Annotated in this window: 53 protein-coding genes and 1 pseudogene (2 of these 54 only partly in view); 31 read left to right on the plus strand and 23 right to left on the minus strand. The window is 73.0% G+C overall.

Translation table 11 applies throughout. The features are described from left to right. A protein-coding gene (locus AC0VX6_RS03945) for a heavy-metal-associated domain-containing protein (RefSeq protein ID WP_475467396.1) crosses the window boundary here: on the minus strand, positions 1–56 show its 5' portion. 160 nt of this gene lie to the left of the window's left edge; the window shows 56 of its 216 coding nt (coding positions 1–56); the start codon lies at positions 54–56; its stop codon lies off the left edge, out of view. Next, the gene (locus AC0VX6_RS03950; protein ID WP_274976239.1) at positions 53–493 is read right to left on the minus strand and encodes a nuclear transport factor 2 family protein; all 441 of its coding nucleotides are present in this window, start codon (positions 491–493) and stop codon (positions 53–55) included. The genes AC0VX6_RS03945 and AC0VX6_RS03950 overlap by 4 nt, the downstream gene beginning before the upstream one ends. A gap of 89 nt (positions 494–582) precedes the next feature. Between AC0VX6_RS03950 and AC0VX6_RS03955 the strand changes: the two genes are divergently transcribed. The 3 genes from AC0VX6_RS03955 to AC0VX6_RS03965 all read left to right on the plus strand — a co-directional run bounded on the left by AC0VX6_RS03955 (position 583) and on the right by AC0VX6_RS03965 (position 3,602). Further along, complete coding sequence (locus AC0VX6_RS03955) at positions 583–1,230, plus strand: TetR/AcrR family transcriptional regulator (protein ID WP_475467397.1); 648 nt, start codon at positions 583–585, stop codon at positions 1,228–1,230. Positions 1,231–1,335: 105 nt separating this feature from the next. Then, positions 1,336–2,712, plus strand: a complete 1,377-nt coding sequence (locus tag AC0VX6_RS03960) for a cystathionine beta-synthase (protein ID WP_274976241.1) — start codon at positions 1,336–1,338, stop codon at positions 2,710–2,712. A 149-nt stretch (positions 2,713–2,861) separates the two neighbouring features. Beyond that, entirely contained in the window at positions 2,862–3,602 is a 741-nt protein-coding gene (locus tag AC0VX6_RS03965) for an acyltransferase (protein WP_061081713.1), read from the plus strand. Positions 3,603–3,718: 116 nt separating this feature from the next. Here the strand turns inward: AC0VX6_RS03965 and AC0VX6_RS03970 are convergent, their stop codons facing one another. Next, positions 3,719–4,321, minus strand: coding sequence for a hypothetical protein (locus AC0VX6_RS03970; protein ID WP_475467398.1), 603 nt, complete (start codon positions 4,319–4,321; stop codon positions 3,719–3,721). 271 nt (positions 4,322–4,592) lie between these two features. On the opposite strand from AC0VX6_RS03970, the gene AC0VX6_RS03975 reads away from it, so the two are divergent. After that, the gene (locus AC0VX6_RS03975; RefSeq protein WP_274976243.1) at positions 4,593–5,738 is read left to right on the plus strand and encodes a cystathionine gamma-synthase; all 1,146 of its coding nucleotides are present in this window, start codon (positions 4,593–4,595) and stop codon (positions 5,736–5,738) included. 169 nt (positions 5,739–5,907) lie between these two features. On the opposite strand, the gene AC0VX6_RS03980 is transcribed toward AC0VX6_RS03975, so the two are convergent. Further along, positions 5,908–6,147 (minus strand): hypothetical protein, encoded by a 240-nt coding sequence (locus tag AC0VX6_RS03980; RefSeq protein ID WP_274976244.1) that lies wholly within the window; start codon positions 6,145–6,147, stop codon positions 5,908–5,910. A gap of 309 nt (positions 6,148–6,456) precedes the next feature. Between AC0VX6_RS03980 and AC0VX6_RS03985 the strand changes: the two genes are divergently transcribed. Beyond that, positions 6,457–7,182 (plus strand): GntR family transcriptional regulator, encoded by a 726-nt coding sequence (locus tag AC0VX6_RS03985; RefSeq protein WP_212641496.1) that lies wholly within the window; start codon positions 6,457–6,459, stop codon positions 7,180–7,182. An 8-nt stretch (positions 7,183–7,190) separates the two neighbouring features. Next, on the plus strand, positions 7,191–8,003 hold the full coding sequence (locus tag AC0VX6_RS03990) for a GntR family transcriptional regulator (RefSeq protein ID WP_475467399.1): 813 nt from the start codon (positions 7,191–7,193) through the stop codon (positions 8,001–8,003). A 73-nt stretch (positions 8,004–8,076) separates the two neighbouring features. Here the strand turns inward: AC0VX6_RS03990 and AC0VX6_RS03995 are convergent, their stop codons facing one another. Both AC0VX6_RS03995 and AC0VX6_RS04000 read right to left on the minus strand, forming a co-directional pair. Further along, complete coding sequence (locus tag AC0VX6_RS03995) at positions 8,077–9,279, minus strand: VWA domain-containing protein (RefSeq protein WP_475467400.1); 1,203 nt, start codon at positions 9,277–9,279, stop codon at positions 8,077–8,079. 264 nt (positions 9,280–9,543) lie between these two features. Next, complete coding sequence (locus AC0VX6_RS04000) at positions 9,544–10,977, minus strand: sigma 54-interacting transcriptional regulator (protein WP_274976247.1); 1,434 nt, start codon at positions 10,975–10,977, stop codon at positions 9,544–9,546. A 242-nt stretch (positions 10,978–11,219) separates the two neighbouring features. Here AC0VX6_RS04000 and AC0VX6_RS04005 point away from each other — a divergent pair, with 242 nt between their 5' ends. Together AC0VX6_RS04005 and AC0VX6_RS04010 are read left to right on the plus strand one after the other, a co-directional pair. Beyond that, complete coding sequence (locus tag AC0VX6_RS04005) at positions 11,220–12,371, plus strand: FIST signal transduction protein (protein ID WP_274976248.1); 1,152 nt, start codon at positions 11,220–11,222, stop codon at positions 12,369–12,371. A 233-nt stretch (positions 12,372–12,604) separates the two neighbouring features. Beyond that, entirely contained in the window at positions 12,605–14,068 is a 1,464-nt protein-coding gene (locus AC0VX6_RS04010; RefSeq protein ID WP_274976249.1) for a hypothetical protein, read from the plus strand. 179 nt (positions 14,069–14,247) lie between these two features. On the opposite strand, the gene AC0VX6_RS04015 is transcribed toward AC0VX6_RS04010, so the two are convergent. From AC0VX6_RS04015 to AC0VX6_RS04025, 3 genes are all read right to left on the minus strand, one after another. Next, positions 14,248–14,694, minus strand: a complete 447-nt coding sequence (locus AC0VX6_RS04015) for an RDD family protein (RefSeq protein WP_274976250.1) — start codon at positions 14,692–14,694, stop codon at positions 14,248–14,250. Between the two features lie 401 nt (positions 14,695–15,095). Beyond that, the gene (gene greA / locus AC0VX6_RS04020) at positions 15,096–15,596 is read right to left on the minus strand and encodes a transcription elongation factor GreA (RefSeq protein WP_013151152.1); all 501 of its coding nucleotides are present in this window, start codon (positions 15,594–15,596) and stop codon (positions 15,096–15,098) included. A gap of 137 nt (positions 15,597–15,733) precedes the next feature. Continuing rightward, positions 15,734–16,186: a DUF4307 domain-containing protein gene (locus tag AC0VX6_RS04025; protein ID WP_047867853.1), complete on the minus strand. Its 453-nt coding sequence runs from the start codon at positions 16,184–16,186 to the stop codon at positions 15,734–15,736. Positions 16,187–16,341: 155 nt separating this feature from the next. Between AC0VX6_RS04025 and mca the strand changes: the two genes are divergently transcribed. The 3 genes from mca to AC0VX6_RS04040 all read left to right on the plus strand — a co-directional run bounded on the left by mca (position 16,342) and on the right by AC0VX6_RS04040 (position 19,779). Further along, positions 16,342–17,220, plus strand: coding sequence for a mycothiol conjugate amidase Mca (mca, locus tag AC0VX6_RS04030; protein WP_212641489.1), 879 nt, complete (start codon positions 16,342–16,344; stop codon positions 17,218–17,220). Between the two features lie 5 nt (positions 17,221–17,225). After that, on the plus strand, positions 17,226–17,486 hold the full coding sequence (locus AC0VX6_RS04035; RefSeq protein WP_475467401.1) for a hypothetical protein: 261 nt from the start codon (positions 17,226–17,228) through the stop codon (positions 17,484–17,486). A 259-nt stretch (positions 17,487–17,745) separates the two neighbouring features. Next, a complete protein-coding gene (locus tag AC0VX6_RS04040) occupies positions 17,746–19,779 on the plus strand; it encodes a thioredoxin domain-containing protein (protein WP_475467402.1) in 2,034 nt (677 codons plus the stop codon). A gap of 191 nt (positions 19,780–19,970) precedes the next feature. On the opposite strand, the gene AC0VX6_RS04045 is transcribed toward AC0VX6_RS04040, so the two are convergent. Then, positions 19,971–21,341 carry a serine/threonine-protein kinase gene (locus tag AC0VX6_RS04045; RefSeq protein WP_274976253.1) on the minus strand — a complete coding sequence of 457 codons (1,371 nt, stop codon included), beginning with the start codon at positions 21,339–21,341 and terminating at the stop codon, positions 19,971–19,973. Between the two features lie 308 nt (positions 21,342–21,649). Between AC0VX6_RS04045 and AC0VX6_RS04050 the strand changes: the two genes are divergently transcribed. From AC0VX6_RS04050 to AC0VX6_RS04060, 3 genes are all read left to right on the plus strand, one after another. Beyond that, positions 21,650–22,261 carry an RNA polymerase sigma factor gene (locus tag AC0VX6_RS04050; RefSeq protein ID WP_212641485.1) on the plus strand — a complete coding sequence of 204 codons (612 nt, stop codon included), beginning with the start codon at positions 21,650–21,652 and terminating at the stop codon, positions 22,259–22,261. Positions 22,262–22,354: 93 nt separating this feature from the next. Next, on the plus strand, positions 22,355–23,116 hold the full coding sequence (locus AC0VX6_RS04055) for an isoprenyl transferase (protein WP_013151159.1): 762 nt from the start codon (positions 22,355–22,357) through the stop codon (positions 23,114–23,116). A 258-nt stretch (positions 23,117–23,374) separates the two neighbouring features. Then, a complete protein-coding gene (locus AC0VX6_RS04060; RefSeq protein WP_475467403.1) occupies positions 23,375–24,721 on the plus strand; it encodes a PhoH family protein in 1,347 nt (448 codons plus the stop codon). Positions 24,722–24,935: 214 nt separating this feature from the next. On the opposite strand, the gene AC0VX6_RS04065 is transcribed toward AC0VX6_RS04060, so the two are convergent. Further along, positions 24,936–28,376, minus strand: a complete 3,441-nt coding sequence (locus AC0VX6_RS04065) for an SCO7613 C-terminal domain-containing membrane protein (protein ID WP_475467404.1) — start codon at positions 28,374–28,376, stop codon at positions 24,936–24,938. A 415-nt stretch (positions 28,377–28,791) separates the two neighbouring features. Between AC0VX6_RS04065 and AC0VX6_RS04070 the strand changes: the two genes are divergently transcribed. Both AC0VX6_RS04070 and AC0VX6_RS04075 read left to right on the plus strand, forming a co-directional pair. Next, positions 28,792–29,511: an aggregation-promoting factor C-terminal-like domain-containing protein gene (locus tag AC0VX6_RS04070; RefSeq protein WP_475467405.1), complete on the plus strand. Its 720-nt coding sequence runs from the start codon at positions 28,792–28,794 to the stop codon at positions 29,509–29,511. A gap of 58 nt (positions 29,512–29,569) precedes the next feature. After that, the gene (locus AC0VX6_RS04075) at positions 29,570–30,205 is read left to right on the plus strand and encodes an aggregation-promoting factor C-terminal-like domain-containing protein (RefSeq protein WP_274978044.1); all 636 of its coding nucleotides are present in this window, start codon (positions 29,570–29,572) and stop codon (positions 30,203–30,205) included. 122 nt (positions 30,206–30,327) lie between these two features. Here the strand turns inward: AC0VX6_RS04075 and AC0VX6_RS04080 are convergent, their stop codons facing one another. From AC0VX6_RS04080 to AC0VX6_RS04100, 5 genes are all read right to left on the minus strand, one after another. Then, positions 30,328–32,364, minus strand: a complete 2,037-nt coding sequence (locus AC0VX6_RS04080; protein ID WP_475467406.1) for a serine/threonine-protein kinase — start codon at positions 32,362–32,364, stop codon at positions 30,328–30,330. A 215-nt stretch (positions 32,365–32,579) separates the two neighbouring features. Then, entirely contained in the window at positions 32,580–33,968 is a 1,389-nt protein-coding gene (locus AC0VX6_RS04085) for a class II fumarate hydratase (RefSeq protein WP_274976257.1), read from the minus strand. Positions 33,969–34,126: 158 nt separating this feature from the next. Beyond that, positions 34,127–34,717, minus strand: coding sequence for a DUF1707 SHOCT-like domain-containing protein (locus tag AC0VX6_RS04090; RefSeq protein WP_274978045.1), 591 nt, complete (start codon positions 34,715–34,717; stop codon positions 34,127–34,129). A 243-nt stretch (positions 34,718–34,960) separates the two neighbouring features. After that, complete coding sequence (locus AC0VX6_RS04095; RefSeq protein WP_475467407.1) at positions 34,961–35,389, minus strand: RNHCP domain-containing protein; 429 nt, start codon at positions 35,387–35,389, stop codon at positions 34,961–34,963. Next, positions 35,386–35,769, minus strand: coding sequence for an RNHCP domain-containing protein (locus AC0VX6_RS04100; protein ID WP_274976259.1), 384 nt, complete (start codon positions 35,767–35,769; stop codon positions 35,386–35,388). Before AC0VX6_RS04100 ends, AC0VX6_RS04095 begins: the two co-directional genes overlap by 4 nt. Positions 35,770–36,200: 431 nt before the next feature. Here AC0VX6_RS04100 and AC0VX6_RS04105 point away from each other — a divergent pair, with 431 nt between their 5' ends. Both AC0VX6_RS04105 and AC0VX6_RS04110 read left to right on the plus strand, forming a co-directional pair. Further along, the gene (locus tag AC0VX6_RS04105) at positions 36,201–37,127 is read left to right on the plus strand and encodes an ABC transporter ATP-binding protein (protein ID WP_274978046.1); all 927 of its coding nucleotides are present in this window, start codon (positions 36,201–36,203) and stop codon (positions 37,125–37,127) included. Next, the gene (locus AC0VX6_RS04110; protein WP_274976260.1) at positions 37,124–37,951 is read left to right on the plus strand and encodes an ABC transporter permease; all 828 of its coding nucleotides are present in this window, start codon (positions 37,124–37,126) and stop codon (positions 37,949–37,951) included. Before AC0VX6_RS04105 ends, AC0VX6_RS04110 begins: the two co-directional genes overlap by 4 nt. Positions 37,952–38,025: 74 nt before the next feature. Here the strand turns inward: AC0VX6_RS04110 and AC0VX6_RS04115 are convergent, their stop codons facing one another. Together AC0VX6_RS04115 and glpX are read right to left on the minus strand one after the other, a co-directional pair. Then, positions 38,026–39,687, minus strand: a complete 1,662-nt coding sequence (locus AC0VX6_RS04115) for a hypothetical protein (RefSeq protein WP_274976261.1) — start codon at positions 39,685–39,687, stop codon at positions 38,026–38,028. 199 nt (positions 39,688–39,886) lie between these two features. Beyond that, positions 39,887–40,927: a class II fructose-bisphosphatase gene (gene glpX / locus AC0VX6_RS04120; RefSeq protein WP_248773422.1), complete on the minus strand. Its 1,041-nt coding sequence runs from the start codon at positions 40,925–40,927 to the stop codon at positions 39,887–39,889. Between the two features lie 154 nt (positions 40,928–41,081). Between glpX and AC0VX6_RS04125 the strand changes: the two genes are divergently transcribed. After that, positions 41,082–41,681, plus strand: a complete 600-nt coding sequence (locus tag AC0VX6_RS04125; protein ID WP_274978047.1) for a TetR/AcrR family transcriptional regulator — start codon at positions 41,082–41,084, stop codon at positions 41,679–41,681. 50 nt (positions 41,682–41,731) lie between these two features. Further along, positions 41,732–42,286 (plus strand): DUF4245 domain-containing protein, encoded by a 555-nt coding sequence (locus AC0VX6_RS04130; RefSeq protein WP_274976262.1) that lies wholly within the window; start codon positions 41,732–41,734, stop codon positions 42,284–42,286. A 128-nt stretch (positions 42,287–42,414) separates the two neighbouring features. Here AC0VX6_RS04130 and AC0VX6_RS04135 read toward each other — a convergent pair whose 3' ends face one another. Then, positions 42,415–43,386, minus strand: a complete 972-nt coding sequence (locus AC0VX6_RS04135) for a 4-hydroxy-3-methylbut-2-enyl diphosphate reductase (protein ID WP_302475386.1) — start codon at positions 43,384–43,386, stop codon at positions 42,415–42,417. A gap of 296 nt (positions 43,387–43,682) precedes the next feature. Here AC0VX6_RS04135 and AC0VX6_RS04140 point away from each other — a divergent pair, with 296 nt between their 5' ends. The 4 genes from AC0VX6_RS04140 to AC0VX6_RS04155 all read left to right on the plus strand — a co-directional run bounded on the left by AC0VX6_RS04140 (position 43,683) and on the right by AC0VX6_RS04155 (position 46,865). Next, a complete protein-coding gene (locus AC0VX6_RS04140) occupies positions 43,683–44,573 on the plus strand; it encodes a DUF8129 domain-containing protein (protein WP_274976263.1) in 891 nt (296 codons plus the stop codon). Between the two features lie 136 nt (positions 44,574–44,709). Further along, a complete protein-coding gene (locus AC0VX6_RS04145) occupies positions 44,710–45,222 on the plus strand; it encodes a DUF3060 domain-containing protein (RefSeq protein ID WP_274976264.1) in 513 nt (170 codons plus the stop codon). Positions 45,223–45,362: 140 nt separating this feature from the next. Next, positions 45,363–46,595, plus strand: coding sequence for an exodeoxyribonuclease VII large subunit (xseA, locus tag AC0VX6_RS04150; RefSeq protein WP_475467408.1), 1,233 nt, complete (start codon positions 45,363–45,365; stop codon positions 46,593–46,595). A 3-nt stretch (positions 46,596–46,598) separates the two neighbouring features. Then, a complete protein-coding gene (locus AC0VX6_RS04155; RefSeq protein WP_013151185.1) occupies positions 46,599–46,865 on the plus strand; it encodes an exodeoxyribonuclease VII small subunit in 267 nt (88 codons plus the stop codon). 36 nt (positions 46,866–46,901) lie between these two features. Here AC0VX6_RS04155 and AC0VX6_RS04160 read toward each other — a convergent pair whose 3' ends face one another. Together AC0VX6_RS04160 and rmuC are read right to left on the minus strand one after the other, a co-directional pair. Then, positions 46,902–47,441: a DUF6542 domain-containing protein gene (locus tag AC0VX6_RS04160; protein WP_274976266.1), complete on the minus strand. Its 540-nt coding sequence runs from the start codon at positions 47,439–47,441 to the stop codon at positions 46,902–46,904. A 35-nt stretch (positions 47,442–47,476) separates the two neighbouring features. After that, complete coding sequence (gene rmuC / locus AC0VX6_RS04165) at positions 47,477–48,901, minus strand: DNA recombination protein RmuC (RefSeq protein WP_274976267.1); 1,425 nt, start codon at positions 48,899–48,901, stop codon at positions 47,477–47,479. Positions 48,902–49,267: 366 nt separating this feature from the next. On the opposite strand from rmuC, the pseudogene AC0VX6_RS04170 reads away from it, so the two are divergent. Both AC0VX6_RS04170 and AC0VX6_RS04175 read left to right on the plus strand, forming a co-directional pair. Next, positions 49,268–49,564 (plus strand): annotated as a pseudogene (locus tag AC0VX6_RS04170) (alpha/beta fold hydrolase); the annotation flags it as partial. Positions 49,565–49,686: 122 nt separating this feature from the next. After that, positions 49,687–49,902: an alpha/beta fold hydrolase gene (locus AC0VX6_RS04175; protein ID WP_475469477.1), complete on the plus strand. Its 216-nt coding sequence runs from the start codon at positions 49,687–49,689 to the stop codon at positions 49,900–49,902. A gap of 211 nt (positions 49,903–50,113) precedes the next feature. Here the strand turns inward: AC0VX6_RS04175 and AC0VX6_RS04180 are convergent, their stop codons facing one another. Beyond that, the gene (locus tag AC0VX6_RS04180) at positions 50,114–51,094 is read right to left on the minus strand and encodes an FkbM family methyltransferase (RefSeq protein ID WP_274976269.1); all 981 of its coding nucleotides are present in this window, start codon (positions 51,092–51,094) and stop codon (positions 50,114–50,116) included. A 473-nt stretch (positions 51,095–51,567) separates the two neighbouring features. Here AC0VX6_RS04180 and ychF point away from each other — a divergent pair, with 473 nt between their 5' ends. The 3 genes from ychF (at position 51,568) to AC0VX6_RS04195 (ending at position 53,328) form a co-directional block, all read left to right on the plus strand. Further along, a complete protein-coding gene (gene ychF, locus AC0VX6_RS04185; protein WP_274976270.1) occupies positions 51,568–52,653 on the plus strand; it encodes a redox-regulated ATPase YchF in 1,086 nt (361 codons plus the stop codon). Positions 52,654–52,804: 151 nt separating this feature from the next. Beyond that, a complete protein-coding gene (locus tag AC0VX6_RS04190; protein ID WP_475467409.1) occupies positions 52,805–53,074 on the plus strand; it encodes a type II toxin-antitoxin system Phd/YefM family antitoxin in 270 nt (89 codons plus the stop codon). Further along, positions 53,071–53,328, plus strand: coding sequence for a Txe/YoeB family addiction module toxin (locus tag AC0VX6_RS04195; protein ID WP_475467410.1), 258 nt, complete (start codon positions 53,071–53,073; stop codon positions 53,326–53,328). Before AC0VX6_RS04190 ends, AC0VX6_RS04195 begins: the two co-directional genes overlap by 4 nt. Positions 53,329–53,370: 42 nt before the next feature. On the opposite strand, the gene AC0VX6_RS04200 is transcribed toward AC0VX6_RS04195, so the two are convergent. Then, positions 53,371–53,946 (minus strand): 1-acyl-sn-glycerol-3-phosphate acyltransferase, encoded by a 576-nt coding sequence (locus AC0VX6_RS04200; protein WP_475467411.1) that lies wholly within the window; start codon positions 53,944–53,946, stop codon positions 53,371–53,373. Between the two features lie 438 nt (positions 53,947–54,384). On the opposite strand from AC0VX6_RS04200, the gene AC0VX6_RS04205 reads away from it, so the two are divergent. Together AC0VX6_RS04205 and AC0VX6_RS04210 are read left to right on the plus strand one after the other, a co-directional pair. After that, a complete protein-coding gene (locus tag AC0VX6_RS04205; protein WP_274976274.1) occupies positions 54,385–55,335 on the plus strand; it encodes a conjugal transfer protein in 951 nt (316 codons plus the stop codon). A 72-nt stretch (positions 55,336–55,407) separates the two neighbouring features. Then, positions 55,408–55,431: the start of a hypothetical protein gene (locus AC0VX6_RS04210; RefSeq protein ID WP_013151193.1), read on the plus strand. 294 nt of this gene lie beyond the right edge of the window; only the first 24 of its 318 coding nucleotides appear in the window; it begins with the start codon at positions 55,408–55,410; its stop codon lies beyond the right edge, outside the window.

Raw genomic sequence — 55,431 nt, forward strand, 5'->3', positions numbered from 1 at the left:
AAGCCCGCGCAGTGCCCGCAGGCCATGCCGGTGACGGTGTAGGTGCGCGTGGTCACGCCGACACCTCCAGGACCTCGGAGGCCGAGGCGTCCGCGCTCCCGGAGGCGGCCGAGTCCTCCATGCGGGTGAGCATGGTGGCCTCGCGCATCCTGCCGTCGGGGGCGAACCGCCCGAAGAAGTACACGTCGATGACCAGGTCCCTCCTGCCTCGCTGGACGTACAGGGTGTAGCGGGCGGCGAGCCGGTCGCCGTCCGCCATCGCCTCGTGCACCTTCATCCGGGACGCGCCCGGCCTCTTGCGCGCGGGGCGCGCGTGGGCGATGAGTCTGTCCCGGTCCATGCGGTGCCCGTCGGCGACCTGCACGATGTCCGGGGTGTGGTAGCGGTCCACGACCGCCGCCAGCTCCTCCTCGCCGTGGGCGACCTCCTCCCCGAATCCGGTGAAGAAGTCGGTGATGAACCGCTGGGGGTCGGTGCCGTCGAACGGACTCACGCCGCTTCCCTTCATGTCGCACGTCCCGGGCATAAGTCTTACAGTCTGTACGATATGCATCGTCCACCAACTTTGACAAGGTGTAAGATTTGCATGCCTCACCGCGCCGCCGGGCCGACGCCCGCCGCAGCAGGGCCGCGATCCTGGACGCGGCGGTCCGCCTGCTCGACGACCGCCCCGACGCCAGCGTCGAGAACGTCGCCACCGCCGCGGGCGTGACCCGACAGACCGTCTACGCCCACTTCCCGTCGCGGGCGCACCTGCTGGCGGCGGTCTTGGACCGGGTCACCGAGGAGGCCGTGGCAGCGATGGACGCCGCCGACCTCGATTCCGGGTCCGCCGCGGACGCCCTGCTGCGGCTGGTCGAGGCCGGTTCCCGGTCCGCCGACCGGTATCCCCGGCTCATGCGCGCCGTCGGTTCGCACCCGGCGGACCCGCGGGCCGACGCCGAACGCCACGCGCCTGTCACCGACCGGCTGGGACGTGTCGTTCGGCGGGGTCAGACGAACGGGGAGTTCGACGCCGCGCTCCCCGCGGACTGGCTGGTCGCGGTCGTCGTCGCCCTCGGGCACGCGGCGGCAGCCGAGGAGGACGCGGGACGGCTGTCCGGCGAGGAAGCGGCCGAAGCGCTCCGCTGCACCCTGCTCCGGGCCCTCGGGCACCGGCCGCTCCGGCCGTCCTCCGCGGGAGGGGACCGGTTTCCCGGGGCAGCGGAACCCGCTGGTGGAGACCATTAGAGTCTGAACTGAGACGGGTCGGACCGGCCCACGGCCCCGGTCTCGCCACCGGGGCGAGGACATGGCGGGCCGAAACCCGGCCGCCACCACGCAGAGGGAGCGCAAGTGCGGGTATACGACTCACTGATCGACCTGGTCGGGGACACTCCGCTCGTCCGTTTGAACAAGGTCACCCAGGTCCTCGGCCCGAACGCCCCGACGGTCCTCGCCAAGGTCGAGTACTTCAACCCGGGCGGCTCGGTCAAGGACCGCATCGCGCTGCGCATGGTCGAGGCTGCCGAGAAGAGCGGCGAGCTCAAGCCGGGCGGCACCATCGTCGAGCCGACCTCGGGCAACACCGGCATCGGCCTGGCCATCGTGGCCCAGGAGAAGGGCTACCGCTGCGTCTTCGTCTGCCCGGACAAGGTCGGCCCGGACAAGCTCTCGGTCCTGCGCGCCTACGGCGCCGAGGTCGTGGTCTGCCCGACCACCGTCGCCCCCGACCACCCGGAGTCCTACTACTCCGTCTCTGACCGGCTGGCCACCGAGATCCCCGGCGCCTGGAAGCCCAACCAGTACGAGAACACGAACAACCCGGAGTCGCACTACCACAGCACCGGTCCCGAGATCTGGGAGCAGACCGAGGGCCGCATCACCCACTTCGTGGCGGGCATCGGCACCGGCGGCACCATCAGCGGGACCGGCCGCTACCTCAAGGAGGTCTCCGGCGGCGCGGTGCGCATCGTCGGCGCCGACCCCGAGGGCTCGGTCTACTCCGGCGGCTCGGGCCGCCCCTACCTGGTCGAGGGCGTGGGCGAGGACATCTGGCCCGGCACCTACGACACCTCGGTGTGCGACGACATCGTGGCGGTCAGCGACAAGGACTCCTTCCTCATGACCCGCCGCCTGGCCCGCGAGGAGGCCCTGCTGGTGGGCGGCTCCTGCGGCCTGGCCGTGGAGGCGGCCCTGCGCGTGGCCCGGGACGCCGGTCCCGACGACGTCATCGTCGTGCTGCTGCCCGACGGCGGCCGCGGCTACCTCGGCAAGATCTTCAACGACGAGTGGATGGCCGACTACGGCTTCCTGTCCGCCGAGACCGAGGAGGCCACGGCGGGCCAGGTGCTGGCCGCCAAGGGCGGCGAGATGCCCGACTTCGTGCACGCCCACCCGGACGAGACCGTCGGCACGGCCGTGGCCATCATGCGCGAGTACGGCGTCTCCCAGGTGCCGGTGATGAAGGAGGAGCCCCCGGTCATGGCCGCCGAGGTGGTCGGCTCCATCGCCGAGCGCGACCTCCTCGACGCCCTCTTCGACGGCCGCGCGCAGCTGGACGACCTGGTGGAGACCCACATGGGCAGGCCGCTGGCCACGGTGGGCACCGGCACCCCCGTGAGCGACTGCGTCCGCCTGCTGCGCGGGTCCGGCGCCCTGGTGGTGCTGCGCGACGGCAAGCCGGTGGGAATCCTCACCCGCCAGGACCTGCTGGCCCACCTGTCGGGCTGATCCCGTCCGCGGGAACCCCCGCGAAGCCGCGACGGGGCCCGGACCGCGCTCGAACCGAGCGCGATCCGGGCCCCGCCGTGTACCGACCGGACATGTCACCGCATACTCGGACACTGCTAATGTTCGCGACAGTTACTGATAGGTAATAAATGGGGGCACGCGTGTCGCGGCTGTTGTCCTGGATTCTCCGCTCCGTCTGGTCGTACGCCCGTACCAAAGCCGAAATCCGCGCCGACTCCAGGGCGGCCCGCAGATTCGCGCGCTTCGGCACGGGCTCGGCGATCGCCTTCCCCACGGCCACCCTCTACGGCGAGCCCTGGATCGAGATCGGCGTGCACACCGTCCTGGGCGGGGACATGACCCTCGCCGCCGGGATGGGCCCCGACTACGACCTGGGCCCCGGGACGGTCGTGCGGATCGGCTCGGGCTGCGCCATCGGGCGCGGCTCGCACATCGTCGCCCACAGGTCCGTGGACATCGGCGACCACGTGTACACCGGCCCCTACGTCTACATCACCGACCAGAACCACGCCTACGGCAACACCGAGATCCCGGTGGGCCTCCAGTGGCCGGTGGACGACCCCGTCAGCATCGGCGACGGCACCTGGATCGGCGCGAACGCCGTGATCCTGCCCGGCGTGCACCTGGGCCGCAACTCGGTCGTGGCCGCGGGCACCGTGGTCCGGCCGGGCACCTATCCCGACCACGCCGTCATCGCCGGCGTGCCCGGGAAGGTCGTGCGCACCCACGACCCCGAACTGGGCTGGGACCCGCCGCTGCGCGAGACCGGTACCCCCACCCGGGTGCCCACCCCCGTCACCGGACTGCCACCGGAGGTGCCCGCCGAGCCGCCCCGGCCCGGGTCCTCCACCCGCTTCCCGCCCGCATAGGGCGGGCCCGGCGATCCCCAGGGGAGCCGACCAGGGCCTCCTCCGGCAGCGGGGCGGCGTGCCGGCCGGAGCGGGGGCACCGAGACCCGCCCGCCGGACCGGTCCGGAAGCGGCACTCAGTGCCTGCCGTGCGCCCGGAGCCCGCGTGTGGGGCCCACGAACTCCTCAGAAACCCCGCACACCGCCATGCTCCGGCGCAGGAGTCCGAGGTCGGCGCCGTGTTGACTGAGATGGGCCAGTATCGGGCGGTACCGATCAGTGCGGTCGCGGAGGAACTCGGTGACCGGGCGCAGCTCCAGCCGCACGCAGTCGACGCGGTGACCGCCGACGTCCACGGCGACGTGGTGCCGCCAGGGGCCGGGGCCTCTGCACTCCCACCCGCAGCGGTCGCAGTGCTGCTCGACCGTGCTGAAGCTGAACCCGACGCCGTCCAGGCTGTAGCAGGAGAAGTACTGCCGGGACGGTTCGATCCACCTCGGCGCCACCACGCACGCCAGGCCCGACAGCGCTTCGGCGACGGCATCGACGTCCTCGCGCCGGGCGAGGAGGAGGTCGACGTCCCCCACAGGCAGGTCGACCCCCTGGAGGCACGCCGCGGCGGTGCCGACAAGCCGGTGGCGCAGTCCGGGGACGACGGGTCTGATCAGGTCGAACCCCGTGCGCAGCACCGCTTCCAGGTCTCGGCGGTCGCGCAGTGGCCGGGTGCGGTTCTCGTCCATGACGGACAGGATGGCCGAGGGGTCCGACACCGTAGGCCTGCGCCGCCGTGCCCGTTCGCCAGGTGTGAAGAGAGGGCCCGGGCGGCCGGCACGCGGGCAGCACGGCGCCGGAGGCCCCCGGGGACCCCCCGTTACCCAGGAAACCGCGGGGAGGCCCCCGGGCGCCAGCCCCGGTCCGCGCCTGTGGACAGCTTCCAGACGCGCCCGCGCCCACCGGAACCGGCCTGTGGAAAACACGATCGGTGAGGTCAGCGGGCACTAAGGTGGCCCCATGAAGTTCGACGGGTTTGAAACGCTGGCCATCCACGCGGGGCAGGAGCCGGACGCCGGGACCGGGTCCGTGGTGGTGCCGATCTACCAGACGAGCACCTACGCCCAGGACGGCGTGGGCGGCCTGCGCCAGGGCTACGAGTACTCGCGCACCGGCAACCCCACGCGCGCCGCCCTGGAGGAGTGCCTGGCCGCCCTGGAGTCCGGCGTGCGCGGCCTGGCCTTCGCCTCCGGCATGGCCGCCGAGGACACCCTGCTGCGCACGGTCCTCTCGCCCGGCGACCACCTGATCATCCCCGGCGACGCCTACGGCGGCACCTTCCGCCTGGTCTCCAAGGTGGTCGAGCGCTGGGGCGTGCAGTGGGACGCGGTCGACCAGTCCGACCCCGAGGCCGTGCGCGCGGCCGTGCGGCCCAACACCAGGGTGGTGTGGACCGAGACGCCCACCAACCCCCTGCTCAACATCACCGACATCGAGGCCGTCGCGCAGATCGCGCACGACGCCGGCGCCCTGCACGTGGTCGACAACACCTTCGCCTCGTCCTACCTCCAGCAGCCGCTGACACTGGGCGCGGACGTGGTCGTGCACTCCACCACCAAGTACCTGGGCGGGCACTCCGACGTGGTCGGGGGAGCGCTGGTGGTCTCCGACGCCGAACTGGGCGAGCGGCTGGCCTTCCACCAGAACACCATGGGCGCGATCCCGGGGCCGTTCGACTCCTGGCTGACCCTGCGCGGGATCAAGACCCTGGGCGTGCGCATGGACCGGCACAGCGCCAACGCCGAGAAGGTCGTGGCGGCCCTGGAGGGACACCCCGCGGTCCGCCGGGTGTTCTACCCCGGGTTGGACGCACACCCGGGGCACAAGACCGCCGAACGGCAGATGAGGGCCTTCGGCGGCATGGTCTCCTTCGCCCTGCGCGACGGTGAGAAGGCGGCGCTCGCCCTGTGCGAGCGCACCGAGGTCTTCACCCTGGGCGAGTCCCTGGGCGGGGTGGAGTCCCTGATCGAGCACCCGGGGCGGATGACGCACGCGTCCACCGCGGGCTCCCCGCTGGAGGTTCCGGCCGACCTGGTGCGGATCTCCGTGGGCATCGAGTCCGCCGACGACCTGGTGGCGGACCTGCTCCAAGCCCTGGAGGGCTAGGCGGGGCGTCGCGCGGATCGGCTCGCGCCGGTCCGCGCCGGCGGCCCCGGGCCGCCTCGGCTCCCCGGTCGGGGGAGGGAGGGTTAGGGGCTCTCGGGAGCGGGTGGCGCCGCCGGGCCCGTCCGCGCCGCGGCTCCGTCGCCGCGGCGTTCGTCCCGGCGTTTCCGGCTCAGACCGCGGTGGGCGTGTGGTCGGCGGAGGGGGCGGCAGGCTGCTCCCCGTCGCGGAAGCGCAGCCCCACCACGAGGCTCCCGGTGCGGGAGAGGGAGGTGCCTTCGCCGTCCTCGCGCAGGGAGCGGTAGGTGCCCCGGCGGTCCTGTCGGCGGATGCCGATGGAGACGGCGAGGAAGAACCCCGCGGCCAGGCCCAGGAGTACGACTCCGACGAGGGCGATAACGATGGGGATCATGGTGTTCTCCTCGGGGGGAAGTGCCTATCTGTGTCCTGCGTGCCCTCCTCCGGAGAGGGGGGACGCCGAGCGGTGTCTCACCGTGGTGTTTCCTTTGCGGTGCCGCGGGGGTCAGGCGCCTGGAGCGAAGGGGCGGGGGACCGGCGGTTCTTGTTCTCGGGTGCGTCCTTCCGGCGCCGTCGTGTACTTAGGGTGGCCTTCACTTAAGATGGGCCCATGCTGACCGGGTGGACCTGATTTCCTGGTGACCCGATCATCTTGTTGGTACAAGCTAGGTTGTTGGTCTCATACCCAGGCGAGGATTGATATATGCGGGCCGAAAGCAGATATCGACAGATCGCCCGGACCCTGCGGCGCGAGATCCAGGAGGGCTCCCTGCCCAGGGGAGCGCAGCTGCCGTCGGAGAAGCAGTTGGAGGAGCGCTTCGAGGCGTCCCGCAACACGATCCGGCTGGCCCTGGGAATGCTGCGCAACCAGGGACTGATCGTCAGCCGTCCCGGACGCGGGCACTACGTCCAGGACGTGGTCCCCGAGACCTTCCACGCCAACCGCGGCGGCCCCGAGGGCCTCAACGAGTCCGGCATGACCGGACAGGTCCTGGAGGAGCTCCAGCTCCTCAGCGCCACCCCCGACATCGCCAGCCGCCTGCGCGTCCCCGAGGGCGACATGACGGTCGTCCGCCGGATGTACCGGTTCTCCGGAGAGGTCTCGGCCTCCGTCAGCACCGCCTACTACCCCATGGACCTCGTCGAGGGCACCCCGCTCATGCTGCCCGAGGACGTGGAGAGCGCCCTGTCGGTGCTGGCCGAGTACGGACAGCGCCAGGCCGGGTTCGTCGACGAGCTGGAGACGCGCATGCCCAGCCCGCAGGAGGCGGGCCAGCTCGAACTCCCGCCCGGGGTCCCGGTGCTGACCGTCCACCGGACCGACCTGTCCGAGGAACGCCCCATCCGGCTCGTGCACACCGTCTACGCGGGCCACAGCATCCGATACCAGTACGAACACGGCAACATGAACGCCTACCACCGGGACTGAGCACACGCATGAGCACGTCGAGGAAGACGGTCGTCGCCGACCACCTGCGCGAGGCGCTGGCCAGGGGCGACTACAAGCCGGGTGAGCGGCTGCCGGGGGAGGAGGAGCTCGCCGAGCAGCTCGAAGTCTCCCGCGCCACCGCCCGCCTGGGCATGCGCATCCTCCAGGACGAGGGGCGCGTCGCCATCCGGCCCGGACGCGGGGCCTTCGTCGCCGACCACCGGCCCATCGTCCACCTGGCCGCCCCCGTCACGGGAGGCGGCGACTCCGAGCGCTTCGAGGCGGGATACCAGCCCCACCTGCGCGAGGCCGGATACGACCAGGTCCAGGAGAAGATCAAGGTCAGCCTGGACACCATGCGCCCCAAGGTGGCCAAGCGGCTGCGCGGCGAGGGGCCCGGGGGCGGTACGCGTGGGGACCTGGTGGTCATCCGCGCCTCCGACCGGTTCGTCGACGGCGGCCTGTGGCAGTCCCAGGTCACCTACTTCCCGTACGGCATCGCCAGCAACACCCCGCTCATGTCCCCCGAACGCCTGGAGGAGGGCGTCACCGCCGTCCTGCGGACGCTGGGGTACCGGGAGGAGTGGAACTGGGACATCGTCGGCGCCCGGATGCCCTCCCAGGACGAGGCGGACTCCTTCGGACTGGGGCCGGGCATCCCGCTGCTGGTGCAGGAGCGGGTGGTCTACGAGGGCATGCGCCCGCTGCGGTTCACCGAGACGGTCATGCCCGCCAACCGGCACCAGCTGCTCTACTCCGGCGGAAGCGCCCCCGAGGAACTGCTCGTGCTGGCCTCCGACGTCAGCATCTTCGAACGCTGATTCGCCGAGCCGCCGACCTCTTGGGTCGTTGGTCCGCTGCCCGCCGGGGCCGTTGGTCGGCGGTCCGCCCGGCTCAGCGCAGGTAGCGGTCCATCACCAGCGGCCCCAGCTCCTCGGCACCGGCGTGCACCACCCGCGTCCCGCGCCGCCGCTCCACCAGCTCCTGGAAGGCGCGCAGCCGCGGGTCGTCCGCCAGCAGGAAGAAGGTCACCTCGGCGCCCTCGCGCAGGACGGCGTCCAGCTCGGCGAAGGTCAGCTCCACCGTGCGTGGGGCCGGAGGCCAGGAGAACCGGGCGTCGCCGTCCTCGCCCAGGTGCGCGGTGGGCTCGCCGTCGGTGACCACCAGCACCTGCGGGCGCAGGCCGCCGTGGCGCCGCAGGTGGGCGCGGGCCAGCCGCAGCGCGTGGTGCAGGTTCGTTCCGGGGACGCGGCGCCAGTCGTGCGCGACCAGTGAGGCGGGGGTCAGCTCCCGCGCCCGCTCACCGAAGCCGACCAGGTGCAGCCGGTCCTGCGGGCGGCGCGTGGACACCAGGGTGTGCAGGGCCAGCGCTGTCCGGGTGGCGGCCTCGTGCAGGGACCGGGTCACCATCGAGTGGGACAGGTCCACCAGCAGGGACACGGCCGCGGCCTCCGACGGCTCCGCCCCGGCCACCCGCACGTCCTCGGCCCGCAGCGCCACACCGCGCTCTCCGGGGCGGGCCCGGCGCAGGGCCGCCTCGCGCACGGTCGCGACCGCGTCCAGCGGCCGGTCGCCGTCCACGTCGCGGGGCAGGGAAAGGCCCGTGGGCTCCCCGCCGGGCGCGGTGCCGCCCCGGTGTGCTCCGCCGAGGCCGCCGCGCCCGCGCCGGGAGGTCTCGGCCTCGCGCAGCGCCACCTCGCCCAGACGGCGCAGCTCGCGCGGGCTCAGGCCGTGGTCGGCCCCGTCCAGGCGGGCCAGGATTCGACCGGCTTCTCGGCCCAGCAGGCCCGGCAGACGGCCCAGGGTGACGGCGTCCGCCGTGCCGAGGGCCGCGCGGTCGCCGTCGGCGTACCGGGACAGGACGTCCTCCAGGGCGGACAGCCGCCGCCGGTCCTCCTCGGCCAGCACCCCCGGGTCCTCGCCGGTCGCGGAACCCGTTCCCGGGTCTCCCGGGTCGGTCGTGGAACCCGCCGCCTCCAGGGCCGAGGAGACCAGTACCAGCAGCTCGCGCGCCGCCGCCACGGCCTCCTCGGGCGGAGGGTCGGGTTCGGCCAGCGGATCGGGGCCGCCCATGTACTCCCGGTACCGAAACCTCACAGGCGTCCGCCTCCCTCTCGTCCCGCGCACGCGCACCGCTCGTCCCGCGCACGCGCACCGGCTACCTTCCCGATCCGGGGACCGGCAGTCCTGTGCCGGGCGAGCCGACCACCGAACGGCCGTGTCCGAGCGGGCCCCGACGCACGGCCGTGCCCGAAAACGTCCTCCTGTGCCGCTGGGGGTCGGCGAGGTCCCCGCCCTCCGGGGGGCCGAGGACGGACCGAAGCGGAGCGGAGGTTCAGAAAAACACCGCCTGGAAACGGCCTAGAAGCGGTAGACCCCTCCGTCGGGAAGCTCGTCCTTGGACAGGCGGCGCTCCAGGTACAGGCCCTCCAGCGCGAACTCCACCACCGCGGCGGCCAGCCCCGGGGTCGGCGGGCCGTCCTCGTCCTCGGGCGCCGCGTGCCCGATCATCGTCGCGAGCCCCGGCACCGCGCCCACCCGCCGCAGCAGCTCGGCGGCGCCCACCAGGTCGCCGGTCTCCACCGTGCCACCGCCCGAGAAGCGGTCGGCGAGCTCGGACAGGTCCGCCGTCCCCAGTCGTTCGCGGAACACCTCCGCCACCGCCCGGCGCAGCAGCGCGTGCAGGATCTCCGCCTCGCGGCCCTCGCAGCCCATCTCGAACTCGACCTTGCCGAGCAGCGGCTCCACCGCGGCGGGCAGGTCGCACACCCGGGCCACCGGGACCTCCTCGCCGCTCAGGGCCGCCCGGCGCAGCGCCGACGCCGCCACCGTCTCGGCCGCGGACACCGAGAAGCGCACCGACACCCCGGAACGGGCGTCCACCTTCTTGGAGGCGCGCACCAGTCGGGTGAAGCGGGCCACGGCCTCCAGCAGGTGCGAGGGCACCGTCGTGCCCTCGGGCAGGGCCGCCTCCTGGCGGACGAGCGCCAGTTCGTCGGCCAGGGTCAGCGGGTAGTGGGTGCGCACCTGCGCGCCGAAGCGGTCCTTGAGCGGGGTGACGATGCGCCCCCGGCTCGTGTAGTCCTCCGGGTTCGCGCTCGCCACCAGCAGCAGGTCCAGCGGCAGCCGCAGGTTGTAGCCGCGCACCTGGATGTCGCGCTCCTCCAGCACGTTGAACAGCGCCACCTGGGCCCGCGCGGGCAGGTCGGGCAGCTCGTTGACGCAGAACACGCCCCGGTTGGCCCGCGGCACCAGGCCGTAGTGGATGGTCTCGGGATCGCCCAGGGAGCGCCCCTGCGCCAGGCGCGCCGGGTCCACGTCGCCGACCAGCTCGCCCACGCCGGTGTCGGGCGTGCCCAGCTTCTCGCCGTAGCGCTCCGAGCGGTGCCGCCACACGACCGGCAGCCCGTCGCCCTCCCGCGCCGAACGGCGCACGCAGGCCGGGCAGACCGGCGCGTAGGGGTGGTCGTTGACCGGGCACCCGGCCACCGCCGGGGACCACTCGTCCAGCAGGGTCGCCAGGGTCCGGATCAGCCGGGTCTTGCCCTGGCCGCGCTCGCCCAGCAGGACGATGTCGTGTCCGGCCAGCAGGGCCCGCTCCACCTGCGGCAGCACGGTGGTGTCGAACCCGTGCACCCCGGGGAAGCGGGGTTGTCCCGAGCCCATCCGCCGCAGCAGGTTCTCCCGCACCTCGGCGGCGACCGGCCGGTGGACGTGCCCGGATTCGCGCAGGTCCGCGCGGGTGCGCGGTAGCGGGGGCGGGGTGGGGGAGGGGGGTTCGGGGAGGGTGCTCACCCCACGAACTTATCCACAGCCGTCAAGGAGCGTCTGGTTTCCGGGATTGGCGTGCTGTTTCCTGGATACAAGGGGGCCCAGGGGCTCCGGCCGCACCGTGCTGCCCGCACGCCGCACCGCTGCCGGAGTCCGTGTCCGTTCACCGGAAAACCTCCTGTTCGACGCCGAGGTGGAAGAATGGGACGTGACGGTGGAGTCCTGCGTCCGGCCGCGACGGCCGGCGAAACCGGGGGTGGCAGCTGGTGGCACGGTTCGGCGATGCACTGACGACGGGGGCGGACCTCGTGAACGCGGCCGAGCGCGCCGTACTGAGCGCCCTGGAACAGGTGGACGGCCCTACCGACCTGGTGTGCTTCTTCGTCTGCGGCGCCGACCCCGAGGAGGTCACCCTCGCGGGCAAGCGCGTCATGGAGTTGGCGGGTGACGCGGCCACCCTCGGGTGCAGTTCCACCGGGGTCATCGGCGGCGGCCGCAGCGTCGAGGGCCAGGGCTCGGTCAGCGTGTGGTGCGCCGGTCTGCCCGGCGTGGAGATCACCCCGTTCCGGCTGGACACCGTGGTCGAGGACGACCACCTGGCCGTCATCGGCATGCAGGAGCCCGGCCCCCGCGACAGCGTGGCCATCCTGCTCACCAATCCCTACGAGTTCCCCACCCAGGCCTTCGTCCGCGAGTCCACCGAGGCCCTCGGCGGCCTGCCCCTCGTCGGCGGCATGGCCGACGGCATGCGCGGCGAGGAGTCGGTGCGGCTCTTCTGCGACGGCGAGGTGGCCGAGCACGGCGCCATCGGCGTCCTCGTCGGCGGCGAGAACGTCCTCGGCACCGTCGTGAGCCAGGGCTGCCGCCCCATCGGCTCGCCCATGACCGTCACCAAGGCCGAGGGCAACCTCCTGCTCGAACTCGCGGGCACCAACGCCTACGAGAAGCTGGAGGAGCTGGTCGAGTCCCTCTCCGAGGAGGACCGTGAACTCGCCGAGCACGGCCTGCACATCGGCATCGCCATGGACGAGTACGTGGACCGCCACGAGCAGGGCGACTTCCTCATCCGCACCCTGGCCGGAGCCGACCCCGAACTGGGCGCCCTCACCGTCGACGACATGGTCGAGGTCGGCCAGACCGTCCGCTTCCAGGTCCGCGACGCCGGTACCGCGGACGAGGACCTGGCCCGCCGCCTCAGCGACTTCGGCGCCGAGCACCCCGTCGGCGCCGGTCTGCTCTTCTCCTGCAACGGCCGCGGATCCTCCCTCTTCCCGCAGTCCGACCACGACGTCCTGGCCGTCCACCGCGTCCTCGGCGTCGACGCCGTCGCCGGGTTCTTCGCCGCGGGCGAGATCGGCCCGGTCGGCGGGGTCAACCACGTGCACGGGTTCACCGCCTGCCTGCTGGCCTTCGCCTAGAACGCCTGCTCCCCCGCACCGGCCGTGCGGCCGGTGCGGGGGAGCAGGGGCCGTGTCCGCCGCCACCGGGAGCCGGGCCGCGCCCGGTCCCGGCACAGGCTCCACCGTGTTCCCGAGTCGGACTTTTACCGCTATGAGACCGACACCCGACACGAGCTACTTGAGTGCTTTCGCGACGGATTGCTTACTGGGAGTGTCCATCTTGGTAACTCCACGTGTTTGGCAGGGCGGAAATGTCCCACACGAGGCGCGAGCGCGCCAGAAGCACCGCGAAGACCCTGGCGTCCCTGGCCGCCCTCGTGCTCCTCGCGCCCCTGCCCCCGGCCCCGGCGTTCGCGGAGGAGGGCTGGCTGCGCCAGGAACCGGGCTCCGCCGACCGGATCGGCCTGGTCCTGGAGTCCGGAGCGCTGCGCCTGGACGGCGACGCGGGCTACGCGGACGGGATCGTGGCCCGGTGGGAGCCGGAGCCCCGGCACGGCGGCCTGGCGGTCTTCCCGCCGCAGCCGCTGGAGGCCCCGGCTGACACCGTGGACGTGCGGGTGCGAACGGAAGGCGACCCCGGGGAGGTGGACACCGAGCTGCGCGGCGGTCGGGCCGACGGGGCGTGGACCGAGTGGCACCCCGTCGGGGACGGGCGGGTGACGCTGCCGCACGAGGTCGCGCGCGTGCAGCTGCGGGTGCGGGTCAGCGGGGAGGGGACCGGCCTCACGGGCCTGCGGATCCGCCCGCTGGAGGAGGACGGGGAGCCGCCCCAGGAGGGCGGTACCGGGGAGCCCGACGACGGGCAGGGCGGCAACGCGACCGCGCCGACTGCTCCGGCCGCCCCCACCGGCCCCTCGGAACCGGTGGAACCGGGAAGCTCCGGCGCTCCCCCCGGCCCCTCCGCACCGGGAGGCCCCGAACCCCCCACCGACCCCTCGGGTCCCGACGACTCCGGCGACCACGAAGACCGCGCCGAGCCGTTCTCAGCCACCCTCTTCGCCACCCGTATCGGCCTGGTCGGCAACACCACCGCCAACGGCCACCGGATCCGCGAGAACGACCACTTCGCCGCCCTGCCCTCGCGCCGGGGCCTGGCGGTCCGGGGCGGCGGCGAGTACACCGTGCGGGTGTGCACCACCGGCGCCCTGGGCCCCGAGGGGCGGGGCGACACCGAGGACCACCGGTCGCGCTGCGCCTACCTGCCGGTGTGGGACGTGGGGCCCTGGAACACCAGGGACGACCACTGGAACGCCGAACGCGAGACCTGGCCCGACCTGGAGCGGGGGCGCCCGCAGGCGCAGGCGGCCTACACGCTGGGGCACAACGGCGGTCTCGACGGGTTCGGGCGGCGGGTGCGCAACCCGGCGGGCATCGACCTGGCCGACGGCGCGTTCCGGCAGGGGCTGGAGCTGCCCACCAACGGGTGGGTGCGGGTCGACTACCTGTGGACCGGCGAGTACCGCAGGCGCGCGCTGATCACCGCGGCCGACCAGCGGCACCCCGTGGTCGTGCGCGGGGGTCCGGGGCTGGAGTACGAGCCGGTGGGCCTGGCCGCGCACAGCGCCAACGTCGACGTGGCCTGTCAGGCCGTCGGCGACGCGATGGCGGGGACGTTCGGGACGAGTCGCGCCTGGTACCGGATCGGGGAGGGCGACTACGTCCCGGCCGTGTTCGCCGACGGCGGGGCGGGCGCCCCGGCCTGTGCGGAGCCGTGAGGCGGGCGCGTGCTCCGGGCCGGCGCGGAGCCGTGGGACGGCGCGTCGGCGGTGTGCGGGCAGCACGGAGCGGACGGGGTGGGGACCCCCCTTTACCACGCTAGGCCCCGGCTGGCCCGCGCCGACAGGGGGAGTTCCCGCCTGTGGACAACCCTGCGGCGCACCCGGCGGCGGGCGTCTCAGGTGCGGATGACCACGGTTCCGGCGACCCGGTCGTGCAGGGCCCGCTTCTCGCCGCCGAGCGCCGCCATGGACTCGGCCAGCGTGAAGATGTGGCCCACGACCGGCAGGGACTGCGGGAAGCCGAAGAACGCGGAGCGGCCCATCGCCTGCCCCTGGCCGAGCCCGCCGCCGTCGGCGGCGTCGACCACCTTGATTCCCACCATCATCTTGCCGAGCGTGCGCCCCCAGGTGACCAGGTACAGCCAGTCGTAGAAGAACAGCAGCAGACCCCACCCGAACACGAACAGCAGCGCCCACAGGGTGCCCTCGGCGTCGGTGGTCTGGTCGCTGCCGGTCAGGATCACCGTCACGAAGGCCATCAGGATGAAGAACGCGACCGCGGCGATCACCACGAGGACGTAGTCGATGGCGCGGGCGGCCAGGCGGCGGCCGAACGTGGCCATCTCCGGCGCCGGCGCCGGGAACGGGCCCGGCACCGGACCCGGGAACGCGCTCTGCCCCGGCAGGCCCTGCCCCGGCAGGCCCCATCCGGCGCCCGGAGGGGGCGCGCCCTGGCCGGGCACGGGGCCGCCGGGACCCCACCCCCCGTTCGGGGGCGGGTAAGCGCCGGGACGGGGTTCCTGGGGGTTCCAGTGGGGCGAGGACATGTCGGCAGGGAATCCCTCGGTTGGTCGGACCGGCGGCCGGGGAAGCCGCCGCGGGAGTGTGCTTCGAGACTACGACGCGGGGAACCCTCCGGAGGATCCCCCGCCGCACACGCGAAGGGGCGCCCCCGGCCGGGGGCGCCCCTTCGCGTGTGCGGCGGGGGCGGTAGGACACCGCCCCCGTGATCGCCGAACCGCCGCTACATGCCGGTGTAGGGCACGGCGTCGATGATCTCGACGCCCAGGCTCTTGCCGTTGGGCAGCGTGTAGCTGACGTTCTCCCCCACGCGCTTGCCGTTGATGGCGGAGCCCAGCGGTGACCTGGGCGAGTACACGTCGATGGGGGAGCCGCTCTCCTCGCGGGAGGCGAGCAGGAAGGTGACCTCGTCGTCGTCCCCGTCGAACTTGACGGTGACGGTCATGCCGGGGCCGACCACGCCCTCGGTGTGGGGCGCCTCGCCGACCCGCGCGGTGCGCAGGATCTCGGTGAGCTGGAGGATGCGGGCCTCCATCTTGCCCTGCTCCTCCTTGGCGGCGTGGTAGCCGCCGTTCTCCTTGAGGTCGCCCTCTTCCCGGGCCGCCTCGATCTTCTCCGCGATCTCGATGCGCCCACTCCCCGACAGGTGGTCCAGCTCGGACTTGAGCCGGTCGTACGCCTCCTGGGTGAGCCAGGTGACGTTGTCATCGCGGGTCTGGGTCACGGGAACTCCTTGTGTACTAGTAGCAAAGGCCACCAGGCGGCCAGAGCTGAACTTACGAGAATATCACCGTGCGTCGTGACACACGGGTTCCCGCGGTTCGGCGGTGCCTCCGGAGCCGGGCTAAGGGGCTCGGTGGATCAGTCCTGCGAACCTTGTTCCCTGCACGAGGCCACTTCTACCGTGGCGGCCTGACGAACCGTCTCAACGGTCGTGGTGACCATCCGGTTCCCGGCCTCGGCCTCGGAACGCGTCTGGCCCACCTCGACGAGCTGTTCGTCCAGCGCCACGATCAGGCACTCGGCGCCGCTCCTGCTGTTCACCTCGTAACTGATGGTGGCCTCCTCGGGCGTGGGCGCCGAGAAGGTGATGACCTGGTGGTACACGCCGCCGCCCAGACCGCTGAAGTTCATCACGGAGTAGCCCCAGCCGACCGCGCACGTCACCGCGAAGAGGGTGGCGATGACGAAGAAGACCGGTCCGTTCCCGTGGCGCTTGCGCAGCGCGGGAGCGGTACTGGCCGAGGAGTCGGCCGCTGTGTCGGCCGTGGCTTCGGCGCTCTTCACGGCGTCTTCCTCCGGGGTCGGCTGCATCGGGAATCTCCGAACAAGGGGACGGTGTTGTCTAAGATATCCCCGACCTGACAGCCTCCCCACGCGCCCCGCGCGGAAGTCGTCCGAGCCTGTGTACCGGGGGAGCCGGACGGCCGCGCCCCCGCGTCCGTCCACCGAGTCAAGGAGACCCTTCGTTGTCCGAGCGCCTGCGGCTCATGGCCGTTCATGCCCACCCCGATGACGAGTCCAGCAAGGGCGCGGCCACCATGGCCCGCTACGTGGAGGAGGGCGTCGACGTGCTCGTTGTCACCATGACCGGTGGCGAGCGCGGCGACATCCTCAACCCCGCGATGGAGCGTCCCGACATCCGCGAGAACATCGCACAGGTGCGCCGAGAGGAGATGGAGCGGGCCAGGGAGATCCTCGGCGTCCAGCAGGAGTTCGCCGGTTTCGTCGACTCCGGCCTGCCCGAGGGCGACCCGCTGCCGCCCCTGCCCGAGGGCTGTTTCGCCACCCTCCCGGTGGAGGAGGGCGCCGCGCCCCTCGTGGAGTCCATCCGCAGGTTCCGGCCGCACGTCATCCTCACCTACGACGAGAACGGCGGTTACCCGCACCCCGACCACATCATGACCCACAAGGTGTCGATGCACGCCTTCGACACCGCGGGCGACCCCGACGCCTACCCGGACGCGGGCGACCCCTGGCAGCCGCTCAAGCTGTACTACTTCGTCTCCTTCCCGCCCGAGCGGTTCGAGGCCCTGGCCGACGTGCTGGCCGCGCGCGGCCTGGAGAACCCCTTCGAGGAGTGGATGAAGCGGATCGCGGACCGCGACCGCCCCCGCTGGGAGATCACCACGCGCGTGCACTGCAGCGAGTACTTCGACGTCGCCGACGAGGCGCTCAAGGCGCACGCCACCCAGGTGGACCCCAACGGGTTCTGGTTCGCCGTGCCCAACGAGGTCGTCGCGGAGGCCTGGCCGAGTGAGGACTACCACCTGGTGCGCTCGCTGGTGGACACCGAGGTCCCGGAGAAGGACCTCTTCGCGGGTGTCCGAGAAGCAGTGAGAGTATGAGTGGTATGAACACCCTTCTCACGTCCGCGACGGTGCTGGCGGGCGACTTCCAGCTCGACAGGGACACCGTGACCCCCGGCGTGCTCGGCTTCCTCGTCATCTTCGTCATCGGCGTCGGACTGTACTTCCTCATGCGCAGTCTCATGGGCAAGCTCCGCGCCCTGCCCAAGGACGACGACTTCGGCGCGAGGACCGCGGTCTCCGACGACGGCGGGTCGGCCGACGCGGCGCAGGTCCCCGCCGAGGACACCGCTCCGCGGACCTGAGGAGACGCCCCCGCCCTGCCCCAGCGGGAAGGCGTGTCCGGGCCCACCGTTCGGACCGGACGCCTCGGGGCGCTCCCGCGTCCGCCGGTCGGGCGCGCAACCTCCTCCCGGGCGGTGGCACGCGTCCCGCTCCGGCGGGTGCGCGGCATCCCACCGCCCCGGGTGGCGGAGGCCACGGACGCCCCGTCGGCCTCCGTGCCGCGGACCCCGCTCCGGCGGGTGCGCGACGCCCCGCGGCCGCGGGTGGCACAGTGGGGGCATGTCCAACCGCCTGAGCGACGCGACCAGCCCCTACCTGTTGCAGCACGCCGACAACCCCGTGGAGTGGTGGCCCTGGGGTGAGGAGGCCCTGGCCGAGGCGCGTCGGCGCGACGTGCCCCTCCTCGTCTCCGTCGGTTACGCCGCCTGCCACTGGTGCCACGTGATGGCCCACGAGTCCTTCGAGGACGAGGCGACCGCGGCCCTGATGAACAGCCTCTTCGTCAACGTCAAGGTGGACCGCGAGGAGCGCCCCGACGTCGACGCCGTCTACATGGAGGCGACCCAGGCCATGACCGGCCAGGGAGGCTGGCCCATGACCGTGTTCACCACCCCCGACGGCGCCCCGTTCTACTGCGGCACCTACTTCCCGCGCGAGCACTTCCAGCGCCTGCTGCGGGGCGTGGCCGACGCCTGGCGGGACCAGCGCTCCGAGCTGGTCGGCCAGGGCGCGCGCGTGGTGGAGGCGCTCAGCGGCCCGCCCACCCTGGCCGCCGCGCCGCCGCCCTCCGCGGACCGGCTCGACCTGGCCGTCCGCGCGCTGGTGCGCGACTACGACAGCGCCCACGGCGGTTTCGGCACCGCGCCCAAGTTCCCGCCGTCGATGCTGCTCTCCTTCCTCACCGCGCAGGACGAGCGCACCCGGCCCCTGCGGAGCGCGGACGAGTCCACGCCCGCCTGGCTCATGGCCAGCGGCACCGCCCTCGCCATGGCGCAGGGCGGCATGTACGACCAGCTCGGCGGCGGTTTCGCCCGTTACTCGGTGGACCGCGAGTGGACCGTGCCGCACTTCGAGAAGATGCTCTACGACAACGCCCTGCTGCTGCGCGCCTACGCCCGGATGGGCCGCCGCCCCTCGGGGCCGGGGGTCTCCGACGCCGCCACCCACGCCCTGCTGCGCCGGATCGCCGGGGAGACCGCCGACTGGATGCTGCGCGACCTGCGCACGCCCGAGGGCGGGTTCGCCTCCGCGCTGGACGCCGACAGCGAGGGCGAGGAGGGCACCTACTACGTGTGGACGCCCGCCCAGCTGAGTGAGGTCCTGGGCGAGGAGGACGCCGCCTTCGCCGCCGAGGTGTTCGGCGTGACCGAGGAGGGCACCTTCGAGCGCGGCGCCTCCGTGCTCCAACTGCCCGTCCCGCCCGCCGACGCCTGGCGCTACCAGCGGGTCCGCGAGGCCCTGCTGGCGGCCCGCGCCGAGCGGGTCGCCCCCGCGCGCGACGACAAGGTGGTGGCAGCCTGGAACGGCCTGGCGGTCGCCGCGCTGGCCGAGGCCGGGGTGCTGCTGGAGCGGCCCGACCTGGTGGAGGCCGCCCGTGGGACCGCGGACCTGCTGCTGCGCGTGCACCTGCGGGACGGGCGCCTGGTCCGCACCTCCAGGGACGGGCGCGTGGGCACCAGCGCCGGGGTGCTGGAGGACTACGCCGACGTCGCCGAGGGGCTGCTCGCCCTGCACGGCGTGACCGGGGAGGCGCGCTACGCGCACGAGGCCGGGCGCCTGCTGGACACCGTCCTGGAGCGCTTCGGCGACGGCTCCGGCGGGTTCTACGACACCGCCGACGACGCCGAGCGCCTCTTCAACCGCCCCCAGGACCCCACCGACAACGTCACGCCGTCCGGCCGGTCGGCGGCTGCGTCCGCGCTGCTCACCTACGCCGCGCTGACCGGCTCCGAGCGCCACCGCACGGCCGCCGAGGAGGCGCTGTCCCCGGTGGCGGTGCTGGCGGAGAAGGCCGCCCGGTTCGCCGGATGGGGTCTGGCCACCGGCGAGGCCCTCCTGGCCGGGCCGCGCGCCGTCGCGGTGGTGGGCGACCCCGACGACCCCGGGACCGCGGAGCTGGTGCGCGCCGCGCTGGTCTGGGCGCCGCTGGGCACCGTGCTCTCGCGCGGCGACGGCCGCGACGACGGCGGGGTGCCGCTGCTGCGCGACCGCGCGCCGGTGGGCGGGCGACCGACCGCCTACGTGTGCGAGGGCTTCGTGTGCAAGCTCCCGGTCACCTCGCCCGAGGACCTGCGGGAGCAGCTGCTGGCCTGACGGGTGCCGCCGCCAGGGTCATGGGAACTGTTTTTTGAACCGGCCCTCAGCCCGTGGGGGGTCGGTTCGGGCGTCCACGGGGTTCTGGAGGTGGCGGAAGCGGGTTCCCGTGGGGGAACCGCGCCGCAGGCGTCCGTTGAGGGCGGTGGTGGGTGGCGGGTGGGACGAAGCGGAGGTCCAAGAAACACGCCCTAACCCAGGTGCGTACCGGCGATGATCCGGTCCACCAGGTCGGGCCGGTAGCCCGGCTGGCGGATCTCCATGTACACGGTCGTGGGCTCGCCCGGCTCGTGCACGGCGGCGCTGCTCAGCGATCCGTTGCCGTGGCACTCGGGCCAGTCCCACACCGTGCCCTCCCAGGCGCCGGTGTCCAGCGGGCGCTCCTCGGGAGGGTCTCCGCACGGCTCGGCGCCGGCGATCCCGCTCAGGTCGGCGGGGCCGCTCACCACGGTCGCGTACACACCGTAGGCCGTCTCCCGGGTGGAGTCCCAGCCCTCGGCGTCGGTCGCCACCAGCAGCCCCGGTCCCGCCCCGGCCTCGGCCGCCGCGGGGAGGGCCTCCTGTGCGGTGTGGATCTCGTGGGCCCACACCGACGGCACCTCCAGGTAGATCCCCTGCGCGGCGTCGTGCACGGTGGTCAGGGACACCCCCGGCCTGCCCAGGGACCCCGAGAGGCCGGCTCCTGTCAGCACCAGCGCCCCCGCCAGGGCCGCCGCCCGGCGCCAGGGCATGCGGAACCGCTGCCACCACGGCACGGCCGCCTTGGGCAGGTCGGGCGCCATACGGATGGTTCTGACCCGGTCGGTGAAGGTTTTGGCGTCCGCCGGACGGCTTTCCCGGTCCACCGAAAGCGCCGACAGGATGAGCTCGTCGAGCGCGGGGGGCAGACCTGGCCGGATCTGGCCAGGGGCGACCTTCACCGGCGGGCGCGAGGGCGGGCGGCCGGTGATGAGCTCGTAGGCCACCGCGCCCAGCGAGTACACGTCCGACCGGACGTCCAGGTCGCCGCCGGGAATGCTCTGCTCGGGGGACATGTAGCCGGGGGTCCCGGCCGCCGCGGTGAACCCCGACGCCTCGTCGATCGACTTGGCGAACCCCAGGTCCGCCACCAGCACCCTCTGCCCCACGGGCGACGACTGGAGCAGCACGTTCGACGGCTTGATGTCGCGGTGGATCGTGCCGTGGTTGTGCAGCACCGTGATGCCCTGGCCGATCTCGGTCAGCAGCCGCAGGGCCTCGTCCAGGGGCAGTGTGCCCCGGTGGACGAGGTCGGCGACGCTGCCCTGGTCGGCGTAGGTCATCACCATGTAGGGCCGGCCGTCGGGGAGCACGTCCACGTCGTGCACCGCCACCAGCCAGGTGGAGTCGGTCTGGCGCAGGATGCGCGCCTCCTCCAGGAAGCGGTGCTGGATGTCCATCTGGTGCGCCCAGTTCTCGGCGAGTACCTTGATGGCCACCGAGTAGTTCAGCAGGTCGTCCTGCGCCAACCAGACCGTGGCGAAGGAACCCGACCCAAGGCGCCGGATGACGCGGTAGCGCCCGAAGGCCTCAGGTTGGCTCATCTCCGCCTCGGTCTGTCAGGGGTGAACACGCGGTCGTTGCCCACTAATACACCATCTGTACCTTCACATTGCCTCCCGCCGGTATGATCCCCTCTCCGGGTGGCGCCGATCCCCTCCGGCCGTGGACACTGGAGGAGGCCCGAAGGGCTCCGCGCAGTGCGCGGCGGCGAGGGCGACGATTTTTCGCGAGTGCGGATCCGGACCGGGGCCGTAGACGTCCCAGTGACGTGTGACCCTCGAACGCAAGGGCGCACCCGCGTCCGCAGCGGACGGCCGGATGTCTGCCGTCAGTCAGGGAGAGACCAGACATGCGCAGTAGTGACCACGCAGACCACGAGGAGAGCCCCGCGCCCCGGCGCCGGGTGGCGAGCAACGTCGACGAGGAGCTGGAGGACCTCGCGCGCCGGGCCAAGGCCGGGGACGCCATGGCCCTGGACGACCTGCTCCGGCGGATCCAGCCCGAGGTGCTGCGCCGCTGCGCCCGCTTCCTGCCCTACCGGCAGGACGCCGAGGAGGCGTGCCAGGACGCGCTGCTGCGCGTGGCGCGCAAGATCGACAGCTTCAAGGGCGACTCCCTGTTCACCACGTGGCTGTACACCGTGGTGTCCAACTCCGCCCGGCAGACCTACCGCTCCATGAAGCGGCGCTCGGCGGAGTTCCCCACCGAGGCCGAGCGCATGCCCCACCAGAGCGACCCCCGCACCACCAGCGTCATCGCCGGCTCCCGCATCGACCTGCTGGAGGCCCTCGACCAGCTGGAGAAGGACCGCCCCAACCTGGTGGCCCCCCTGGTCCTGCGCGACCTGTGCCAGATGGACTACAACGAGATCGCCTCCGAGCTCAACCTGGCCCTGGGCACCGTCAAGTCCCGCATCCACCAGGGGCGCAAGCACGTGCGCAAGTCCCTGGCCGTGACGTAGCCCCCTTCGGGCGAACTACGCTGGAGGAATCCCCGTCGGCACATCCTTTCCAGCGGTGTGCTGTTCCAGATCCAGCTCTGAGAGGTTTCGCCAATGGGGCTTCGTGACCCCCTGTACTGGCTCTACGAGCGGCGCCTGGAGCGTCGGCTGACCAGTCAGGAGATCCCCCGCCACGTCGGTGTCGCCATGGACGGCAACCGCCGCTGGGCCAAGGTGAGCGGGCTCGGCGCGGCCGAGCAGGGCCACCAGGCGGGCGCGAACAAGATCTTCGAACTGCTGCGCTGGTGCGACGAGGTCGGCGTGCAGGTGGTCACACTCTGGATGCTGTCCACCGACAACCTCAGCCGGGACGAGTCCGAGCTGGGCCCGCTGGTGCGCATCATCGAGCAGACCATCGCCCGGCTTCGCGAGGAGGGGTGGAACACGCGCCCCGTGGGGGCCCTCGACATCCTGCCCGCGTCCACCGCCCAGGCTCTCAAGGAGGCGGAGACGGCCACATCCGGTAACCCCGGGCTGGTTGTCAACGTCGCCGTCGGGTATGGAGGTAGACGTGAGATCGCTGATGCGGTTCGGTCCCTCCTCCAAGCGGAGGCGGCCAAGGGCACCGGTATCCAGGAGCTTGCCGAGCGCCTGGACATCGAGGACATCGCACGGCATCTCTACACGCGCGGTCAGCCCGACCCCGACCTGCTCATCCGCACGTCGGGGGAGCAGCGCCTGTCCGGCTTCATGCTGTGGCAGAGCGTGCACTCGGAGTTCTACTTCTGCGAGGTCTACTGGCCTGCCTTCCGCAGGGTGGACTTCCTGCGTGCACTGCGCTCGTACGGCGCGCGCAACCGCCGCTACGGATCCTGATCCCCCCGAACCCGACCCCTTAACGCGGAGTTCACCGCGCGGAGGGAGAGGTCCCTTGGAAACGGGAGCACGGACGCGTAGCGTCGGGAGTAGCGGGTGGCGTTCGTCCACCCGTTCGGGAGGCCCCGTCTCATTGATCTCCTCCGCCATCGCGGAACGTCAACGAGGAGGGCCGGACCCGGCCCTCGCGGGCCAGGTCCCGGTCCTCCATGATCCCGTGACAGTAGGGCGCCCCAGCGGTGCCCAAGGGGAGAACGAGTGGCTAGTTCCTCGACCGATCGCCGTGACACCCAGTCCCCCGACCCCCGTACGGAGGTAGGCCAGGACGCACGCGTCTACGTGCTCGACACCAGTGTCCTGCTCGCCGACCCGGCCGCCCTGAGCCGGTTCGCCGAGCACGAGGTCGTCATCCCCGTGGTGGTGATCACCGAACTGGAGAGCAAGCGTCACCACCCCGAGCTCGGGTACTTCGCTCGTCACGCGCTGCGCCGCCTGGACGACCTCCGGGTCGCCCACGGCCGTCTGGACGTCCCGGTACCGGTGAACGACCTCGGCGGCACGCTGCGGGTGGAACTCAACCACAGCGATCCGCGGATCCTGCCGGCGGGCTTCCGGCTCGGCGACAACGACACCCGGATCCTCACGGTGGCCCGCAACCTCCAGGAGGAGGGCGGGGACGTCGTGCTGGTGAGCAAGGACCTTCCGATGCGGATCAAGGCGTCCTCCATCGGGCTGGCCGCCGACGAGTACCGGGCCGAACTGGCCATCGAGCACGGCTGGACGGGCATGGCCGAGCTGGACGTGCCCGCGCACCAGATCGGCGAGCTGTTCACCAGCGGCGAGAGCGACATCGAGGCGGCCCGGGACCTCCCCTGCCACACCGGACTGGTGCTGGTCTCCGAGCGGGGCAAGGCGCTCGGCCGGGTCCAGCCCGACAAGTCGGTGAGGCTGGTGCGCGGCGACCGCGACGTGTTCGGTCTGCACGGCCGCAGCGCCGAGCAGCGCGTCGCCCTGGACCTGCTCACCGACCCCGACGTGGGCATCGTCTCCCTGGGCGGGCGCGCGGGCACCGGCAAGTCGGCGCTGGCGCTGTGCGCCGGTCTGGAGGCCGTTCTGGAGCGCCGCCAGCACCGCAAGGTGATGGTGTTCCGGCCGCTGTACGCGGTCGGCGGCCAGGAGCTGGGCTACCTGCCCGGGACCGAGAACGACAAGATGACCCCGTGGGGCCAGGCGGTGCACGACACCCTGTCCGCGGTGACCAGCGAGGAGGTCATCGAGGAGATCGTGGACCGGGGGATGCTGGAGGTCCTCCCGCTCACCCACATCCGCGGCCGGTCGCTGCACGACGCGTTCGTGATCGTGGACGAGGCCCAATCCCTGGAGCGCAACGTCCTGCTCACCGTGCTCTCCCGCCTCGGCCAGAACTCGCGGGTGGTGCTCACCCACGACATCGCCCAGCGCGACAACCTGCGCGTGGGCCGCCACGACGGTGTGGTCGCGGTGATCGAGAAGCTCAAGGGCCACCCCCTGTTCGCGCACGTCACCCTGACCCGGTCCGAGCGGTCGCCGATCGCCGCCCTGGTCACGGAGATGCTGGAGAACTGACGCGGTACCGCGGCGGGCCCGTCGGTGTGACGGGCCCGCCGCCCCGTGGTGGCGGGCCGCCGCACGGCCACCGGACGCCCGGCGCAGGGTGCGCCGGACGCTCCACACCGGCCCCGCCGCCCTAGCCGGGGCCGGGGCCCCTCTCCGACGCACCACCCGGGACGCGCTGTGCCCCGGGCCGTCGGCCCGCGTTCCACGGGCGCGGTCGGGTCTCTCAGCGCATCCCCGCCACCAGGCGGCCCAGGCGCCTCAGCCGTTCCAGGCTCGCCTCGTAGCGGGTGCCGATCACCAGCAGCAGCACACCCGCCACGGCGAACGGCACCCAGTTCGGCACCAGGCGGGTCAGGTCCCACAGGGGCGGCCCGAACGCTCTCAGCGAGGTCGCCACCAGCACCAGCCCGCCCGTCACCAGGGCCGCCTGGAGCCGTCCGCGCAGCCCCCACACGGTCACCGCGAGGCCCAGCACGAGCACGGCGGGCACCCGCCACACCATGCCGTCCTCCGCCAGCACCAGCACGACGGTGGGCAGGAACAGCAGCGCCAGGCCCCCGCCGTGGGCGGCCCAGCTCGACGGCGGTACGGCCGCCCTGCGGCTCCACTCCCAGCCCACGGCCAGCGCCGCGAGGGCGGGCGGCACCGTGTACGCCTCGGGCACGGCCACGTCCCACGCCGAGAGCACCGTCCACAGCGCCGCCAGCATCAGCAGCGCGCCCACCGGCGCGAACCAGCGCCGCCCGGGCCGTGCGGCGGTCGCCAGCGCGACGACCCCGACCACCGCCAGCGCCAGCGCGACCAGTTCCGGCCGCGCCCCCGCCGCCGCGGTGACGCCCAGTGAGACCGCCGCCCACACCCAGGCGGGGACCTCCGTCGCCGGTAGCAGCGGTCCGCGCAGGCGCGGCGCGGCCACGGCCACCGCGGCGACCATCGCGATCGGCGCCAGCGCCGCGTACTCCACCGGAGCCCCCAGCAGCAGGGGCAGCGCCAGCGCGAACCCGCCCGTCGCCGCCGTCGCCACCGCCGTGGCGCCGACCGCCGCGACGGCGGTCCGGGCCAGGGCCGCGACCACCGCGGCGACCACCGCGACCCCCATCAGGGCGCCCGTGGTCGCGTGCGCCTGGACCAGCGCCCAGCCCGCGCCGAGCAGCAGGGTGAGGAGGGCGGTCAGCCCCGCCAGCCGGCCGAGCCGCCCGCTGCGGGTCAGCGCCGACCACAGTGCCAGGGCCGAACCCACCGCGAACACCCACAGCAGGGCGCCGAGGAACGGCGCGTCCAGGACCAGGGGCAGCCCGACGAGCGAGGGCGGCGCGGCGAGAACCGCCGCGGCCGCCGTCCGCCCTCGGTCGAGCAGGGCGACCAGGGCCACCGCCGCCGCACCGGCCAGCAGCATCCCGGCCGCCGTGCCGAAGGCCTCCGCCGGGCCCGCCACGCCGTGCAGCCCCAGAACGGTGTGGGCCGGGTCGCCCAGCGCCCGCACGGGCGCCGTCCACGGCCCGTACGCGCCGGACAGCAGCGGCAGGCCGGGGCCGTGCCCGCGCCCGACCAGCAGCGGGGCGGATGCGAGCAGGAGCAGGCCGACCGCGGTGAAGACCGGCCGGGGGTCGCCCCCGGCACCGTGCGCGGACGGGAGGGGGGTCCGACCGAGCACCACCGCGTTCGCCCCGGCCAGCAGCGCGCAGGCGGCCAGCAGCCACCACGCCGCAGGCGGCACGGTGTCCGAGATCACGAGGCCGAGCCCGAAGAACGCGCCGGTCAGCAGCGCCAGCGCCCACAGGAGCAGGCCCGTCGCGTAGAGCGCCGCGGGGCGGCCGGATCGGGCGTACAGGAGCAGCGCGACCAGGACGGTCGCTTCCACGAACACGAGGGCGGCCAGGGAGGTGTACTGGTCCGGAAGAGACCACAGGCCACCGGTGAGCAGGGTCAGGGTTCCGGTGAGCGCGGGCACCCAGGAGCCGGGCCGACGCGGCGCCGGGGTTGTGGCCAGGACCAGCGCGGCGCCGACCAGGAGGGCGCACACCACCGCCGCCGCGTGCGGCGGGTCCAGCAGGTGCACGGCCGTCAGCAGCGCCGGAGGAGCGGTCAGGGCGGCGGCGGGCACCAGCGCCCGGCGGCGCAGCAGGAACACCGCGCCCAGGGAGAGCGCGGCGCAGACGAGCACGGCGAGCAGCGGGAGCCCGGCGTCCGCGGGGGCCGTCGTCGGCAGACCCAGCACGCTGGACACCGGTGCGGTCGCGGGGCCGCTGTCCCACGGGAGCAGGGGCGCCCGGGGCAGCGCGGGCAGGTGCGCGGGCCCGGCGGCCAGCGGGGCCGCCCCCAGGACCAGCAGGGCGATGACCGCCGGGACCCGGGAGGCTCCCGCGCCGTCCGCGCCGCCCGTCGCCGCAGGGCCGCCCGGGCCGCCCACCGGACCGGGACCCGCCGGGACCCGGCGCAGCGGGTTCCGGGCCAGCAGCAGACCGGTCACGCCCGACAGCAGCAGGACGGCGGCCACGAACCACCAGGCTCCGACGCGGTCGGCGCCCGCGGCGGAGGCGGCGAGGGCGAACGCCGTGTACAGCAGCGCCAGGACCGTGGTCAGCCCCCACAGCACGGTCGCGCTGACCCGGAGGGCGCGCACGGGGACGCCCGCGCGGGGCCGTCCGAACCAGAGCGCCAGGAGCAGGTCGGCGAGCCCGGTCGCGGCCAGGACGGGCAGCGCCCAGGACCAGAGGCCGGGGGAGTCGGACGCCGCCACCAGCAGGACGGGCACCGGTTGCAGGAGCAGGACGGCCAGGACGCGCGGCGTCCGCAGCGGCACGAGCAGCGGATAGGACGCCAGCAGTGCGCCGATGACGACCAGCGCGACCGCGGTGTAGGCGGAACCGCTCCCGATCTGCTCCGACGCCAGCAGCCACAGCGCGAGGGCGTCGACGCACAGCAGCGCGGCGGCCAGGCAGCCGAAGGTCTCCGCGGTCGCCCTGAGACCGCGCCGGTGCAGCGGCAGGGCCAGGACGGCGAAGGCGGCCGTGGTGAGGCCGAGGACCCCGGCGCGGGCGCCGGTGCCCATGTCGCTCCACGTCCAGATGGCGAAGACCAGGGCCGCGATGCCGACGAGCACGCCGCCCAGCCCGAGGACGACGTTCTGCGCCGAGCGGCGGGTGACCTCCCCGGGCGGCCCGGACGCAAGCCGTGGGGACTGCGGCTGCCCAGTCGGTACCCGCCCGGCCGGGGCCTGTGCGCAGGGGTTCTGCCCGACCGGCGCCTGCGAGCCGGACACCGCCCCGGCCGGGGACCGCCCGTGCGCGTGGGCTGCCTGCCCGCCGGGGGGCACGACACCGGGCGGGACGGCCGGTTCCGGCGCGTGACCGGAAGCCCGCCCCGGAACCCGCGGCGGCTCCCCGTCCGCGGAGCCGGGAACGGGCCGAGCCGGGGGCGCGCCCCGGCCCGACTCCTCGCGCAGCAGTGCCACGACGGCGGCGCGCTCCTCGCGCAGGTGCCGCTCGCGGCTGTTGAGCAGCGCGATCTCGGTGTCGATGTGCCACAGGCGCTGGGCGGTGGCGCCGACGAGCAGGAGCCCGCACCGCCGGCAGTTCCGGGGCGGCGCGTGGAGCGGGGCGCGGCAGTCCGGGCACCTGAGCCGTGGGTCCGCGGGGGACGGCGGGGATCCGTGGACGTTCATGGCGCCATCCTGGCCCCCGCGGCCGCCCGCGCACATCCGTACGGGTACTCAGGAACACCGTTCCCGGTGACCTCCGTCTCGCTTCGGGATGTGCGGAGACCCCCGCCACAGCCCCGGGAGGGCTTGACCTCTCCTTGACTCTGCGTGTCGACATGCAGGTCAAAGCACCGCATCGCGGATGCATTCCGTGATGTGATCCAAGACATAGTAAATCTGGCGTTACTTCATCGTGACGATGATGCAGGCTGAACCCGCTGCACGAACATCCCCTCCCACGTGGGAACCCGCGCCGCGGTCGGTCGAACGGCTACCCCTTCCCTCGCGCGCAACACCCCGGGCCACGTGGTCAGCGGCGGCGAACTCTCACACACGCGGACCCCGTGGGGCGCGTGTGCGTCTACGCGAAAGGGCGATTTTGCTACTCAACCTCATCTCACTGCGACATGCGGGCGCCGTCGGCGCCGCGACCCTCGTCGCCGGCGGCACCTTCTCGGTCGCCGCGTTCGCCCAGAGCGACGCGGCCGACCCGAGCCAGCTAGCCTCCGCCGCGGTGGTCCCCGACCAGCAGTCGGCGGCGGGCGGCGACGGCGGGTCCGACCGGCCCGAGGACTTCTTCGCCGCGCAGACCGAGCAGAGCGACCAGGAGCGCCAGACCCAGCGCGAGGAGAGCATGGAGCAGGCCAGGGCGGCCGTCGACGAGGCCGTCCGCGCCGACAGCGGGACGGCCAGCGACATCGCCGAGCCCGAGCCCGAACCCGAGGAGGAGCCCGAGGCCGACACCTCCGGCGGTTCCGACTCCTCCGGCGGCGGGTCCGCCGGATCGGCCCCCTCCGGCGACCCCAAGGGCATCGCGCTCCAGATGGTCCTGGACGAGGGCTGGGCCGCCAGCGAGTTCCACGACTGCCTGGAGCCGCTGTGGGAGAAGGAGAGCAACTGGAACCACACGGCCGAGAACCCCAGTTCGGGCGCCTACGGCATCCCGCAGTCGCTGCCGGGCGACAAGATGGCCTCCCACGGATCGGACTGGCGGACCAACCCGGCCACGCAGATCGCCTGGGGCATCGACTACATCAAGGACCGCTACGGAAACCCCTGCGGCGCCTGGTCCCACTCTCAGGCCAACAACTGGTATTAATAGGGCTTTCCCTGCCAATAACCCCCTCTTGGAAAAGGCAATCGTGCTAATCAACCGAATGTCGCTGCGCAGTACGGCGGCGGTCGGTGCGGCGACCCTCGTCGCGGGTGCGACCTTCGCCGTCACCGCGTTCGCGGATGACGAGATCGATCCGGACACTGTGGCCAGCGCCGCCATTCCGGAGGCCGAGGAACCCGCCGCCGACACCGAAGCCGGGGAGGAGCAGTTCTTCTCCGAGCAGTTGTCCCAGGAAGAACTCCAGACCCGGCGCAGCCAGGCTCAGGAGCAGCGTGACGCGGCCCTCACCGAAGGGGTCCTGACGGCCCAGGTCGAGGGAAGCGACATCGAGGAGGAGGAAGAAGAGGAAGAGGAGGAGACTCCCGTCTTCACCGGCGACCCCAAGGGCATCGCCCTCCAGATGGTCACCGACCAGGGCTGGGCCGCCAGCGAGTTCCACGACTGCCTCGAGCCCCTGTGGCAGAAGGAGAGCAACTGGAACCCCAGCGCGCAGAACCCCAGTTCGGGCGCCTACGGCATCCCGCAGTCCCTGCCGGGCGACAAGATGGCCACCCACGGCGACGACTGGCAGACCAACCCGGCCACGCAGATCGCCTGGGGCATCGACTACATCAAGGGCCGCTACGGCACTCCCTGTGAGGCGTGGGCCCACTCCCAGTCCGTCGGCTGGTACTGATTCCGCCGCGGCGCCCCCTGACGGCGGGCGCCGCCTCCGGCGCACACGCGAGGGGCGGGGGCCGTTCCCTTCCGGAACGGCCCCCGTCGTGTCGGGCCCGCCGCGGTCGGCGGGCGGCGCGCTCACAGCAGTGGGTCGAACGACTCCATGACGTCCTCGGGCAGGTCGTCGTAGTAGTCGGCGTCCTCGCGCGGAACGTTCACGCTGACCAGGTAGAACACCCGGTCGCCCTCGTGCTCGGTGCTGACCGCGTAGGCCCAGAAGCGCCGTTCCTGACTCGCCCAGGTCTCGTTGACGAAGTCCGACTCCACCAGGGCGACGTCCCAGCCCTCCTCGAAGTCGCCGTCGTCGAACTCCTCCAGCTCCAGCTGCGTGTAGCCGGTGGTGACGTCACCCTCGACCCGGGTCCCGCCGTTGGTGTCCTCCAGGTACTCGGCGCTCGTCCCGGTGAACTCCTGCTCGGTCCACCCGGTCACCCACACCTGGTGGTCGCCGCCCGGCGCGACGAACACCGCCAGCGTGTTCTCGATCTCGCTGTCGTCCACCTGCCACCCGGCCGGGTGGTCCACGTGGAACCACTGCGACCGGAAGGTCTCCAGCTCGTCGTAGGACGGCGGCTCCCCGTCCTCGTCCCCGCTCCCGGTCGTGCCGCCCTCGCCCCGGCCCTCACCGCCGCTGCCGCTGCCGACACCGCCCTCGTCCCCGCCGACGGAGGCGGAGGGCTCCGCCGGGGGCCTCGCGCCCTCGGACGCCGACAGCGACTCGGAGGCGCCGCCCTCGACCTCGGCTCCGGCGAACAGGGTGGCGCCGACCACGGCCACACCGCCGATCAGCGCCAGGACCACCACCGCGGCGCCCACGCCGACGAGGAGCCTGGTGTTCCCTGACCCCGAGCCCGGACGCGCGCCGCCGTGTCCGCCCGAGTGGAGCGCGGCACCGGGACCCCCGGGTCCGCCCGGGCCGCGTCCCATACCGCCGTGTCCGCCTCCCGCGGAGTGCGGCGGCCGGTGCTGGTGGGCCGTGCGGTGCCCGTGCGCGAAGGGCGTCGCGGGCGTCACCGGGTCGGCCGGTCCGCCCCGCGGCGGGCGCGGCCCCGTCACCGGGCCCTGCGGCAGCGGGGTCCGCGTGTGGGGGTAACCGCCCAGCGGCCCCGTGCCGGGGCGGCCGCCGCTCGGCGCGTGGTGGGGGCTCTGCGGACCGCTGACCCCGGGGGCCGCGTGCGGGCCGCTGCCGAAGGCCGGGGCGCCGCCTCCGGACGCCCCCGCGGCTCTCGCCGCGCCGAACGCCCCCGCGCCCGCCACTCCGAAGCCGCCGCTGTCGTCACCGCCCGCGTTCGGCCCGCCGCGCCCGCGCAGCAGCGCCAGCGCCCCGTCCACGTCCAGCCTGCGGTCCGGGTCGCGCTCCAGCAGGCCGGAGATGAGCGGCTCCAGCCATCCGGCGCGCGTCATCGGCGGCAGCGGCGCGGACATCACCGCCGCGATCGCCGCGGTGATGCTGTCGCGGCGGAACGGGGAGGCGCCCTCGACCGCCGCGAACAGGGTCACGCCGATGCTCCACAGGTCGCCCCGGTGCTCGGCCGGCCCGCCCGCCAGCCGCTCGGGCGGCATGTACTCGGGTGAGCCGATCAGCGCGCCGGTGCGGGTGATGCTCGGCCCGCCCTCCACCGTCGCGATGCCGAAGTCGGTGAGGATGACCCGGCCGTCCAGGGACGTCATGATGTTGCCCGGCTTGATGTCGCGGTGCAGGACCCCGGCCGCGTTCGCGGCCCGCACGGCGCGCAGCAGCGACTCGGCGATCTCCGCGACCTCGTCCGGGGGCAGGGCGCCCCGCTCGTTGAGCCGGTCCTGGAGGGAGCCGCCCTCTACCAGCTCCATGACCACCCACGGGTTGCCGTCGTACTCGAAGACGTCGTGGATGGTGATCACCGTGGGGTGGCTGATCCGCGCGGCGGAGCGCGCCTCGCGCCGGACCCGGCCGTGGGCGTCCGCGCGCTCGGCGTCGGTGAAGTGGTCGGGAAGCAGCACCTGCTTGATCGCCACGTCGCGGTCCAGCGTCGGGTCGAAGGCCTGCCAGACCACCCCCATACCGCCGCGGCCGAGTTCACGGCGCAGGACGTAGCGGTCCGCGACGACGCGTTCACTGTCGCTGTTGCTCGACATGTACTGCCCTCTCGAAGGCGGGCTTCCAAGGTGCTCGTTCAAGAATGTCGGACGCCTCCCGCGCCCGGAAGGTTCCTGGTCCGGCTCTTCACGGCCGAGTGAGGCACAACCGGGACCCGTGGCACCGTGCGCCCCGCCCGGCGCACGACCGCCCGGCCCGGCACACGGAAGGGGCACCCCGCACGCGGGGCGCCCCGTGGCGGAACGGGTCCGGACTACTGGGAGTTGGTCATCCGCAGCACGTCGAGGGCCTCGTCCAGCTGCGCCTCGGTGAGCTTGCCGTCCCGGACGTAGCCGCGCTCGATGACCACCTCGCGGATGGTCTTCTTCTCCTTCAGCGACTGCTTGGCGACCTTGGAGGCCTCCTCGTAGCCGATGTAGCGGTTGAGCGGGGTCACGATCGACGGCGAGGACTCGGCGTAGACGCGGCACTGCTCGGCGTTGGCCTCGATGCCGGACACGCAGCGGTCCGCGAACACGCGCGAGACGTTGGAGAGCAGGCGGACGGACTCCAGCACGTTGCGGGCGATCATCGGCAGCTGCACGTTCAGCTCGAAGTTGCCGCTCGCGCCGCCGAAGGCCACCGCGGCGTCGTTGCCGACGACCTGCGAGGTCACCTGGAGCACGGCCTCGCACAGGACCGGGTTGACCTTGCCCGGCATGATCGAGGAGCCGGGCTGGAGGTCGGGCAGGAGGATCTCGCCCAGGCCCGTGGTCGGGCCCGAGCCCATCCAGCGGATGTCGTTGGCGATCTTGGCGAAGCCGACCGCGATGGTCCGCAGCTGGCCGGACAGCTCGACCAGGCCGTCGCGGGCGCCCTGCGCCTCGAAGTGGTCGCGGGCCTCGGTCAGCGGCAGGCCGGTGTGCTCGGCGATCTCGGCGATGACCCGGGCGGAGAAGCCCTCGGGGGTGTTGATGCCGGTGCCCACGGCGGTGCCGCCCAGCGGCAGCTCGGCCACGCGCGGCAGGACGGCCTCCAGGCGCTCCACGCCGTAGCGCACCTGGGCGGCGTACCCGGCGAACTCCTGGCCCAGGGTGACCGGGGTGGCGTCCATGAGGTGGGTGCGGCCGCTCTTGACCACGGAGGCGAACTCGGTGGCCTTGGCGCCGAGCGCCTCCTCCAGGTGCCGCAGCGCCGGGACCAGGTCGTTCTGGACGGCGGAGGTGGCGGCGATGTGGATGGAGGAGGGGAACACGTCGTTGGAGGACTGCGACGCGTTGACGTGGTCGTTGGGGTGCACGGGGGCCCCGAGGCGCTCGGTGGCCAGCGTCGCCACGACCTCGTTGGTGTTCATGTTGCTGGAGGTGCCCGAGCCGGTCTGGAAGACGTCGATCGGGAACTCGTCGTTCCACCTGCCCTCGGCGACCTCCAGGGCGGCCTCCCGGATCGCCTTGCCCAGGTCGTCGCTGATGACGCCGAGCTCGGCGTTGACCTTGGCCGCGGCGGCCTTGATCTGGCCGAGGGCGGCGATGTGCGCGCCCTCCAGGCCCTGGCCGGAGATCGGGAAGTTCTCGACGGCACGCTGCGTCTGGGCCCTCCACTTGGCCTCGGCCGGAACCCTGACCTCACCCATCGAGTCGTGCTCGATACGGAACTCGCTCATTGCAACCCAACTCTCCCTGGGAAAACCTGTGAGCCCCAGATTGCCAGACGCACCGGAGCACACCGCCACCTCACCCGGGGTTGGCGGTGTTGCACGCGTCATGTTGACACCGACGCCGCCCTCCGCGACCGGTCGGCGGTCCTCGCAGGTCGGCGCGGTCAGGCCCCGATGCCGCGCCGGCGATCGCGGCGGCGCCAGCCCAGGAGGCGGCGCCTCCTCGGGGCGCGCACGCGCACCACGCCGAACAGGGAGAACCCGTCGATCTCCAGCACCGGGGGATGGGACAGCTCGGAGCGGCGCGCGGTGGTGGTGCGCCTGCCCAGGAACGACCAGCCGGTCAGCCGCACCTCGACGCCCTCGGGGACGTCGATCTCCACGCGGCCCAGGACGGCGGTCACGGTCATGCGGTGGTGGTTGTGCATCAGGAGCGCCTCGCGCATGTCCACCTCGACCCTGCCGACCAGCGCCACGGCCAGCTCGTCGGGATAGGCCACCCAGCGGCCCCTGCGCTCCGCCCTGCCGAACAGGCCCAGGACGGGCTGGCGGTCCAGACGGATGGGCTGCTGCTCCGCGGGGAGGAGGTCGGCGGTGATCCCGGGCAGCTCGCCCAGGGTCCGGGCCTCGTGCGCGAGGGAGGAGCGCTCCTCGAACTCCTCCAGGTCCAGACGGCCGTCGGCGGCGGCCTCGCGCAGGACCCGCAGGACACGTTCGCGGTCGGTGTTGGAGGCGCGGAGCCGATCGGGGGACACTTCCTCACTCACACCGCCCAGACTAGGCGAAACCCCGGGCCGGCCGCCCGTCCGGGGAGTCTCGCGCGTCGGCGCGTCCGGGTGCGCCCCGCGTCCGCCCGGGGCCACGGGAGAACTCGGGCCGGGGGCGCCGCGTCCCGGCCCGGCCGGAAGGCACGGCGGACCGGGCCCGGGCGGGGCGGAAAGCCCTCAGGCCTTCGCCCGCCCGCCGTCACAGGTCCATCAGGGCCGCCCCGCCCGCCGTCACAGGTCCATCAGCGCCCGCCTGGCGACCGCGTCGGAGGAGGCGGCCAGCGGCCGGACCGCCGCCCTGACCAGTGCGCGGGCGTTGTCGTCGCCCGCCACGCGGTTGGAGCCGAGCTCACCGCACCGCACGCAGCGGTGGACGATCATCCACTCCCCGTCCGGTCGCGCCGCCATGCTCAGCGCGTCCATCGCGCCCCGGCAGCCGGACGCGCGGTCGCCGGGGATCCGCAGGTCCACGTGCAGGCTGGTCAGGCAGTGCGGACAGTGGTTGCGGTGGGCCGTCCCCGGCGCGCGGGCCGGGATCTCCAGACGGCACCGCACACAGCGGAACGAACCCGTGCCGCCCGCCTCGCCGTGGGCGTGCAGCACGGTCTTGGGGCGCTGGGGACGCCTGGTGACACGGGTGTTGCGTCGGCCCACGCTCACACCTCCCCGAACAGGTCGAGCGGGAAGGGCGGTTCGGCCAGCGGCCGGACCGCGATCCGCATGAGGACGAGGTGGTTGTCGTCCGGTGAGACGGCGCTCTCGGACATCTCGTCGCACACGCCGCAGCGGTGGATGAGCGTCCAGGAGCCGCCGCGCGGTACCGCGACCGAGATCGGGGCCATGCGCCCGCCGCAGTCGGAGGCGCCGCCCCCGGCCCGGTCCAGGACGTGGCGTGAGCTCAGGCAGCTCGGGCAGTGGTCGCGCGGTTCCCCGGCGGGACCGAGACGGGACACGGACAGGCCGCAGCGCACGCAGGCGAAGGCGCCGGTGCGCGTGGCGGAGCGGTGGCCGGAGCGGCCGGAGGAATCGTTGGTGGACACCCGGAGGTACTCCTTGCTGGAAAAGGGTGGTGAACAGCAGGGAGCAGGCCGAGCGCTTCTCGACGGAGGGGGGCGTGGCCGCCTCAGGCACCCGGGGCCCGGGTACGGCGGTGGCACGCGTGACTGTGAGGCGCGCTCGGCGCGTTCCGGGTCATACTCACCCTTCTCCGTCCGGAGTCGTCCTCCGGATTCTCGTTCCTACGGGTCCGGAGGACGATCGTAGGCGGGCGCCCCGGCCGGGACAACGGGTTTTTCCGCCGGTCGGACCGCCCCGCGGGGCCCGCACGGCCCGCCGCGTCGCGGCCGCGCACGGCGCGGCGGGAGTGTTTCCACAGCCGGAGAAACCCGCTGGAAATCCCCCGCCCACGCTGTCTACGGTTGTGTTCATGACCACACCTGTCCCCGGTCGCCGTCCGTCCGGGAGCGCGACCATGGACGCCGGTGACACACCGTCCGTCCCCGCCCTGCGACTCCGGGGCGTCGTCAAGCGCTTCGGTTCGCTCACCGCCGTCGACGGGCTCGACCTGGAGGTGCCGCAGGGCGTCGTCCTGGGCCTGCTCGGGCCCAACGGCGCGGGCAAGTCGACCACCATGAAGATGCTCACCGCCCAGTCCCTCGCCGACGAGGGCGAGATCCGCGTCCTCGGCCACGCCATCCCCGACGAGTCCAAGTGGGCCCGGGCCCGCATGGGCGTCGTGCCCCAGCACGACAACCTCGACGAGGAGCTCACCGTCGAGCAGAACCTGCGGATGTTCTCCTACCTGTACCGGGTCCCGCGCCGCCGACGCCGCGAGGCCGTCGCCCGGACCATGCGGCTGGCCCAGCTCGCCGACCGGGGCGCGACCCTCGTCGACGACCTGTCCGGGGGCATGCGCCGCCGCCTGCTCATCGTCCGCGCCCTGCTGCACCGGCCCGAACTCGTCCTCATGGACGAGCCCACCGTGGGCCTGGACCCGCAGGTGCGCCAGGACCTGTGGAGCGTCATCTCCGCGCTGCGCGCCGAGGGCGTCACCGTGCTGATGTCCACCCACTACATCGAGGAGGCCGAACGCCTCTCCGACGAGGTGGCGCTCATGGCCGCGGGCAGGATCGTCGAGCGCGGCGCCCCCACCGACCTCGTCGCCCGGTACGCGGGGACCACCGTGGAGGAGTACACCCCGGGTGAGGAGGGCGTCGACGGACTCGAACGCCTCGTCCACGGCCACGGTTTCACCACCCGGCGCACCGGCACCACCGTGTCGGTCCTGCGCGCCGAGGAGCTGCCCGACTCCCTGCGCGACCGGCTGGGCGCGCCGCTGCGCCGGGTGAGCACCCTGGAGGACGTCTTCGTGGCCCTGACCGGAGAGAGTGTGGAATGACGGACCAGACGCGGCAGGCCCGGGATGACGCCCGGCCCGAGATCCACGCCCGCCCCGGCCGGCTGGAGGCCGACGCGGTGATGGGCGTCGTCGCCCGCGAGTGGATCCTGTACGGCCAGTCCTGGCGGGCGACCACCTTCGCGGCGGTGGTCGAGCCCACCCTCTACCTGCTCTGCTTCGGCTTCGGCATGGGCGCCCTCATCGGCACCCTCGCCGGGTACAGCTACATCGACTTCCTCGGCACGGGCATCGTGGCGGTGTCGGTGCTGTTCCAGTCGATGATGCCCGGGGTCATCAACACCTTCATCAAGAGACGCTTCCTGCACACCTACGAGGGCATCCTCGCCGCCCCCGTGGACGTGCGCGAACTCGTCACCGGCGAGGCGCTGTGGCTGGCGATGCGCTCGGGCGTGTACGGGTGCGTCCCGCTGCTCGTCGCGGTCGGGTTCGGGCTGCGCCCCGGCCCCGGTCTGCTGCTCGTGCCGCTCATCGCCTTCCTGTCCGGGTTCGCCTTCGCCCTCTTCGGGATCTGGATCTCCGCCCTGATCAACTCGGTGCGGTCCATGGACTACGTGTTCAGCGGCCTGTTCACCCCGCTGTTCCTGGTGGCGGGCACGTTCTTCCCGCTCACCGAGCTGCCCGACTGGGTGCGGAACGCGGCCATGGCCAACCCGCTCTACCACTCGGTCGAGCTGATCCGCGGGGTGGTCTTCGGCAACCTCGGGGCCGGACCGGCGCTGTTCCACCTCGGAGTGCTGCTGGTGTTCGTGGTCCTCATGTGGTTCCTGGCGTGCGCCCGGATGAGACGCCGGGTGGTCGGCTGAAGCCTCCCGCACGCGCGGACGGCGCGGGGGGAGCACCCTCCCCCGCGCCGTCCGCGCAACGTCACCCCGTGCGGCTACTCGCCGCCGCTGGGCGACCAGCGCAGCTCCACGCTGCTGCGCTGCCCCTCCTCGGTGACGCTCAGCGCCAGGCCCACGGCGCCCCACTGACCGGGGGCCTCGACCTCACTCTCGGTCAGCACTTGGCGCAGGTCCATGTACCCGGCCATCACCGCCGAGTCCATCTCCTGCATGGTCTGCTGGAAGACCGGGTCGTCGCCCAGGCGCCCGGTGGCGCTGCTGCCCCGGGACACCACCACGGCGTCGCCGTCGGTGCTCACACCCGGCGGGGTGCTGTAGGAGTCGACGACCGCGCTCTCGACGAAGTCGCTCAGGATCTGCTCGTCACCGCCCACCGCGCGGTACTGGAAGGACGCCTCCCCTCCGCCGCCGTACGCGGACCCGAAGAAGCCCTCCAGGTTCATGTCGGTGACACCGAACGCGGTCGAGGAGCCCAGCAGCTGGGTGAACCCCTCCGGCAGAGGGGCGCCCATCGAATTGAACTGGCGCTCCATCTCCTGCATCTGGCCGCTGCTCGTCATGAACGGGATCGAGTCGCTCTCGTAGGCGTCGGTCAGCGCCGTGTCCAGACCGCTGGCGCCCAAGGCCATGACCGTGCTCTCGGGCAGCGACTCCATCGCCGCCACGCTCGCCCCCGGCGTCTCGGCCAGCCACGCCAGGTCGGTGCCGTCCACCGCGAGGTCGAAGACGTCCGTGCGCGCCTCCAGGTACTCGCCGTCCACCCGCAGGGACGCGGTCATCCGGCCGCTCAGCTCACCGGTCTCGGCGGCCAGGTCGGCCTCGAACTCCCGGGCGAACTCCTCGACCTCCATCAGGCTCGCGAGGTCCGCCCACCCCGCGGCCAGACTGCCGCTGGGCAGGTCGTCCATGTCACCGGAGAAGGTGTCGGCGTCGGCCAGGGTGCCGTGCTCGTCCACCTGCGCGTGCAGGTCGGCCAGCGCCGCGTCGGAGGTGGTGAGTAGCGCGAAGTCGTCGATCACCTCGAAGTAGAGGTCGTCGTACTCGCCGCCGAGCCGCTCCAGGTTCTCCTGGGCGAGCCGCTCGTCCTCCACCGCGAGCGCGAACGCCCCGGCCACACCGGCGCCCTCGCCCAGCTCGGCCTCACCGCTGGCGGGCCACATCGCGAAGCCCACCCGCTGGCCGATCCACTCCTCGACCTCGGCCTGCTGAGCCTCGGGGAAGGCGGCCACGAAACCCTCGGCGACCAGCCCCGTCATGTCGCCGTCGGGCTCGTCCATCTCGGCGGTGACCTCGTCGGGGAGGCGCTCCACGAACCGCAGCAGCTCCATGGCCTGGGAGCCGTCGATGGACAGGTCGATCTTGCCGAACGCGAGCGCGCTGCCCGGGAGCACGTCCTCGGGCTGGGGGCCGCCGAAGCTGACCAGCGAGACGGTGGCCCACACCGTGCCGCCCATGAGGAGGAGCGCGGTGCCCGCGGCGGCCGGGATCAGCCAGCGCCTGTTGCGGCCGCCGCCGGAGGGCGGCACCTGTCCGCCGGAGTACTGGCCCCCGGGGAAGGGGCCCGCGGGCGGCGGACCGCCGGGCGCGCCGCCGCCGAAGCCCGCGGGGGGCTGGCCGGGAGCCTGGGGCGGAGGGTAGCCCTGCCCGGGCTGCTGGTGCTGCCACTGGGGCTGCTGTGGGGGATCGGGGTAGGACATCAAACCTCCGGCGGGGAATTCTCGGCGCGTGCACCGCGCAACCAACGCCGGGTCTGATGCCGCGTCGACCCGGTGTGGTTCGCGTCCCGCGCCTTTTTCGGTCGGCCGGTGGGGAAGGGGCCCGGTGTCCCGTACCGGCCGGGACGGGACACCGGGGTGGAGCTCTCCGCGGAGGTCTTCCGGTGGGGGCGTGACGGTCCTAGGCCGACTCGGGCTCCTCGCCCCGGTAGGGGGCCGAGGTCAGGTCGACACCGCTGTAGGAGGCCAGCTTGCCCAGGCGGTGCTCGCTGAGCACCTGGCGGACGGTGCCGCTGCGGCCGCGCATGACCAGGGAGTCGGTGACGACCCGAGCGGACTCGTAGCGGACGCCGCCGACCAGCTCCCCGTCGGTGATGCCGGTCGCGGCGAAGAACACGTCGTCGGACGAGACCAGGTCGTCGGTGCGCAGCACGCGGTCCAAGTCGTGCCCGGCGTCGAGCGCCTTGCGGCGCTCCTCCTCGTCCTTGGGCCACAGGCGGCCCTGGATGACGCCGTCCAGGCACTTCATCGCGCACGCGGTGATGATGCCCTCGGGGGTGCCGCCGATACCCAGCAGCAGGTCCACGCCGGTCCCCGCACGGGCCGCCATGATCGCTCCGGCCACGTCGCCGTCGCTGATGAACTTGATCCGGGCGCCCGCGTCGCGCACGTCCTGCACGATCTGCTTGTGGCGGGGGCGGTCCAGGATGACGACGGTCACGTCCTGCGGCGACTTGCCCTTGGCGCGGGCCACGGCCCGGACGTTGTCGGCCACGGGAGCGGCGATGTCCACCACGTCGGCGGCCTCGGGGCCCGTGGCGAGCTTCTCCATGTAGAACACCGCGGAGGGGTCGAACATGGTGTTGCGCGGACTCATCGCGATCACCGACACGGCGTTGGGCATGCCCATGGCGGTCAGGGTGGTGCCGTCGATCGGGTCGACCGCAACGTCCCAGTCCTGGCCGCCGCCGTCGCCGACCCGTTCGCCGTTGTAGAGCATGGGGGCGTTGTCCTTCTCGCCCTCGCCGATCACCACGGTCCCGTTCATGGACACGGTGCTGATCATGTGCCGCATGCCGCGCACCGCGGCGCCGTCCGCCCCGATCTTGTCGCCCTTGCCCACCCAGCGGGCCGCGGCGAGCGCCGCGGTCTCGGTGACGCGCACCAGCTCCAGCGCGAGGTTGCGATCCGGGGCCTTGTGCGGGCTGCTGGACTGCGACATGGACACACCTTCCGTCGGGAGAACAGGTCGGGGGCAGGTCTTAGGGTAGTCACCCGAAGTGACACCCGCGGGGTCACGGGTACCCCTCGGGGCGGTCCCGGGCGGACGGGGACGGACTACTCTGGCGTGACCCGGACTGGAGTGAGGCGTGACAGTGGACAAGACGGACAAGCCCGCGAGGGTCTCCACGCGCGGCGCGGCCACCCGCGGCGCCCTGCTCAAGGCGGCCTCCCAGGTCTTTCGCACGGTGGGCTTCGCCAAGGCCGGTGTGAGCGAGGTCGTCGCCGTGGCCGGGGCCAGCGTCGGCAGCCTGTACCACCACTTCAGCGGCAAGGCCGACCTCTACCTCGCCCTGTACGAGGAGTTCCAGCAGCGCCAGCAGGACCGTACCCACCAGGCGGTCGTGCGGGCCCGGTCCGAGGGGGAGAAGGACCCCACGCGGCTGATGAACATCGCCGCCCGCGCCTACCTGCTCGGGTGCATCGAGGAGAGGGAGACCACACGGCTGTTCTTCAGCGGTGACGGTCCTCCCGGCTTCGACTACCAGCTGCGGGCCCGGCTCACCCAGTGGACCGACCGCAACGTGGCGCTGTTCCGCAAGGCCGACGAGCCCGTGGACGAGGCCCTGCTCATCGTCGTGAGCGGCGCGATGCTGCTGGCGGTGGCCGAGGTGGTCCAGCGCGAGGACGCCGAGGCCCGCCGGCTCGCCGACGACATCACCGGCCTGCTCACCCAGCTCGAACCCCGGCGCTAAGCGCACCCCGGGTCGGCGGGGCCCCGGACCTGGGGCAAGCTGGAGACGTCATGAGTGAGTACAGCCGGTCCAGCGCGACCTTCAAGAACTACGCCATCTCCCTCGGGATCATCGTCGGCATCGTCCTGATCATGGCGTTCGTGGTCTCCACGCGCTCGGGCGAGAGCATTCCGTCGGTGGAGTACCGGCCGGACGCCGACGTCCTGCGCGACGCGGCGGACTACCCGGTGACGGTGCCCTCCGCCGACCTGGAGCAGGAGGGGTGGACGCCCACCAGCTCCACGGTGGACGTGTCCGGACCGGTTCAGTGGAGCGTGGGCTTCGCCACCGCCGAGGACAGCCACGCCATGTTGACCCAGAGTGACGCCGACCCCGCCGCCGTCCTCGCGGAGAGGGTCCCGGGCGCCGAGCAGGTCGGTACGGTCCAGGTCGACGGCCGCGAGTGGGAGCACCACGAGGCCCAGGACGAGAACGCCCTGGTCCTGCGCGAGGAGGGCGTGACCCTGGTCGTGTCCGGCCCCGCCGGTATGGACGAGCTGGCCCTCCTGGCCGAGGGCCTGGAGACCGACGCCGACGGTGGCGAGACGTCCGCGGACGGCGCCTGAGCGGGGAACGCGGGTTCCGGCCGCCTCCGGTCGCGTCCGCCCCCGCACGGCGGGGCGCCCGGTCGGAGAACCGACCGGGCGCCTCTTGTACCAGCTGTGTGCGCCCCCGGTGTGCGGGAGCCCGCGCGCTACTCGGCGCGCAGGTCGCGGCGCAGTTCCTTGGGCAGCGAGAAGGTCAGCGTCTCGTCGGCGGTGGTCACCGGGGTGACCGTGCCGTAGCCGTGCCCGGCCAGCTTGTCGAGCAGCTCGCGCACCAGGATGTCCGGCACGGAGGCACCGCTGGTCACGCCGACCGTGGTCACGCCCTCCAGCCAGGAGTCGTCCATCAGCGAGGCGTTGTCGATCAGGTGGGCGGCGTCGGCGCCCGCGTCCAGGGCCACCTCCACCAGGCGGACCGAGTTCGACGAGTTGTCGGAGCCGACCACGATGACCAGCTCGCACTCGGGCGCCATCGCCTTGACCGCGTCCTGGCGGTTGGAGGTGGCGTAGCAGATGTCGTCGCTGGGCGGGTCGAGCAGGTTCGGGAACCGCTCGCGCAGGGCGTCCACCGTCTGGGTGGTCTCGTCCACCGACAGGGTCGTCTGGGAGAGCCACGACACGTTGTCCGGGTTGCGCACCTGGACCTTGTGCACCTCGTCCGGGCTCTCGACGATCTGGATGTGCTCGGGTGCCTCACCGCTGGTGCCCTCGACCTCCTCGTGGCCGATGTGGCCGATGAGGATGATGTCCCGGTCCTCGGCCGCGAAGCGCTTGGCCTCCTTGTGGACCTTGGTGACGAGCGGGCAGGTGGCGTCGATCGTCTTGAGGCTGCGCCTGTGCGCCTCCTCGTGCACGACCGGGGAGACGCCGTGCGCGGAGAAGACCACGATGGCCCCCTCGGGCACCTCCTCGGTCTCCTCGACGAAGATCGCGCCGCGCTCCTCCAGGGTGCGCACCACGTGGGTGTTGTGCACGATCTGCTTGCGCACGTAGATCGGCGCGCCGTACTGCTCCAGGGCCTTCTCGACGGTGATGACAGCGCGGTCGACACCGGCGCAGTAGCCCCGGGGATTGGCGAGGAGCACACGGCGTTGGTTCGTGGCAGTCGTCATCGCAGTCATGTGTTACATCCTAGGTGGCTTGGGCGGCGTGCGACCCGGGTGTGGGAGAGGGCACTGAACAGGCCGCTTCGACGCGCGACCGGTGCCAAGGTGACGGTATCGCAACGGGGCGCATCCGGTTGCGCCTCGAAGTGGCGAAATCGTTCACTTCTCCCCTGCTCATGGTGTTCATCCCTCCTCTATCCTGGTTCACCATCACACGCATTACAGGCGGTTCGCCCTCACCTCGGCCCTGCCGGTCGGCTGTTCGCGCGCCGCTCACCCCACTCGCCGAGACCACCAGGAGCCCCCGTCCTATGTCGAACCCGACGCTCGCCACGAAGCTGGTCGCCCTGGTCAAGGGCATCTTCGGGCGCAAGGAAACGGCGGCCGCGCCCGAGCCCGCGGCCCAGGAGTCGACCGGGACCCCCCAGTCCCCCGCCCCCGCGGCCGCGGAGTCCGAGGACGTGACCGCGCGCGGTACGGACCAGGCCGAGCCGTCCGCGGAGAAGAGCACCGAGGCCGGGGCGCCCGAGGCGGAGAGCGCCGACGAGCCGCAGGCCGCGCCGAAGACCGAGGAGCCCGCCGAGGCCGTCGAGGAGAAGAAGGCCGAGGCCGCCGAGCCCGCCGCGGAGCGGGAGCCCGCGAAGGCGGAGGCCGGGGAGCCCGCGACCGCCGCCCCGGAGAAGGCCGCCGCCCAGGACGGGCCCGCTGAGCCCGCCGCCCCGGAGCAGCCCGCGGCGAAGAAGAAGTCCGCGGCGAAGAAGAAGCCCGCCGCCGAGAAGAGGCCCGCGAAGGACTCGGCCGCCCCCGAGGCCCCGGCGACCGCTGAGCCCGCCGAGCCGGTCGTGGCCGAGGAGGCCGGAAGCGGCCGGGAGGAGCGGACCGGGTCCGTCACCCCCGCCACCGCGGACGTCCCCGAGCAGGGCGCCGCCATCGCGGAGGAGATCGCCGCAGCCGAGGCGCACACCAAGGTCAGCAGCGACGAGATCCTCGAACGGGTGCGCAAGGGGGCCGCCCCCTCCCTGGAGGACCTCGCCGTGCCCACCTACGACGAACTCACCCTGCCCTCGGTCCGTGCCCGCCTGCGCAAGCTCACCATCGAGCAGGTCCGCGACCTGCGCGCCTACGAGGTCGCCCACCAGAGCCGCCCCGAGTTCATCAAGATGTACGACAACCGCATCGCCAAGCTGGAGGCCGAGGCCTGACGCGCGCGGACCGCCGGGGCGGGAGCGCCGGCTGCTCCGCCGACGGCCGCGTCCGCGGGGCACGGGAACCGCGGGGCGGTACGGGACGTCATAGGGAGTGACCACACCGGCGCCTCCCGTCCGAAGGGACACCAACATGCGTTCCGCTGCCCCCGCCGCCGCGCTCCTCGCGGCCACCGCGTTCTGGCTGACCGGATGTTCGGTCGGCATCCCCGGGACCGACCAGGAGGTCTCCGTGGACCCCGACGGCGTGTCCGTCGGCAGTGAGGACGGAGAGGTCTCCGTGGACTCCAACGGCGACGTCTCGGTCGGCAACCGGGACGGCGACGTCACCCTCGACGAGGGCGGCGGTATCTCCGTGGACAGCGAGACCGGCGACCTCACCATCGCCACGGTCGAGGGCAGCGTCACCGAGGAGTGCGACGGCCAGAACGTCAACGTGAACGCCAGCGGGGCCGAGGTCGTCCTCAACGGCCAGTGCGGCGAGGTCTCCATCCTGGGCAACGAGCTGACGGTGCACATCGGCAGCGCCGACTCCATCCGCGTGACCGGCGCCGACAACACCGTCCACCACGCCGAGGGCGAGCCCTCCGTCACCGACATCGGCCTCAACAACACCGTCTCCGCCGGCGGAGACGCGACCGCCTGACCGCCTCCCCGCGCAGCCGGCGCCCACCCGGTCCCGCCGTGCCGGTCCCGCCGTGCCGGGCCCGGTCGCCCGGCCGCCCGGCCCCCGCGCCTGGCGGGCCTGCCCCGAACTGTCCGCGCCCTGGCCTAGGCTCGGTTGGCATGGGCATGGACAGTTCCGCCGAGGCGCCGCAACCGGTACGCGTCGTCCTCAACGCCGTCGGCCAGTGGATCGGCCGCCTGGGCCGCATCTGGGTCGAGGGCCAGATCGCCGAGCTGAACCGGCGCGGCCGCATGGCCTACATCACGCTGCGCGACCCCGTCGCCAACGTGTCGGTGCGCGTGGTCTGCCAGACCTCGGTCCTGGACGCGCAGAGCCCGCCCCCCGAACCCGGTGCGCGCGTGGTCGTGCACGCCAAGCCCGACTTCTACGAGGTCCGCGGCACCTTCTCACTGCGCGCCCTGGAGATCCGCCACGTCGGCCTGGGCGAGCTGCTGGCCCGGCTCGAACAGCTGCGCCGCACCCTGACCGCCGAGGGGCTCTTCGACGCCGCGCGCAAGCGCCCCCTGCCCTTCCTGCCCAACACGGTCGGGCTCATCTGCGGACGCGACTCCGCCGCCGAGCGCGACGTGCTGGAGAACGGGCGCCGCCGCTGGCCCGCCGTGCGCTTCGAGGTGCGCCCGGTCGCCGTCCAGGGGGACCGGGCCGTGCGCGAGGTGATGGAGGCGCTGAAGGACCTGGACTCGCACCCCGACGTCGACGTCATCGTCATCGCCCGGGGCGGCGGTTCCCTGGAGGACCTGCTGCCCTTCTCCGACGAGGCCCTCGTGCGCGCCGTCGCCTCCGCGGGCACCCCCGTGGTGAGCGCGATCGGCCACGAACAGGACGCCCCGCTGCTCGACCACGTCGCCGACGCGCGCGCCTCCACCCCCACCGACGCGGCCAAGAGGACGGTGCCCGACGTCAGTGAGCAGTTGGAGATCATCCGCCAGCTCCGCGACCGGGGCCGCCGGGTGCTCCGGGGCGGCGTGGAGCGCGAACTCGCCTGGCTGGAGGGCATGCGCTCGCGTCCGGTGCTCGCCAGCCCGGTGCGCGAGGTCGACCGGCTCGCCGAGCAGGTCGCGGACCTGCGCGACCGGGCCCGCCGGAGCCTGACCGTGTCGCTGGACCGGTCCGCCGACGGCCTCGGCCACACCCGTGCGCGCCTGCACGCCCTGTCCCCGGCGACCACGCTCGCGCGTGGTTACGCGATCGTGCAGCGCGAGGACGGGTCGGTGGTGCGCTCGGCCCGGGAACCGGACGCGGGGGAGGCCCTGCGCGTACGGTTCGCCGAGGACAGCCTGACCGCGACCGTGGAGTCAGTCCACACCGAAGACACCTCCGAGGAGGGGTAGGAGATGGCAGCCAAGGGCGCCAAGACCCGTGAAGAGGGCACCGCCGAGCCCGAGCTCAGCTACGAGGAGAGCCGGGAGGAGCTCAACAACGTCGTCCGGCAGCTGGAGTCGGGCGGACTCAGCCTGAAGGACTCGCTGGCGCTGTGGGAGCGCGGCGAGGAACTGGCCCGGGTGTGCGAGCAGTGGCTGGAGGGGGCCCGCGCCAAGCTGGCCGCCGCCATGGACGAGCGCCGGGGGGATGAGCCGGGGGACGGCGACACGCCCTTCTGAGGCCCGGGGCCGCGCCCGTCGGCCCGCGTCCCGCGGCTACCTGCGGCCGTTGAGCTGGTCGCCCAGATCGCGGATGTTGCCGGGCAGGCCCCGGAACACCCCGATCACCAGGACCAGCGCCGTGCCCAGGAACAGCCAGGGGGCGACCTCGGCCAGCCGTGACGCCAGCCCCAGGAGCAGCACCCGGGCGAACCCCTCGCTGCCCAGGGCCAGCACGCTCTCCGCGGCGACCACGGCGACGAAGAACGCGATGGGCGGGCTGACCGACAGCGACAGCAGGTCGCTGGGCCGGACCAGGAGGGCGCCGAGCACGCAGGCGAGGGTGAAGGCCACGCCCGGGGCCGCGGGGGTGCCCGCCCAGTGCGCGATCATGGCCCCGGCGAAGCTGAACGCGACGATGGCCAGCACGCCGCCGCGTCCGGTCAGGCGGGGCGGGGTTCCGGGGGAGTTCTCCTTCGGCCTCGGCACCGGACGCTCCCTCTTCCTGGCACGCGGCACGTCCCTGACGCGGCCGTCGGGCCGCACGAAGTACGGCGCGCGCCCGCGTTCGGGGCCGTCCGCCTTCCGCGGGGGCATAGCCGTCCGCCTCCCCAGTGTGTTGCTCACGGTGTTCAGTGTGTCACTTCTCGTGAATGTTCGGTGTCTTTTCCACGGATCGTGTCGTCCTTCCGGCTACTTGTCCCATCCGCGACGAACACGCCTTCCTCCCCATTGGACACCGACTCGGCCCACTGCGGTTCCGGAGTCCGGCGACCGGTGTCCGTTCCGTTCCCCTGCCCGTCCGGTCCCGGACCACTCCGCTCCGCCGGGGCCGGTCCGGCGCCGCCCGGGTCCGACAGCTCGGGCGCCACCACCGCGCGCGGACGCTCCTCCACGCCCACGGGACGGTCCAGCTCACCGTCCACCAGCCCCAGCTCGCCGAACCGGCGGGCCGTCACCAGCACCCGGCTCTCCAGGGACCCCACGGTCTGGTTGTAGGCGCTCACCGTCCGGGTCAGGGCCCGGCCCAGCCCCTCCACGTGCCCGCCGAGCGTACCCAGCCGCTCGTGCAGCTGCTTGCCCAGGTCGAACACCGCCCGCGCGTTCTCGCTCAGCGCCTCCTGCTGCCAGGCGTACTGCGCCGTCCGCAGCAGCGAGATCAGCGTCGTCGGCGTCGCGATGTGCACCCGCCGCCCCATCGCGTACTCCAGCAGCTCAGGGTCGTACTCCAGGGCCGGGGCCAGGAACGCCTCCCCGGGGATGAACAGCACCACGAACTCCGGCGCCGGGGTGAACGCCGACCAGTACGCCTTGGCCGCCAGCTGGTCCACGTGCGTGCGCAGGTGCCTGGCGTGCACGCGCAGGTGCCGCGCGGCCTCCTCCGCACCCGCCTCCACGGCATCCAGATAGGCCGCCAGCGGGACCTTGGAGTCCACCACGATGTTCTTGCCGCCCGCCAGGCGCACCACCATGTCCGGGCGCCGCGACCCGTCGCGCGTGGCGGCCTGCTCCTCGAAGTCGCAGTGCGAGCCCATCCCGGCCAGTTCCGCCACCCTGCGCAGCTGGAGCTCGCCCCACCGGCCGCGTGCCTCGGGCCGTCGCAGCGCCGTCACCAGCGACTGCGTCTGGTCGCGCAGCCGCTCCGAGCCCTCGCGCACGTACTCGACCTGCTTGGCCAGCTCCGCGTGGGCCGCGGCGCGCCCCGCGTCGGCCTCCCTGAGCTGGCGCTCCACCCGGTCCAGGGTCCGCGTGAGCGGCTCGACCATGCGCTCCACCGCGCGGCGCCGCTCGTCCAGGTCGCCCCCGGCCTCGGCGCTGACCGCGCGCAGCCGCCCCTCCGCCAGTTCCATGAAGCGCTGGTTGGTCTGGTCCAGGGCCTGCGCGGACAGGGCGCGGAACCGGTCGGCCAGCTGTTCCTCCACGTAGGCCGCCCGCTCCTGGGCCGCGCGGGCGTCGGCCCGCGTCTCGGCCTCCCGGCCGCGGGCCAGGATCCAGCCCACGGCGGTGCCGACCGCCAGACCGATCAGGAGCATGAGTACGAGTGCGAGGCCGTTCATGGCCGTCTATGGTGTCAGGCCGCGCCGTCGCGCGGCTCCCCGCCACGCAGGACATCGGTGAGCAGAACCGCCAAGTCCGGCATGTCCGCCGGCCCTGGAGCCCGTCGGGGCCCGGCGCCGGAACGCGGACCCGATCGGTGCGCTATTCCACGGGGGAGCGGGGTCGCACGCGAGGCCGCTTCCGGACATCCACTTCCCTTGCGCAAAAGTTTTCGAGAACCTGAGGTCTCCGTCCGGGGCCGGACCACCTCTCACCGGTCCCCGTACCTGGCAGTCCCTCACTTCCCCAGGAGGCCCGCTCCCATGAGACTGGAGACCTACACCCGCGGCACCGGAGACCTCACCGTGCTCCTCGTCCACGGATCCATGGCCACCCACGAGACCTGGCACGCCGTCGAGGACGCGCTGGTCGAGCGGGGCCGCCGCGTGGTCAGCGTCGACATGCGCGGCCACGGCGACAGCCCGCGCGGCTCCTACTCCGTGGCGGCGCTCGGCGACGACCTCGCGGACTCCCTGCCCGCCGGAGCGGACCTGGCCGTCGGCCACTCCATGGGCGCGGTGGCGCTCTCCCTGGCGGTGGAGAGGCTGCGCCCGGCCCGCGCGGTGTACGTGGACCCGGCCTTTCGCCTGCCCCCCCATGCACGCCGACGCGTGCGAGCGCGTGCGCCGCGTCTTCGTCACCGCCGACGCCACACGCGTGCGCCAGAGCAACCCCAGGTGGACCGACGACGACGTCGAGAGGGAGGTCAGGGGCTTCGCCGCTCGACCCGGAGTTCTTCGACTTCGTGGCGGAGGAGATCGCCGGGCGCGACTTCCTCCCCGGCGAACCGGTCGTGCCCTCCCTCGTCCTGCGCGCGGGCGACAGCGTCACCGTCACGCCCCAGACCGCGGAGGAGCTGACCGGGCGCGGCTTCACCGTCCGGGTCGTGGAGGGCGCCGGGCACTGCGTCCACCGCGACGACCTGCCCGGGTTCCTCGCCGCGCTGGAGGACTGGCTCTAGGGAGTGTTCCGCGGAGGCTTTCGGATCGGCGAGCGGCCGTCCGGGCAATCTCTCGCAAGACGGTTCGCGCAGGTCGGTCTGGTTCGCTTTCCAAGCGGAACCGGCGCGGCGAGAGGCGGCCCGGTGCTCGCGGAAGTACCGGAGCCGAAGGCTCTCCGTTGAGGGTGGCGGAGGGCGACGGGCGGGACCGAAATGATCCGAGGAACACGACCTAGGGTGCCGGGTTCCCGCGGGAGCCGGGACGGCAGGACTCCAGCGCCCTGCGCCAGCCGCGCACCGAGGGCCAGAACTCGTCCGGCACCGGCTCCGGCGTGAACAGCCACATCCGCTCCCACGCGGGGGAGGCCCGGCCCGAGATCTCCGGGCGCGGCTCGTAGGGCGGCGGCCCGCTCACCGGGTACCAGGTGTACTCCAGCGGGTCGAGCAGCGCCATGAGCCGCTCCTCCACGCCCCGGTCGGGCCGTACCTTCACCAGCATCCACGGCCGGTACCGGCGCAGCACCTCCAGCCCTCCGGCGACCACGTCCGGCTCCGTGCCGACCGTGTCGATCTTGATCACGGTCGGGAAGGCCGACGCGTCCTCGTTCCACCGGGCCAGGGTGGTCACCTCCACGGTGATGTGCGACAGGTCGGCGCGCGCCGAGTGCACGAGCGTGTTGCACATGTCGTTGTGCCGGGCCCGCCGCAGGTGTGCGGTGCCGGTGTGGTTGCTCAGCGCCAGTTCCACCACGGTGAAGCCCAGGTCCGCCGACGAGGACACCACCCGGGCCGCCGCGGCGATCTCCGGGGTGGGCTCGAACGCGAACACCGGGCGGCGCGTGCGCGCGGCGGCCAGCAGCGAGTACACCCCCACCCCGGAGCCCACGTCGACCACCGCGCCGGGGCGGGTGTGGTCGAGCATCGCCATGAAGCAGGCCAGGCTGTCGGGCTCGTGCCGGGCCAGCCCGAAGGCGGCCAGCCGCCGCGGAACGGTGAGGTCGCCGGGCAGTCGCAGGGTGAGGCCGTCCGGGCCGATGCGGCGCGTGTCCGAGTCCAGGCGGGGCAGGGAGAAGGCCACCTCGCGGATCCACGGCGGCACCCGGTCCGGGTCCAGTCCGCCCAGCCGTCTGGGCAGCCGGACACGGATCTTGCGGGTCGCGAAGCGCACGAGCGGGTAGCGGCGCACGAGCGCCCTCAGTTGGTCGGTGACCACGGTTGTCTCCCCCCAGGAAAGGTGCTGCGACGGGGGCGCCGGTGCACGGCGTCGGCCGTGTGCCCGGGCGCCTTCGTCCGACGCGGTCCGGGGCCGGTCCCTCCCACCGGCCGCCGCACCGCGAGCCTGCCGCGTGAGCGGCGGTGTGTCGGTCCAGGTCCGGGGGACTGGGCCGTGCGTGCGACGGATGGCCCGCGCACCGGACGGCCGCCGCCCCGGTTCCCGGCAGCGTCCGTCGAACCTACTGTGAGTAGCGTCTCCCGTGCACTGCGTTTCGGTGATTGGCCCTGTTTTCCCGGTCCGGTACCGCGCGCGGCCCCGCGTCCCGCCTTCCGCCCCGCCGTCCGGAACGGGGGCCCGCCCCGTCGACCTGCGCGGTCCGGCGGCGGGGAGGTCCGGGGCCGCGGGCGGGGGAGCCGGAGCCCGGACGCGGCGGGACCGCCCACCCGCGGGTCCGCATAGACTCTGACCTTGTGAGTCTGTCTATCGGGATCGTCGGCCTGCCCAACGTCGGCAAGTCCACCCTCTTCAACGCGCTGACCAAGAACGACGCCCTGGCCGCGAACTACCCGTTCGCGACCATCGAGCCCAACGTCGGGGTCGTGGGCGTTCCCGACGCCCGGCTCGGCAAGCTGGCCGGGATCTTCGACTCGGCGAAGGTCATCCCGGCGACGGTGGACTTCGTCGACATCGCGGGCATCGTGCGCGGCGCCTCCACCGGTGAGGGCCTGGGCAACAAGTTCCTGGCCAACATCCGCGAGAGCGACGCCATCTGCCAGGTGATCCGGGCCTTCGACGACCCCGACGTCACGCACGTCGACGGCGACGTCGAACCCTCCCGCGACATCGAGACCATCAACACCGAGCTGATCCTGGCCGACCTCCAGACCCTGGAGAAGGCGCTTCCCCGCCTGGAGAAGGACGCCAAGCGCAACGCCAAGGACAAGGACGCCCAGGAGCTGCTCCAGGCCGCCCGCGACGCGCAGGAGGTCCTCGACGGCGGCACCTCGCTGTCCGCGGCCCGGGGCGTGGACCTGGACCGGCTGCGCGAGCTGAGCCTGCTCACGGTCAAGCCGTTCATCTACGTGTTCAACCTCGACACCGACGAACTGGCCGACGGGGCCCTGCGCACCAAGCTCCAGGAGCTCGTCGCCCCGGCCGAGGCGATCTTCCTGGACGCCAAGATCGAGGCGGAGCTGGCCGAGCTGGAGGAGGACGAGGCGCAGGAGCTGCTGGAGTCCATGGGCCAGACCGAGTCGGGCCTGGCCCAGCTCGCCCGGGTCGGCTTCGCCACCCTGGGTCTGCAGACCTACCTGACCGCCGGGCCCAAGGAGGCCCGCGCCTGGACGATCCGCAAGGGCGCCACCGCCCCCGAGGCCGCCGGGGTCATCCACACCGACTTCCAGCGCGGCTTCATCAAGGCCGAGGTGGTCTCCTTCGACGACCTGGTCGCCGCGGGCGACATGCAGACCGCCCGCGCGGCGGGCAAGGTCCGCATGGAGGGCAAGGAGTACGTGATGGCCGACGGCGACGTGGTCGAGTTCCGCTTCAACGTCTGACCGAGCCGCGCGCCCGTGAACAGGGGCCGCGGACCCGCGCCGAACCCCCGGCGCCCGGGTCCGCGGCCCCTGTCGTGTGCAGGGGGCGCTCGTCCGGCTCGAACACGGCAGAGTGGTCTATATCCGGTACCGGAAATCGGGAGGGCCGATCATGTCCATCACCGCCAGCGAAGCGCGCAGGTCCCTCTTCCCGTTGATCAAGAAGGTCAACGACGACCACGGCGCCATCGAGATCGTGTCCAGGCACGGCAACGCGGTGCTCGTCTCCGCCGAGGACTACGCCGCGCTGCGTGAGGGCGCCTACCTCCTGCGTTCGCCCGCGAACGCCCGGCGCCTGCTCAAGGCCTACGAGAACGCTCTGGACGGCACCGGTGTCTCCGAGCGCGGGTTGATCGGTCCCGACGTCGAGGACGCGGAGTGAGGCGACTGGTCTTCGAGGACCACGGCTGGGAGGACTGCACATCCTGGCTCAAGACCGACCGCAAGGTGCTCGCCCGGATCAACAAGCTGATCGGGGAAATCCGCCGGGATCCCTTCACCGGCATAGGCGAACCGGAGCCCCTGAAGTACCACCTGCCCGGCGCCTGGTCGCGGCGCATCGACGACGAGCACCGCCCGGTCCACGTCGTCACGGAGCACGAGATCGTCGTCATCGCCGCTCGCTACCACTACTGAGGGCCGACGGTTCCCGTCTCGTGGCGAGAGGCCGGACGGGGGTCAGCCGGTGCCGCCCTCCTCGCGCAAGCGCGGTTCGACGCGCCGCTCCGGGCTGTGCCCCGCCTTGTCGGCGTAGAAGGCGCGGATGCGGCCCATGTCCTCCGCGACGTCGCCGGTCAGCTCGAAGGTCGGGCCGAGCCCGGTGGTCCTCGTGGTGCGGTCGACGAAACCGAGAGTCACCGGCATCCCCGTCTCGCGGGCGATGCGGTAGAAGCCGGACTTCCAGTGCGTGTGCGCCCCGCGGGTGCCGTCGGGGGTGATGACCAGCCCGAAGGTCTCGCCGGACCGCACGCGCCGGACGGCGTCGTCGACGACCCGGCCGGGATTCGCGCGATCGACGGGGATGCCGCCGAGCGCGCGCATGATCGGGCCGCGCCAGCCCGTGAACAGGCTCTGCTTCCCCAGCCAGTGCAGCTCCAGGCCCAGGCGCCAGGAGATGGCGAGCATGAGCACGAAATCCCAGTTGGAGGTGTGTGGGGCACCGATCAGCACGGTGGGGCGGTCGGGCTTGGGCTCGGTGGCCAGTTTCCACCGGCTGAGGGCCCAGAACCCCCGGGCCGCGAGTTGTCGGAGCATGCCGCCAATCTAAGGCACGCACCCGGGCGGACACGGTGGGTCCGTGCTCGGGACCGGATCGGCCCGGAGCCGGGGGTCTCCGCCGACGGGGCGGTCGCCCCGCCGGGCGCGGGGGGAGATCCCGGTTACATCCCGTCAACGGTTTCCTGGTCCGCGGGGACACATCTTGCTGCCTTCGAGGGAACTAATCCCTTTCCGGTCCGACCATAATTGCGGCGAAGTGTGTGGCCGCAGCAGGAGTTAGGGCAACTCTTGCCGTATTGCGCCCCTTTTGAGAAGTTAAGCCCATGTGTGCAATGTGCGGTTGGCGGGGAAACGCGGAGTCACCAAGGACGCTCCCAACCCGCACAATGCCTCACTATAGGGATGGGGTAGACAAGGGCATGGCGGAGACGCCGTCCGAAGCGGGCGGCACGGACCTGTGTGCAGGAGGCGGGGATGGCGAAGGCGTCGCGGCGCGGTGCCGCCGCGGGTGAGCCGGACGACGGCGGTGTGGGGCTCGACGCCCCCCGCGCCCGACGGCCCCGGGCCGGAGCCGGAGGGCGCTGGTGGGTCGGTGTGGGTCGCGCCGTCCTGTGGGCCTTCATCATCGTCGTCGTCTTCAACGGCATCTGGTTCCCGCTGCGCGGCGGGTTCGCCCTTCCCGACACCTCCGAGGAGCCCGGGCAGAGCGACACTGTGACCTACCCGGAGACCGCCGCCGCGGCCTTCGGCATGCGGTTCGCCGAGGCCTACCTCGACACCGCCGACCCCGAGGCGCGCCTGTCCGACCTGGCGGCGTTCGTCCCCGACGGGGAGGCCGCCGCCCTGGACGTCCCCGCCGACAGCCTCACCGGCGACAACCTCACGGTGGTCGCCGTGCACGTGGAGGACGACCACAACGGCATCGTCGTCGTGCGGGCCGACGTCAACGGCCAACCCATGCGCCTGGACGTGCCGGTCTACGCCGACGGGGAGGCCCTGGTGGTCTCGGGCAACCCGGCGCTGCTGGCGGCGCCGACCCAGGCCAGCCTGCCCGAGGGGTCGGCCTTCGAGACCGACCCGGAGGCCGAGGAGCAGCTCGGGGAGGTGCTGTCCGGCTTCTTCGAGGCCTACGCGGGGGAACCGGCACACCTGGAGCGCTATGTGGAACCGGGTGTCACCATCGCCCCGCTTCCGGAGAACAGCCTGGAATTTGGTGAACTGTCCGATATCACGGTGCCAACGCAGGCCTCGACCGGGAATGATGACGTACGACAGGTAGCGGCCACCGTCCGGTGGAACGTCCCGGCCTCCGACGGGACCGACACCGGGCAGATCACGCAGAACTACCTGGTCACCGTCGTGGACTCGGGCAGCGAGTGGCACGTGCGTGACATCCAGGGCGCCCCGCGCTCGTTCGGCGGATGACGGGGCCTGTAGGCAAGGAGAAGAGAAGGACCATGCGCACACCAGAAACGACACCGGGGGGCGGCGCCTGACATGCTCCCCCTGCTGTCCTCCACA

The sequence above is a fragment of the Nocardiopsis sp. iso_25 genome, from assembly GCF_056173305.1.

What these genes read in the sequence shown, in the direction of transcription:
- AC0VX6_RS03990 (WP_475467399.1), top strand. Translation starts at nt 7,191, where the DNA reads ATGAGCACGTCGAGGAAGACGGTCGTCGCCGACCACCTGCGCGAGGCG.
- AC0VX6_RS04025 (WP_047867853.1), bottom strand. Translation starts at nt 16,186, where the DNA reads ATGCAGCCGACCCCGGAGGAAGACGCCGTGAAGAGCGCCGAAGCCACG.
- AC0VX6_RS04065 (WP_475467404.1), bottom strand. Translation starts at nt 28,376, where the DNA reads ATGAACGTCCACGGATCCCCGCCGTCCCCCGCGGACCCACGGCTCAGG.
- AC0VX6_RS04115 (WP_274976261.1), bottom strand. Translation starts at nt 39,687, where the DNA reads ATGTCCTACCCCGATCCCCCACAGCAGCCCCAGTGGCAGCACCAGCAG.
- AC0VX6_RS04035 (WP_475467401.1), top strand. Translation starts at nt 17,226, where the DNA reads ATGAACACCCTTCTCACGTCCGCGACGGTGCTGGCGGGCGACTTCCAG.
- AC0VX6_RS04085 (WP_274976257.1), bottom strand. Translation starts at nt 33,968, where the DNA reads ATGAGCGAGTTCCGTATCGAGCACGACTCGATGGGTGAGGTCAGGGTT.
- glpX (WP_248773422.1), bottom strand. Translation starts at nt 40,927, where the DNA reads ATGTCGCAGTCCAGCAGCCCGCACAAGGCCCCGGATCGCAACCTCGCG.
- AC0VX6_RS03965 (WP_061081713.1), top strand. Translation starts at nt 2,862, where the DNA reads ATGGGGGCACGCGTGTCGCGGCTGTTGTCCTGGATTCTCCGCTCCGTC.
- AC0VX6_RS04010 (WP_274976249.1), top strand. Translation starts at nt 12,605, where the DNA reads ATGTCCCACACGAGGCGCGAGCGCGCCAGAAGCACCGCGAAGACCCTG.
- AC0VX6_RS04050 (WP_212641485.1), top strand. Translation starts at nt 21,650, where the DNA reads ATGCGCAGTAGTGACCACGCAGACCACGAGGAGAGCCCCGCGCCCCGG.
- AC0VX6_RS04145 (WP_274976264.1), top strand. Translation starts at nt 44,710, where the DNA reads ATGCGTTCCGCTGCCCCCGCCGCCGCGCTCCTCGCGGCCACCGCGTTC.
- AC0VX6_RS03970 (WP_475467398.1), bottom strand. Translation starts at nt 4,321, where the DNA reads ATGGACGAGAACCGCACCCGGCCACTGCGCGACCGCCGAGACCTGGAA.
- AC0VX6_RS04135 (WP_302475386.1), bottom strand. Translation starts at nt 43,386, where the DNA reads ATGACTGCGATGACGACTGCCACGAACCAACGCCGTGTGCTCCTCGCC.
- AC0VX6_RS04045 (WP_274976253.1), bottom strand. Translation starts at nt 21,341, where the DNA reads ATGAGCCAACCTGAGGCCTTCGGGCGCTACCGCGTCATCCGGCGCCTT.
- AC0VX6_RS04075 (WP_274978044.1), top strand. Translation starts at nt 29,570, where the DNA reads ATGTCGCTGCGCAGTACGGCGGCGGTCGGTGCGGCGACCCTCGTCGCG.
- AC0VX6_RS04105 (WP_274978046.1), top strand. Translation starts at nt 36,201, where the DNA reads ATGGACGCCGGTGACACACCGTCCGTCCCCGCCCTGCGACTCCGGGGC.
- AC0VX6_RS04055 (WP_013151159.1), top strand. Translation starts at nt 22,355, where the DNA reads ATGGGGCTTCGTGACCCCCTGTACTGGCTCTACGAGCGGCGCCTGGAG.
- AC0VX6_RS04155 (WP_013151185.1), top strand. Translation starts at nt 46,599, where the DNA reads ATGGCAGCCAAGGGCGCCAAGACCCGTGAAGAGGGCACCGCCGAGCCC.
- AC0VX6_RS04040 (WP_475467402.1), top strand. Translation starts at nt 17,746, where the DNA reads ATGTCCAACCGCCTGAGCGACGCGACCAGCCCCTACCTGTTGCAGCAC.
- AC0VX6_RS04200 (WP_475467411.1), bottom strand. Translation starts at nt 53,946, where the DNA reads ATGCTCCGACAACTCGCGGCCCGGGGGTTCTGGGCCCTCAGCCGGTGG.
- AC0VX6_RS04130 (WP_274976262.1), top strand. Translation starts at nt 41,732, where the DNA reads ATGAGTGAGTACAGCCGGTCCAGCGCGACCTTCAAGAACTACGCCATC.
- AC0VX6_RS04140 (WP_274976263.1), top strand. Translation starts at nt 43,683, where the DNA reads ATGTCGAACCCGACGCTCGCCACGAAGCTGGTCGCCCTGGTCAAGGGC.
- AC0VX6_RS04160 (WP_274976266.1), bottom strand. Translation starts at nt 47,441, where the DNA reads ATGCCCCCGCGGAAGGCGGACGGCCCCGAACGCGGGCGCGCGCCGTAC.
- xseA (WP_475467408.1), top strand. Translation starts at nt 45,363, where the DNA reads ATGGGCATGGACAGTTCCGCCGAGGCGCCGCAACCGGTACGCGTCGTC.
- AC0VX6_RS04080 (WP_475467406.1), bottom strand. Translation starts at nt 32,364, where the DNA reads ATGTCGAGCAACAGCGACAGTGAACGCGTCGTCGCGGACCGCTACGTC.
- AC0VX6_RS04015 (WP_274976250.1), bottom strand. Translation starts at nt 14,694, where the DNA reads ATGGCCACGTTCGGCCGCCGCCTGGCCGCCCGCGCCATCGACTACGTC.
- AC0VX6_RS03980 (WP_274976244.1), bottom strand. Translation starts at nt 6,147, where the DNA reads ATGATCCCCATCGTTATCGCCCTCGTCGGAGTCGTACTCCTGGGCCTG.
- AC0VX6_RS03985 (WP_212641496.1), top strand. Translation starts at nt 6,457, where the DNA reads ATGCGGGCCGAAAGCAGATATCGACAGATCGCCCGGACCCTGCGGCGC.
- rmuC (WP_274976267.1), bottom strand. Translation starts at nt 48,901, where the DNA reads ATGAACGGCCTCGCACTCGTACTCATGCTCCTGATCGGTCTGGCGGTC.
- AC0VX6_RS04190 (WP_475467409.1), top strand. Translation starts at nt 52,805, where the DNA reads ATGTCCATCACCGCCAGCGAAGCGCGCAGGTCCCTCTTCCCGTTGATC.
- AC0VX6_RS04205 (WP_274976274.1), top strand. Translation starts at nt 54,385, where the DNA reads ATGGCGAAGGCGTCGCGGCGCGGTGCCGCCGCGGGTGAGCCGGACGAC.
- AC0VX6_RS04110 (WP_274976260.1), top strand. Translation starts at nt 37,124, where the DNA reads ATGACGGACCAGACGCGGCAGGCCCGGGATGACGCCCGGCCCGAGATC.
- AC0VX6_RS03975 (WP_274976243.1), top strand. Translation starts at nt 4,593, where the DNA reads ATGAAGTTCGACGGGTTTGAAACGCTGGCCATCCACGCGGGGCAGGAG.